Origin of the sequence: Streptomyces sp. STR69, from assembly GCF_024519455.1 — a bacterium.
In the GTDB taxonomy this organism is placed as follows: Bacteria; Actinomycetota; Actinomycetes; order Streptomycetales; family Streptomycetaceae; genus Streptomyces.
This window is the reverse complement of record NZ_JALJRY010000019.1, coordinates 1-55142: the sequence shown is the minus strand read 5'-3', so window position 1 is coordinate 55142 and position 55142 is coordinate 1. Positions and strand designations below refer to the sequence as shown.

The following is a 55142-nucleotide window of genomic DNA, read 5'->3' as shown; positions in this document are numbered from 1 at the left end:
AAGTGGAGGCAGCGGCCCAGGATGTAGCCGGCCGAGAAGTCCGGCCAGGAGCGGTGGGCGAGGGCGGCGGCCCGGCCCGCGCGGACGAGGGCCGACTCGGTCTCCGCCAGGGTGCAGAAGCGGGCGCCGAGTCCCCAGCGGGCCATCTTCGAGGCGCGGCCCAGGTCCCAGGCCTCGACCGAGGTGACATGGCGGTTCTCGTCGAGGATGCCGTCGGCCCGCATCCGGGCCTCGTAGCGGGTGATGCGGCCGATGAGGCGTTGTACGCCCTCGATGCGGGCCTCGGTCTCCGAGGCGGGGCGCGGGTCGGTCTTCGTCACGCCGTCCTCGGTGATGACCGTGGAGCCCTCGGAGTCGGCGCGGATGACGGTGGCGACGGCCTGGCGCCAGTAGCCGGTGTCGACGTGGCCGCCGAAGTCACGGGCGATGGTGCGGCGCAGGCTCAGCGCGAACTCCCATACGGAGCTGGAGGCTTCGGCGGCGAGCAGGTTGCGCAGATGCTGCTGCCATTCGGCGCGGGTGGTGATGCCCCACCATTCGCGCAGCCGCCGGCGTTCCCCGTCGTAGCCGCTGCCGTGCCAGGCCGGCGCGTTCCAGAGGGAGCCGTTGCTGACGCAGAGGAGGGCTCCGCAGGCCAGGCCGTGGGCGACGGGGCCGTGCAGCGCGCCGCCGACGTGGAGTGCGCGCAGGCGCATGCCCGATACGGGCGTGCCCATGTGTTCGGCCGCGCGTGACCAGTCCGTCGTGCCCGGGGGGCCGTAGGGGAGGGCGAGTGCGCAGGGGGTGCCGGGGTCGATGACGAGGGTGGGCGGGCACTGCGGGTTCCAGGCGTTCGCTATCCAGCGGAGTGAGGCGCGAGAGTAGACCATGTCGGGGCGCGGCGCGGGGAGCATGCCGTCGGTGAACAGTTCCCAGTGCCTGGTGCCGCGTCGGACGTCGCGGATGAACACGCGGTGGACACGGTCGGGTTGGGCGTCGTAGGCCTCGCGGGACATCTCGTAGTAGAGGTGGGTCCGGGCGAGTACGTCGTAGTACGCGGGCCAGTCGCCGCGCGCCCTGGCCTCGGCGAGGGCCCGCTCGGTCTCGGTCGGCGGGGTCCAGGCGGGCGGACCGGTGGGCGGGGGAGGCCCGAAACCGGCGGAGGGCGGTCCGAACGACATGGGTGCTCTGTCCTTCCAGGGTCCAGCCGCTGCTGACCCCGGCACACTGCCACACGGGACTGAGACACCCCTGTGGACCCCCGGGCACACCGCGCGTGTGCCTGCCGTCCACGTACCTCGTGTGCCCGAGGCCCCCGGCTGCGGTCACGCAGCCAGGGGCCTCGCACAGTGCAACTGCGGGCGGGTCGTCCGTCAGACGTTGACGCCGAAGTCCTGGGCGATGCCGACCAGGCCCGAGGCGTAACCCTGGCCCACGGCGCGGAACTTCCACTCCGCGCCGTTGCGGTACAGCTCGCCGAAGACCATCGCCGTCTCCGTCGCCGCGTCCTCGGAGAGGTCGTAGCGGGCGATCTCCGCGCCGCCCGCCTGGTTCACGATGCGGATGTACGCGTTGCGGACCTGGCCGAAGTTCTGCGAGCGGGTCTCCGCGTCGTAGATCGAGACCGGGAAGACGATCTTCTCGACGTCCGCCGGGAGACCGGCCAGGTTGACGTTGATCGCCTCGTCGTCGCCCGCGCCCTCGCCCGTGCGGTTGTCGCCGGTGTGGACGATGGTCTGGTCCGGGGTCGACTTGTTGTTGAAGAAGATGAAGTGGCCCTCCGAGTAGACCTTGCCCTCGGGGTTGACCGCGATCGCCGAGGCGTCGAGGTCGAAGTCCGTGCCGGTGGTGGTGCGGACGTCCCAGCCAAGGCCTACGGTGACGGCGGTCAGGCCCGGGGCCTCCTTGGTGAGCGAGACGTTGCCACCCTTGGACAGGCTTACAGCCATTGTTGGGAGTCCTTCCCTCGTTGCGGTGCGGGCTTCGTACTGGGGACGAAGCTACCGGTACCTCTATGAACGCCAAGAGGGGTATCGAAGGTTCCATGTGGCTTTACTTTCTTTACCCGCCTCTTCACCCGCCTCTTCCGGAACGTCCGGGGTAATTGGCGTGACGTGGACCGGACAGGCAGGCGACCATGGGGGCATGTCCGGTCCTTATCTCATCCGCGGCTCCGTCTCCCTGCCCGAGGCCGAGCTCATGTGGCGTTTCTCGCGGTCGTCGGGGCCGGGCGGGCAGCACGTCAACACCAGCGACTCCCAGGTGGAACTGCGCTTCGACCTGGCGAAGACCGAGGCCCTGCCCGAGGTGTGGAAGGCCCGGGCGCTGGAACGCCTCGCCTCCCGGCTCGTCGACGGCGTCGTCACCGTACGGTCCTCCGAGCACCGCTCCCAGTGGCGCAACCGCGAGACCGCCGCCGTACGCCTCGCCGCGCTGCTCGCCGAGGCCACCGCGCCGCCGCCGAAGCCGCGCAGGCCCACCCGGATTCCGCGGGGCATCAACGAGCGCCGGCTGCGCGAGAAGAAGGCCCGCTCCGACACCAAGCGGGGGCGGACCGGGCGGGACTGGGGGTAACCCCTGCGCCGGTTGTCACATCCTCGGCCCGTGCTCCGTCGTACCGGTGACGACGGACCGCGACGAGGAGTGTTCACCCGTGGGCGACTTCGAATTCCCCCGACAATTCCCCCGACGACAGGACGGTGAATTTCTCGCCGCCCGGTTCGAATCCCACCGCCCCCGCCTCCACGCCGTGGCCCACCGCATGCTCGGCTCGTCCGCCGAGGCCGACGACGCCGTGCAGGAGGCCTGGGTCCGGCTCAGCCGCTCGGACGCGGAGAAGGTGCAGAACCTGGGCGGCTGGCTGACCACTGTCGTCGGACGGGTCTGCCTCGACATGCTCCGCTCCCGCACCTCCCGCGCCGAGGAACCCCTCGACGCCGGCGCCCCGGTCCCGGCCGCCGCGCCGGGCCCCGAGCAGGACGCGCTCCTCGCCGACTCGGTCGGGGCCGCGCTCCTCGTCGTACTGGAGACCCTGACGCCCGCCGAACGGCTCGCGTTCGTGCTGCACGACCTGTTCGCGGTGCCGTTCGAGGAGATCGCGTCCATCGTCGGCCGAACGCCCACGGCGGCACGGCAGTTGGCGAGCCGGGCCCGGCGGCGGGTGCGGGGGGCACCCGCGCCGGACGGGGATCCGGTGCGGCAGCGGGTGGTCGCCGACGCCTTTCTCGCCGCGGTGCGCGAGGGCGACTTCGACGCGCTGGTGCGGGTGCTCGACCCGGACGTCGTGGCGCGTTCCGAGGGCACGGTGACCGCGGGTGCCGCCGCCGTGGCGTCCGGCGCGACGAGCTTCGCGCACTTCGCGAGCCTCGCCCGGCCCGCCCTGGTGGACGGCGTCACCGCCATCGCCCTGCTCGTCGACGGCCGCCCCGTGCGCACCCTGGCCTTCACGTTCGTCGGCGACCGCATCGCCGCGATCGACATCGTGACGGACCCGGGACGGGTGGCGCTGCTGGACGTGGTCCTGGTGGTGGACTGACGCCCGCCGTGATCTCACCCCAACTGCCGGTACCTGCCCCGGAAATAGGCCAGCGGGCCGCCGTCCGTGCCGGTCGCCTCCGCCGTCAGTACGCGGCCGATGACGAGGGTGTGGTCGCCGGCCGGTACCCGCTGTTCCGTGCGGCATTCGAGGGTGGCGAGGGCGCCGCGCACGAGAGGGGCGCCGGACGCCGACCCGTGGACGTAGGGGATGTCGTCGAAGAGGAGGCGGTCGCTGATGCGGCCCTTCATCGCGAAGCGGCCCGCGATGTGGCGCTGGCTCTCGGAGAGGACGGAGACGGCCCACAGTGGCTGTTCGTCGAGGAGGTCGTCCATGCGGGAGCCGTTGCGGAGGCTGACCAGAACCAGCGGCGGGTCCAGGGAGACCGACATGAAGGCGGTCGCGGTCATGCCGACGTCCTCGCCGACCGGGGCGTGCGGGTCGTCCGGGTCGTACGGCTCCTCGTGCGCGGTCACCAGGACCACGCCCGCGGCCAGCCGGGCGAGGGCGGCGCGGAACTCGTCGTTGCTCACCCCCACAGCATGCCCGGAGGGAACGGACTCGGTGATCGACGCGGTGTTCAGCACGCCGGGAACGCTAATCTCCGAGTACCGCGCACCGCATCGGACTTCGGTCCCGACAGGATCCTCACGGGGTCCTAGGACCAATGACCCACGCGACGGAACATCGTCGTGCATCATGTCCACACACCCACAAAGTTTGCGTTCAGTAAACGCACAGGGAAAATGCAGAAACTCCACTCAATTGTTCATCTTCCGCTGTGACTTGAGTCACAAGGGGTAGTAATTGTTGACCCTGTGTACCGAGTGGGCAGCGCGCTGTGATTCAGTGGCGGGGAAGAAGACCCTTGATTCGCTGCGAGGTCTCGGGGGGAGGGCGAGTATGGAGACCGAGTCGGAACCCTACGTCCGTCTTGAGAACCTGCGGCAACTGCATACGGTCATGGCGGACATGAACACCGCCCGCAGCCTGGCGGACACCCTGCAGACCGTCGCCGACGGCGTGGTCAACGGCCTCGGGTACGAGCTGGCGTGCGTCAACCTCGTGCGCCCCGACGGCGACCTGGTGGTCGCCGCCTTCTCCGGCAACTCCGCCGCCGAGGCGCTCATCACCGGCCGGGTCGGCTCCCGCGCCTCCTGGGAGCGCCGGCTCGGCATGGGCGAGGACTGGGGCGACCTGCGGTTCATACCGCACACCGAGGGCTGGGTCCTCGACGAGGACGACGTGCCGCAGTGGTACACCGACGGCCCCGCCCCCCGCTTCGAGGACGAGTGGCACCCCTCCGACCGGTTGTTCGCGCCCATGTACACGCCCGGCGTCTCCGGCGGCTCGTGCGGCGAACTGATCGGCGTCCTGTCCGTGGACCGGCCGCGCAACGGCCGCAGGCCCGGCGCATGGGGGCGCGAAGCGCTCCAGATGTACGCCTTCCAGGCCGCCATCGCGATCAGCAACGCGCGTCTACGTGCGAATATGCAACGCGCACTTGTCAGACTCGAACGCGAGCAACAGGCCCTGCGCGCAAGCGAGGAGAGCTTCCGGCAGGCCTTCGAGTACGCCCCCTCCGGCATGGCGATAGCCGAGATGGGCGGCGACCAGCACGGCCGAATACTGCGGAGCAACGACGCCCTGTGCCGCCTCCTGGGCCGCCCCGCCTCCGCGATGCGCCGTTACTCCTTCTCGGACCTCGTCCACCCCGAGGACATAGGCACCCTGCTGAGAACCTCGGCGGAGGGCGGACGAGCGGAACTCCGCCTCGGCCGCCGGGACGGCACCTACGTCTGGGTCTCGCTCCGCAACTCCGTCGTCGCCGACGCCGCCGACGGACCGCGCTTCCTCCTCTCCCACGTCGAGGACATAGAGGACCGCAAGCGCCGCGAGCTGCAGCTCGCCCACCGCGCCGCGCACGACGCGCTCACCGGCCTGCCGAACTCGGCGGAACTGCGCCCCCGCCTCTCCTCGCGACTCTGTCAGCGCCCGCAGTCCGCGTTCCCCGGCGAGGTCGAGTCCCTCGACGCCGCGTACGGACATCCGGCCTACGACGCGAACGGCCACGGCTTCGACTACCCCCCCGGCGCCGACCTCCTCGGCGCCTACGACCACCACGTCCACACCATCGCCCCCGAGGGCGAGCGCGACGACGGCACCAAGGGGCTCGCGGTCCTCTTCTGCGACCTCGACGGCTTCAAGTCGATCAACGACCGGTTCGGGCACAACGCGGGTGACGCGGTCCTCATCGAGGTCGCCCGGCGGCTCGGCCGGGCCGTGCGCGACGGCGACACGGTGGCCCGGCTCGGCGGCGACGAGTTCGTCGTCCTCGCCGACGGACTCGGCAAGGCCGACGCCGCCGACCTCGCCGTACGCCTGCGGAACGAGATCATCCAGCCCATCCGGGTCGACGGCCGGGCCATGCGGGTCGGGGCCAGTTTCGGCATCGGGTGGGCCCACTGCGGCATGACGGCGGACGAGGTGTTGAAGTCCGCTGACGAACGGATGTACATCGAGAAACGATCTCGTCCCAAACAGCACAGACGCGCGGGATGATCTCCAGGTCAGCGTTGTGATGCCGTCCGAGTCACCTGTTTGGACTACGCGGAGCGGGTAGGCTCGCAGTTCTCCAGACGTATCGAAGACGCAATCGAAGACGCATCTGAAGCTGACGTACCCGCACCCGCACCTGTTGAGGAGTACCTAGGGATGACGCCCGGCAACAACGGCGCGAGCACGCCCGAGGATGACGACCCGTTCGGCTATCTGTACGCCGATGGCCAGGCCAACGGCGCCCAGCCGCCGTCCGGCGGCGGTGGTTACGGCTACCCGGGTTCCGTCAACCGGGTGCGCGCGGTCGGCGAGCGCCAGTACGGCGGCCAGCCGGCCGCCGCCCCCACCGCGCAGTACCAGCAGCCGTACGGCCAGACCGTCCCGCAGCAGCAGGCCTACGGCGCCCAGCCGAACGCGCACTACCAGGCCCCGGAGGCCTTCGGCGCCCCGCCCACCCAGCCGCCCCCGTCCTACGACGGCGGTCGCGGCGGCGGCCGGGGCCGCGGTCCCAACACCAAGGGTCTGCTGATCGGTGCGATCGCGGTCGTCGCCGCGGTGGTCATCGGCATCAGCGTGGCGATGATGAACGGCAACGGCGACACCAAGACGGGCGACCAGGCGGGGTCGACGCCTTCGGCTTCCCAGAGTGCTTCGTCGAGTCCGTCGCCGAGCAGCAGCGCGTCGGACGCGGCGGAACTGCCGAAGATCGACGCCAAGGCCCTGCTGCTGGGCGGTGGCGCCACCACGGCATCCGACGTCGACGGCGCCAAAGCCGCAGGCGGTGTCTATGTGTCCGGCTTCAACGCGGTCGGCGCGACCCTGACCTGGAACGTGAGCGGCATCACGAAGAGCGGCAGCTACCGCCTCTACGTCAACTACGGCGTACCCGGCAAGGACGCCACCGCCACCCTCACGATCAACGGCACGGCCCAGTCCCGCCCGCTCAACCTGGGCAACTTCGCGAAGGCCGCCGAGGGCGACTACGAGAAGGGCTGGACGGAGACCTGGGCGTCCGTCCAGCTCAACAAGGGCACCAACACCGTCAAGATCTCCTGCGAGCAGGGCGACCAGTGCGACGTCAACTTCGACCAGCTGTACCTGGTGAACGGCTGACCTAGGCCGCCGTGGCGTCCCCCGTCACCGCGACCCGTCCCAGCAGTTCCTCGTAGGCCGGGCGGTCGAACTCGCCCGCCACCGGCGCCAGTACGGTCGCCGCCGACAGGGCCACGGCCCGTGCCAGCCGGTCCGGCCAGGGCAGGCGTTCCACCAGTCCCGACAGCAGGCCCGCGACCACGGAGTCGCCCGCGCCGGTCGGATTGCCGTGCACCCGCGCCGGAGGCGTCGCGTGCCAGTCGCCCTCCGGGGTCGCCGCGAGCAGTCCCCGCACGCCCAGCGAGGCGACGACCGTACGGGCGCCCCGGCGCCGGGCGTCCTGCGTGGCCCGCAACGGGTCGTGGGAGCCGGTGAGTTCGGCCAGTTCGTCGGCGTTGGGCTTGACGATGTCGGGGCGTGCGGCGACCCCGCGCCGCAGGGGTTCACCGCTGGTGTCCAGCAGCACGGGCACTCCGGCGGCCCGCGCCGTCCGGACCAGACCCGCGTACGCGCCCACCGGCACCCCGGGCGGCAGACTCCCGCACAGGGCCACCGCCGACACCCCGCCCAACAGGTCGCCGTACGTCTCCTGGAACGCCGACCACTCCGCCGAAGTGACCGTCGGGCCGGGCTCGTTGAGTTGAGTCGTGTCACCGGTCAGCTCGTCCACGATCGCCGTCGTACGCCGGGTGGCCCCGGATACCGGGACCAGCGCGTCCAACACACCCGGCGTACCGGCGAGTTGCTCCTGTACGACCCGCCCGGTGGCGCCGCCCGTGAACCCGGTCACCGTCACCTCGTGGCCGAGGGCGGCCAGCACCCGGGCCACGTTCAGCCCCTTGCCGCCGGGCCGCTCGGTCACCTCGGAGACGCGGTGCGTGCCGTGCGGCCGCAACTCCCGTACCCGGTAGGTGATGTCGAGCGCGGTGTTCAGTGTGACCGTGAGAATCACCGGGCGACCTCCCCCGAAGACGAATTGGCGGTCGTCCCATTTTCGCAGGACGACCGCCACCCTCAACAGCCGGACACATCACCCCAGTTGGGGATCGAGCACCCATTCGCCCCGGCGCATTACGCCCTTGAGGTCGAATTGATGGTCAAGAACCACCAGGTCGGCGTACTTGCCCGGCTCCAACGAGCCGATCTCGCCGTAACTCCCCAGCAGCTTGGCCGGATTGGCCGAGATCGCGGCGACCACGTCCTCCACCGGCAGCCGGTCGACCGTCACCGAACGCTTGAAGGCCCGGTCCAGGGTCAGCGTCGAGCCCGCGATCGAACCGCCCTCCACCAGCCGCGCCACACCCTCGCTCACCTCGACCTCCAACGGGCCGAGCATGTACCGGCCGTCTCCGAAGCCCGCCGCGTCCATCGCGTCCGTGATGAACGCCACCCGGCCCGCGCCCGCGTGATGGAACGCCAACTCCAGGGACGCCGGGTGCAGATGCGTACCGTCGTTGATCAACTCGACGGTGACGCGCTCGTCTTCGAGAAGCGCCGCGATCGGGCCGGGCTCGCGGTGACCGAGCTGCGGCATCGCGTTGTACAGATGCGTGGCGACCGTCGCGCCCGCGTCGATCGCCTCCACCGTCTGCTCGTACGACGCGTCCGTGTGCCCGATCGCCGCGATCACGCCGTGTTCGACGAGCAGCCGTACGGAGTCGAGGCCGCCCGGGAGTTCGGTCGCGAGGGTGACCATTCTGGCGCTGCCGCGCGCCGCGTCGACCAGCTTGCGCACGTCCGCCGGGTCCGGCTCGCGCAGCAGCGCCTCGGAGTGCGCGCCCTTGCGGCACGGTGAGATGAACGGGCCCTCGAAGTGGATGCCGGCGAGGTCGCCCTGCTCGGCCAGCTCGGAGAGGAGGCCGGCGCGGTGGGTCAGGAAGTCCATCTCGCCGGTGACGGTCGAGGCGACGAGGGTGGTCGTGCCGTGCAGGCGGTGGGTGTGGATGCCCTTGAGGACGTCCTCGACCGTGCCGGAGGTGAAGGAGGCTCCGCCGCCGCCGTGGTTGTGCAGGTCGACGAAGCCGGGTACCAGCCAGTGGCCGGTGACGTCGATGACCTGTGCGTTCTCGGGGGCCGCGCCGATGATGCGGGTGCCGTCGACGATCACCCGGCCGCCCTTGACCGTCCCGGTGGGCAGGACCACGTCGGCACCGGAGAGGATCAGGGGCGCATTGGCCGTTGCGGGCTGCGGGTGCGTGGTGGCTGGTCGCGCAGTTCCCCGCGCCCCTGGGTTGGGTGCCATTAGGGCGTTACCTCCGTGCGGTCGGTTGATGTGAGGAGATCCCAGGCCAGTAGCCCGGCACCTAGGCATCCCGCTGTGTCGCCCAGGGCTGCCGGGACGACGGACGGCAGCTTCTGGAAAGTGACCCTGCGCCGGACGGCGTCCCGCAGTGGTGTGAACAAGGTTTCCCCCGCCTCGGCCAGGCCGCCACCGATGATGATCGTGCGGGGGTCCAGGAGGGTGAGGGCGGTGACCAGGCCGTCGGCGAGGGCGTCGACGGCTTCCTGCCAGACCTTTTCCGCGCGGGGGTCCCCGGAAGCGACCGCCTTGGCGCAGTCCGCCGCGTCCGCCCCGGGGTCGCCGGAAACGGCCGCCCACTCCTCGGTCACGGCCGCCGCGGACGCGTACCGCTCCAGGCAGCCGGTCTGGCCGCAGGGGCAGGGAGCACCGCCGGGTCGTACGACGATGTGGCCGATCTCGCCCGCGAAGCCGTGCGCGCCCGCCTCCACCCGGCCGTCGATGCCGATCGCGCCCGCTATCCCGGTGCCCAGCGGCACGAACAGGAAGCGGTCGGCGCCCTTGCCCGCGCCGATCCGGCCCTCGGCGAGGCCGCCGGTGCGCACGTCGTGGCCGAGGGCGACCGGGACACCGCCGAGGCGGGCGGCGAGCAGATCGCGCAGGGGTACGTCGCGCCAGCCGAGGTTGGCCGAGTAGGCGGCGATGCCCCGCTCGGCGTCGACGATGCCGGGGACGGCGACTCCGGCGGCGGACGCGGGCTCGCCGTAGTGCTCCTCGCCGTACGCGCGCAGCTCGGCGGCGAAGCCGAGGATGTGCTCGACGACCGCGTCCGGTCCGCGCTCGCGGCCGGTCGCCCGGCGGGCCCGGTGCAGCAGCTCGCCGTCGGCGCCCACTAGGGCGGCTTTCATCCCGGTGCCGCCCACGTCGAGGGCGATGACATGTCTCACGGGGGACAGTGTGGCCCGTCTACCCGCGAGAGGTCTAGTCCACTTACGTGGTGTAGACCTTACGGGTTCGCGGAGCGAACGTCACGACAGCAAAGGCGGCGGCTGCGGCCTCGACCACGGCGACTCCGCGTCCAACAGTTCGCTGAAGTACTGGGACGCGCTCGTCCAGGCGTAGAAGCAGGAGACCGGGGCCGCTGTCAGTGGCGGGGGCTACGGTGCAGGGCATGGACAAGGACCGGCCCCCGCGGCTTCCCGCGCTGCACCGGAGGGAACAGGACATCCTCGCGCTGGAGCGCCGCGGCTTCCCGGGCCCCGGCGCGAAGGAGCGCGCGATACGCGAGGAACTGGGCCTGGCCCCCGTGCGCTACTACCAGCTGCTCAACGCCCTGCTGGACGACGAACGGGCGCTCGCCCACGACCCGGTCACGGTGAACAGGCTGAGACGGGTCCGTGAGACGCGGCGTTCGGAGAGGTGAGGGTCCGGCCGAGCGGCGGTGGGCGAGGGGTGCGGTCGGCTCCGCCCGGATAGGGTCGATGTATGGGCAGCCCTGAGGACTCCACCGATCCCGTCCGTCCCCCGGACGTACTGCCGACCCCTCGCACCGCCGCCGGGCGTGAGGGCCTGGAAGCGATCCTCGCGCGCCCCTCCGCCGCGGTGATCGGGCTCGACTTCGACGGCACGCTCGCACCGATCGTCGCGGACCCCGAGCAGGCCCGCGCGCACCCGGGCGCGGTGCCCGCGCTGGCCGCCCTCGCCCCGAAGGTCGCCTCCGTCGCCGTGATCACCGGCCGCCCGGCGGGCGTGGCGGTCCGCAACGGCGGCTTCGCGGGCGTCCGGGGCCTGGAACACCTCGTCGTCCTCGGCCACTACGGCACCGAACGCTGGGACGCGGTCACCAGCACCGTCAGCGCCCCCGCCCAGCACCCGGGTGTGGCCGCCGTCCGCGCCGAACTCCCGGGCTTCCTCGACCGGATCGGCGCCTGGCAGGGCACCTGGATCGAGGAGAAGGGCCGCGCCCTCGCCGTCCACACCCGCCGCGCCACGGACCCCCAGGCCGCCTTCGAGGCCCTCCGCGCCCCCCTCACCGACCTCGCCACCCGACACGGACTGATCGTCGAACCGGGCCGCCTGGTCCTGGAGTTGCGCCCGCCGGGCATGGACAAGGGCGTAGCGCTGGCCGACTACCTCCGCGAGACGGGCGCCGAGTCCGTCCTCTACGCCGGCGACGACCTCGGCGACCTCCCCGCCTTCGCCGCCGTCGAGAAACTCCGCTCCGACGGTCTCCCCGGCCTGCTCGTGTGCAGCGGCAACGACGAGGTGACAGAACTACGCGAACGCGCGGACCTGGTGGTGGACGGCGCGGCGGGGGTTGTGGGCCTGCTGTCGGCTCTCGCCGCTCAACTCGCCTGATCGCGCAAGGCGTTCAGCTGGTCCAGGAACCACTGGGCCGGGGGGAGCGCCGTGGCCGCCACGGCCAACCTCTTTGTCCGCTCGGCGCGTTCCTCGGCCGGCATCGTCAGGGCCTCGTGGAGGGCGGCGGCCGTGGCGATCACGTCGTACGGGTTGACGGCGATCGCGTCCTTGCCCAGTTCCTGGAACGCGCCCGCCTCCCGGGACAGGACCAGCACGCAGCCCTCGTCGGAGACGACCGGAACTTCCTTGGCGACGAGGTTCATGCCGTCGCGGATGGGGTTGACGAGGGCCACGTCGGCGAGGCGGTACGCGGCCAGCGAGCGCGCGAAGTCGTCCTTGACGTGGAGCACGACCGGAGTCCAACCGGGCGTCCCGTACTGCGAGTTGATCTCGTCCGCGAGCCGCTGCACCTCGGCGGTGTAGTCGCGGTAGACGGCGAGGTCCTGCCGGGACGGGTAGGCGAAGGCCACGTGCACGACCTGTTCCAGCAACTCCGGGTGGTCGTCGAGGAGTTGGCGGTACGCCAGCAGGCCGCGCACGATGTTCTTCGAGAGCTCGGTGCGGTCCACCCGGACGATGGTCCTGCGGCCCTCGCCGATCTCCTCGCGCAGGGCGGCCATCCGTTCCTCGACGTCCTCCTGGTGCGAGCGCGCGTGCAGGAACTCGGCGTCGGCGCCGAGCCCGTGGACACCGATGAGCGTTTTGCGGGTGACCCGCTCCTTCTCCAGGTGCTCGATGGAGCGGGGAGCACCCGACGGCCACAGGGGAAGCCACCTGTACGGGTCGAGCCCCTGCACGCAGTTCTCGAACGCCGTCGCCCACCGCCAGGTCAGGAACGCCACCCGGTCCGCCCCGAGCAGCCCCTCCATCAGCCGCACCCGGATGTCGTCCGGAAGCATCGCGAAGTACTCCGCCGGCGCCCACGGCGTGTGCGAGAAGTGCCCGATCCGCAGGTCGGGGCGGAGTTCACGGAGCATCCCGGGGACCAGACACAGGTGGTAGTCCTGCACCAGCACCGCCGCGCCCTCGGCCGCCTCCTGGGCCAGCGCCTCGGCGAACGCCCGGTTGTACGTCTCGTACGACGCCCACTGGCGCCGGAACTCCGCGTCGAAGACCGGCTCCAGCGGGGTCTGGTACAGCATGTGGTGGACGAACCACAGCACGGAGTTGGCGATGCCGTTGTACGCGTCGGCGTGCACGTCGGCCGGAATGGCGAGCATCCGCACACCGTCCTCGCCGACCCCGCGCCGTACCGCCTCCCGGTCACCCTCCGACAGCGCCGAGCACACCCACAGCGCCCCCGCGTCCGGCCCGATCGCCGACAGCCCGGACACCAGTCCGCCGCCCCCGCGCCGGGCGTGCAGCGCACCGTCGTCGCCCACCTCGTACGAGACCGGGCCGCGATTGGACGCGACGAGCACCTGAGCTGCACCGGACACGGACGACGTGGATGACGTGGACGACGTAGAAGCCATACGGCACAACTTAGCCCGGCCCGGAAACGCTCAAACGTACGGACGCCCCGCGGCGGACCGTCCGGGTCCGTATACGGCACCCGGCCGTCGTGCCGCCGGCTACGCCACCTTGCGTGACTGGTACTCGGTGATGTCCGCCATCGGCGGCCGTTCCTCCGTGTCCACGGAGTACGTGCGCGGCTCGAAACCGTCCGGACCCCGCTCGAACTGCGTGAGGGACGGCCGGATGAGATGCCCGCGGGCCAGCCTCAGCTGTGCCGTGCGGTAGATCTGCGCGGCCATCCGCCCCAGCGCCTGCCCGTCCTGGTGCCGGTGCTTGCGCACCCCGACGTCGACCTGCGCGAGGGCGTCGAGGCCCACCAGGTGCAGCGCGTCGACGAGCATGCCCAGCTCGACGCCGTACCCGACGGGGAACGGCAGCTGCTCGAGCAGCGAGCGGCGGGCCGCGTACTCGCCGCCCAACGGCTGGACGAATCCGGCCAGTTGAGGCCAGTGCATGTTCAACAGCGGGCGGGCCATCAGCTCGGTGACACGTCCCCCCTGTCCGGCCGCACCGCCGAGCGGGCGGTCGTACATCGCCTTGACGAGGTCGACGCCGGGGTCGGTGAGCAGCGGGCCCACGATCCCGGTGACGAAGTCGGAGGAGAACTCCTTCAGGTCCGCGTCGATGAAACAGACGATGTCGCCGCTCGTGACCAGCAGCGAGCGCCACAGCACCTCGCCCTTGCCGGGCACGGCGGGGATGCGGGGCAGGATGTCGTCCCGGTGCACGACCCGGGCGCCCGCCGCGGCGGCCACCTCGGAGGTGCGGTCGGTGGACCCGGAGTCGACGACGACGATCTCGTCGACGAGCGGGACCTGCTGCATGAGGTCGTGACGGATGATCGCGACGATGTCACCGACCGTCGCTTCCTCGTTGAGCGCGGGCAGCACGACGGAGACCGACTGGCCCGTGCGGTGCTTCGCGGCCAGGATCTTGTGGAGCGGCCGATCGGTCAGGGACCAGGAGCGGGTGCTCAGCCAGTGCTCGACTTCCTTCAGCACGTTGCGCGGCTCCTCTGCGTTCTCTCGGCGAGGGCTGGTCACAGACAGTGAGTGTGTGATCCATCTCGCGGTTCGGACGGCTCACTCAACTGTCCTGGCCTTCGGTTACAGTCTTGAACAACGCTGATGACCATCGCATGTCGGGGGCCGTCGGCGAGACAATTGCATACACAACTGAACACCGCTCATCCAGAGGGGCAGAGGGATACGGCCCGTTGAAGCCCCGGCAACCCTCCAGCCGGTCTTGTCGCATGTACGTGTACATGTGCCGAGGCTCCCGGCTCGGGAAGGTGCCAAATCCGTCTCATGGCGAAACGCGTCGTGAGGAAGATGAGGAAAGGGCCTCGCCTCCATGGCTGCGCAGACAGTTGCAAGCACCACGAACCCCGCGAAGACGGACACGACCGCCGCGGAACCGATCCCCACGAACCCCGCCTCCGCGAACACCGTCGACCTCGGCCCCGCCACCGCGCTCTCCTGCCGCGAGTGCGGCCACCGCGTCCCGCTCGGCCCGGTCTTCGCCTGCGAGGAGTGTTTCGGCCCGCTGGAGATCGCCTACGACTTCTCGGCCTACGACACCGAAGAGCTCCGCAAGCGGATCGAAGCGGGCCCGGCGAACATCTGGCGTTACGCGCCCCTCCTGCCCGTCCCCGCCGACGTGGCGACCAAGCCGAACATCAACCCCGGCTGGACCAAGCTCGTCCAGGCCGACAACCTCGCCCGTGAACTGGGCGTCGACGCGGGCAAGCTGTTCGTGAAGGACGACTCCGGCAACCCGACGCACTCCTTCAAGGACCGCGTCGTGGCACAGGCCATCGAGGCCGCCCGCGCGTTCGACTTCACCACCCTCTCCTGCTCCTCCACCGGCAACCTCGCCGGCGCCGTCGGTGCCGCCGCCGCCCGGGCCGGCTTCCGCTCCTGCGTGTTCATCCCGCACGACCTGGAGCAGGGCAAGATCGTCATGGCCGCGGTCTACGGCGGCGAGCTCGTCGGCATCGAGGGCAACTACGACGACGTGAACCGCTTCTGCTCCGAGCTGATCGGCGACCCGGCCGGCGAGGGCTGGGGCTTCGTCAACGTCAACCTCCGGCCGTACTACGCGGAGGGCTCCAAGACCCTGGCGTACGAGATCTGCGAGCAGCTCGGCTGGCAGCTCCCGGACCAGCTGGTCGTGCCGATCGCCTCCGGCTCGCAGCTCACGAAGATCGACAAGGGTCTCCAGGAGCTGATCAAGCTCGGGCTGGTCGAGGACAAGCCCTACAAGATCTTCGGCGCCCAGGCGGAGGGCTGCTCGCCGGTGTCCGCCGCGTACAAGGCGGGGCACGACGTCGTACGCCCGCAGAAGCCGAACACGATCGCGAAGTCGCTGGCGATCGGGAACCCGGCGGACGGTCCTTACGTGCTCGACATCGCTCGGCGTACGGGTGGGGCGGTGGAGGACGTCACCGATGAGCAGTGTGTGGACGCGATCAAGCTGCTGGCGCGGACCGAGGGCATCTTCGCGGAGACCGCGGGTGGTGTGACGGTGGGCGTGACGAAGAAGCTGATCGAGAACGGGCTGTTGGATCCGACGCTGACCACTGTCGTGCTGAACACCGGGGATGGTCTGAAGACGCTGGACGCGGTTGCCGGTACCGGGCTCACCGCGACGATCCGGCCGAGCCTCGAGTCGTTCAGGGAAGCCGGGCTGGCGTCCTAGCGTCGTTCCTTGACTGCGGGCCGTGGGGGCTGGTCGCGCAGTTCCCCGCGCCCCTTGGGTATCACCTGACCGGAGGTTTCATCGTGAGCGTTAGTGTCCGCATCCCCACCATTCTCCGCACCTACACGGGTGGGCTGGCCGAGGTCTCCGCCGAAGGGGCCACCCTTGCCGAGGTCATCGGTGACCTGGAGAAGAACCACACCGGCATCTCCGCCCGTGTCCTCGACGACCAGGGCAAGCTGCGCCGGTTCGTCAACGTGTACGTCAACGACGACGACGTCCGCTTCGAGCAGGGTCTGGAGACGGCCACCCCGGACGGGGCCGGCGTCTCGATCATCCCGGCCGTCGCCGGCGGCTGAGCGCCCGCTTAATCGGCTCGGTCGTTACCCTAGGTAATGCCGATTACCGAGAGTTCATCGAATTGCCCCCTCCGCGAGAGAAGCGGAGGGGGCAATTCTCTATGGTTGAGCGGGGTACAGTTGGGGAACGCGCTCCACTCGGCATGCCGAACGCATATGAGTACCGGCTCCGCGTGCGATGAGAAGCAGCCAAAGTGTGCAGGTCTTTTGAGCCTTATGTGCCCTTTATCCGGCCCGACTTGCCCTGAAGTCGGACGAATTCTCCGTAAATTCCCGACCGGTCCTGCCCGGAATTCTCGTCGGATTGACCTGTTGCAGACGGCAGTTGGACGGATACATTCGGCCGCGGTCGACGCGTTCCGGCGCACGCCCCCAATCCTGTGGGGGGTGAGGTCTGACCCGGATCCGCGAAGTGCGGATCCGTGCAAGGGCCAGTAATAGGGGAGTTAGGCATGGCTCAGGGCACCGTCAAATGGTTCAACGCGGAGAAGGGGTACGGCTTCATCGCGGTCGACGGTGGTGCGGATGTTTTCGTCCACTACAGCGCGATTCAGATGGACGGCTACCGCACCCTGGAAGAGGGTCAGCGGGTCGATTTCGAGATCTCGCAGGGTCAGAAGGGGCCGCAGGCGGACATGGTCCGGCTCGCGACCAGCTGAAGCACGCGCCGACGAACAGCAGCGACGTTCTTCGTTCCTCATCGAAGGGCTCGTACTCCTGGGGGGTCACCTCCTGGGGTACGGGCCCTTCGGCATGCCCGGAGCGTGCCTCGCGCGCGCGGGAGCCAAGGTGCCCAGAACGCGGGAGCCGCTTGCACTCGACCATGCCGAGTGCTAATCATTGGCGTTAGCACTCTGAAGGTGAGAGTGATAACGAAGGATCGGGTCGGTGAGGCCCGCAGGCCAGGTGGCGCAAGGAGCCACGGGGCAGGCGAGCCGTCCGTCGCGGGCGCCAGCGCGGTCCGGAGCAATCCACCCCAGTCCGGGAGGACCACTTCACATGGCCAAGATCATCGCGTTCGACGAGGAGGCGCGGCGAGGCCTTGAGCGCGGTATGAACCAGCTCGCCGACGCCGTCAAGGTCACCCTCGGCCCCAAGGGCCGCAACGTCGTCCTTGAGAAGAAGTGGGGCGCCCCCACGATCACCAACGATGGTGTCTCCATCGCCAAGGAGATCGAGCTGGAGGACCCGTACGAGAAGATCGGCGCCGAGCTGGTCAAGGAAGTCGCCAAGAAGACGGACGACGTCGCCGGTGACGGTACGACCACCGCGACCGTCCTCGCCCAGGCCCTCGTCAAGGAAGGCCTCCGCAACGTAGCCGCGGGCGCCAACCCGATGGCCCTCAAGCGCGGTATCGAGAAGGCCGTCGAGGCCGTCTCCGGTGCCCTCCTTGAGCAGGCCAAGGACGTGGAGACCAAGGAGCAGATCGCTTCTACGGCCTCCATCTCCGCCGCCGACACCCAGATCGGCGAGCTCATCGCCGAGGCGATGGACAAGGTCGGCAAGGAAGGCGTCATCACTGTCGAGGAGTCGCAGACCTTCGGTCTTGAGCTCGAGCTCACCGAGGGCATGCGCTTCGACAAGGGCTACATCTCGGCGTACTTCGCCACCGACATGGAGCGTATGGAGGCCGTCCTCGACGACCCGTACATCCTGATCGCCAACTCGAAGATCGCCAACGTCAAGGACCTGCTCCCGCTCCTGGAGAAGGTCATGCAGTCGGGCAAGCCGCTGCTGATCATCGCCGAGGACGTCGAGGGCGAGGCCCTGTCCACGCTGGTCGTCAACAAGATCCGCGGCACCTTCAAGTCCGTCGCCGTCAAGGCTCCGGGCTTCGGCGACCGCCGCAAGGCCATGCTCGGCGACATCGCCATCCTCACGGGCGGCGAGGTCATCTCCGAGGAGGTCGGCCTCAAGCTGGAGAACGCGACCGTGGACCTCCTCGGCCGCGCCCGCAAGGTCGTCATCACCAAGGACGAGACCACCATCGTCGACGGCTCCGGCTCCGCCGACCAGGTCGCCGGCCGGGTCAACCAGATCCGCGCCGAGATCGAGAACAGCGACTCGGACTACGACCGCGAGAAGCTCCAGGAGCGCCTGGCCAAGCTCGCGGGTGGCGTCGCCGTCATCAAGGCGGGCGCGGCCACCGAGGTCGAGCTCAAGGAGCGCAAGCACCGCATCGAGGACGCCGTTCGCAACGCGAAGGCGGCCGTCGAGGAGGGCATCGTCGCCGGTGGCGGCGTCGCGCTCATCCAGGCGGGTCACGTCTTCGAGAAGCTGGAGCTCGAAGGCGACGAGGCCACCGGTGCCGCGATCGTGAAGCTGGCCCTTGAGGCCCCGCTGAAGCAGATCGCCGTCAACGCCGGCCTTGAGGGCGGCGTCGTGGTGGAGAAGGTCCGCAACCTCACCCCGGGTCACGGCCTCAACGCCGCGACCGGTGAGTACGTCGACCTGATCAAGGAAGGCATCATCGACCCGGCGAAGGTCACGCGCTCTGCTCTGCAGAACGCCGCCTCCATCGCCGCGCTCTTCCTCACCACCGAGGCCGTCATCGCCGACAAGCCCGAGAAGGCCGGTGCCGGCGCGGGCGCCGGCGGCGGCATGCCGGGCGGTGACATGGACTTCTGATCGACCCCTTCCGGTTGATCAACGGTCTTACCGAGGGCGGTACTTCCTGCTTCTGGCGGGGGGTACCGCCCTCGGGCGTGTCCGGGATCACAGGCCGAGGGGTGGGACGGTCGGAATGACGGGCTTGGCTCGGGGGTTGTTGTTGACGCATGATCGATGCATACGCACATACCGTCTGGTACCTGGTAGTTCCGAGGAGCCCCCACACGTGTCTACGACCGCCCCCGCCTCCCGAGCGGCCGAAGTCCTTGCCCGTCCGATCACCCTCAACGGCCTGACCGTCCCCAACCGGATCGTCATGGCGCCGATGACCCGGCAGTTCTCGCCGGGCGGCATCCCCGGTGAGGACGTGGTCGGGTACTACTCCCGCCGGGCCGCCGCGGGCGTCGGCCTCATCGTCACCGAGGGCACGTACGTCGGTCACGACTCGGCCGGGCAGAGCGACCGCGTCCCGCGCTTCCACGGCGAGGAGCAGCTCGCGGGCTGGGCGAAGGTCGCCGAGGGCGTGCACGCCGCGGGCGGCACGATCGTGCCCCAGCTGTGGCACATCGGCATGGTCCGCGAGCAGGGCCAGCCGCCCTACGCCGACGCCCCCGCGGTCGGCCCGTCCGGGCTGCGCATCGGCAGCGACGAGGTCACCGGTACGGCCATGACGCAGCGGGACCTGGACGACGTCATCGGCGCCTTCGCCGAGGCCGCTGCCGCCGCCGAGCGCATCGGCTTCGACGGCGTCGAGCTGCACGGCGCCCACGGCTACCTCCTCGACCAGTTCCTGTACGCGGGCACCAACCGCCGTACCGACGCCTACGGCGGTGACCCGGTCGCCCGCACCAAGTTCGCGGCGGAGATCGTGGCGGCGGTCCGGGAGACCGTGTCCCCCGAATTCCCGATCATCTTCCGCTACTCGCAGTGGAAGCAGGATGTCTACGGTGCCCGGCTCGCCGAGACCCCGGAGGAGCTGGAGGCGATCCTCACGCCGATCTCCGCGGCCGGCGTCGACGTCTTCCACGCCTCCCCCCGCCGTTACTGGCTCCCCGAGTTCGAGGAGACCGGCTCCGACCTCAACCTCGCGGGCTGGACCAAGAAGCTCACCGGCAAGCAGACCATCACCGTCGGCTCGGTCGGCCTCGACGGCGACTTCCTCAAGGGCTTCCGCGGCGAGGGAGCCCCGCTCAAGGGCATCGACGACCTCCTCGACAGCCTGGAGCGCGACGAGTTCGACATGGTTGCTGTGGGCCGCGCGCTGCTCCAGGACCCGGAGTGGGCGGCGAAGGTGCTGGCTGGCCGGGTGGAGGAGCTGGCACCTTATGACGCGGCGGCGCTGCGCTCGCTGAGCTGAGCCGGGTTTTTGTTGTGGGCCGGTGGGGGTTGGGCGCCGTTCCTGGGGGCTGCGCCCCCAGACCCCCCATCGGCCCTGAAGGGGCCTCGTCCTCAAACTCCCCCAGAGGGGGGACCCCCAACGGGCTGACATTGCCGGCCGGGGTGAGTGATGCCGGCCGGGGTGAGTGATGCCGGCCGGGGTGAGTGATGCCGGCCGGGGTGAGTGATGCCGGCCGGGGTCAGTGGTGCTGGCTGGGGTGAGTGAGCCGGCCGCGGTGAGTGATGCCGGCCGGGGTGAGTGATGCCGGCCGGGGTGAGTGATGCCGGCCGGGGTGAGTGATGCCGGCCGGGGTGAGTGATGCCGGCCGGGGTGAGTGATGCCGGCCGGGGTGAGTGATGCCGGCCGGGGTCAGTGGTGCTGGCTGGGGTGAGTGAGCCGGCCGCTCAGGCTGCGATGCGGCCGAAGAAGCCGAGGGCGAGTGCGTATGGCACCAGCAGCAGAAGGGCCGGGCGGGCGATCCGGGTGCCCGCGTCGCCGCCGAAGGTGTAGACGAACGCGCTGGAGAAGCCGCCGCCGATGAAGGCCGTCGGCAGGAATCCGAACGTCGCGCCCCAACTCCCGGTCACGGCGACCGAGGCGACCGCATACCCGGCGACGGCCGCCACGGCGCAGAGCGCGTTGACCGGGTCGTCCGTCGGCCGCCAGGGCGGACCCCCCTTGCGCCCGCGTCCGGTGAGCCGGGCGATCCCCGCGTACACCAGCGCCGGCAGACCCACCGCCACCAGCAGTGTGGCGCATAGGGCGGCGGTGTCCGGGTCGTTCAGGAATCCCACGGCGCTTCTCCGCCCCCCACTGCTCCGGCTGTCGTCCCCTCGTGCGCGAAGCTCCGTGGGCGTGCGTACGGTGATCGTATGACTTCCGCCAGCCGGGTGGCCACGGTCGCCGATCTCGATGCCGTCGTCGCCACCTTCACCAGCGCCTTCCTCAACGACCCGGTCTGGGGGCCCGCGTTCCCGGACGAGCACCGGCGGGCCGAGCAGGCGGCCGTGATGTGGCGGGTCTACGCCGGCTCCGCGCTGCGCTACCCCTGGACGCTGGTGACACCCGACGTCGAGGCCGCGGCGGTCTTCATCCCGCCGGACGGTGTCGAGCTGACCGAGGAGGAGGCCGCTGGGCTTGAGGGGCGGTTGGCCGCGGTGACGGACGAGGGGACCGCTCGCGCGATCACGGTCGTCGGGGAGCAGTTCGAGGCGGCGCATCCCGCCCAGCCGTTCTTCTACCTGACCATCCTGGGCACGCACGCCGACCACCGGGGCAAGGGGCTGGGCATGGGGCTGCTGGCCGACGGGCTCGCCCGGATCGACGCGCTCGGCGCTCCCGTGTATCTGGAGTCGACCAACCCGGCCAACAACAGGCGGTACGAGAGCGTCGGCTTCGCGGCCCGCGACGAGATCCTCACCCCCGGTGGCCAGGTCGTTACGACCATGTGGCGTCCGGCCACCCGTTGAGCCGTGGCTATTGGTGAGGGTCTCAACTCGGGCTAGCGTGCCGGAACATGAAGATTCTCCACCTGTCCGACACCCACCTGGAGCGCACCGACGCCCCCAACCGGCACGGTGTCAACGCCACGGACTCGCTACGGCTGATGCTCGCCGAACTCCGGCACCAGCGCGGTGTGGACGCGATCGTCGTCACCGGGGACCTCGCCAACGACGGTGCGGTGGAGGCGTATTCGGCCGTACGGGAGCTGGTGGGAGGCTTCGCGCGGAGGATGGGCGGGGTGCCGGTCTTCTACACGACCGGGAACCACGACGAACGCGAGTCGTTCGGGAAGGTGTTGGGGAGCGGGCACCTGGCGGCGGACGGCACGGATCGTGTCGTATCCGCCGTGTTTCCCGTGGAGTTCGCGTGCGCGGCCGTGAGCGACGTGGGCGGATACCGGTTCATCACGCTCGACTCCCTCGTACCGGGGAAGGTGTACGGGCGGCTGAGCGGGGCCCAACTGGACTGGCTGAAGGAGGAGTTGAGCACGCCGTTCGGGAACGGCACCGTCCTCGCCTTCCACCATCCGCCCATCGCCCTCGACGTACCGACCCAACAGGCCTTCGGGCTGCGGAATCCCGGGGAGCTGGCGGACGCGATCCGGGGGAGTGACGTACGGGTCGTCCTCACCGGGCACTTCCACCTCCAGCTCTTCGGCTTCCTGGAGGCGACGCCGGTGTGGGTCACGCCGGGTGTCGTCAACCGGATCGACCTGACCACCGCGTACGGCACCGAGCGGGCGGTGCGCGGCGCCTCGGCCTCACGGGTGGAACTGGGCGGCGACACCGGGCCGATGTTCCACACCCTCCACGCGCGGGATCCACGGGCGCACGAGACGGTGTACCAACTGGACGCGGAGCGGACCCGGTTGGTCATCGAACGCGAGAGTTAGTTGGCCTTGAACCAGGCCACCGTGAGCACCAGGGCCGCGCCGATCGCGGCAGCGGCGAACTCGTAGGCCGCGTGGTAGGCAAGGTCGGAGCGTTCGGTCACGGCCCAGTCCCGGCCGGCGTAGAGCGGGATGCCCGTCACCTGCTCCTCGTCGTACTCGAAGGCCAACCCCGCTATTTTTCCCCGCCCTTGGTGTCCGTCGGGCAGGCGCCAGGTGCCCGTGCAGCGGTCGTTCGACTCGCAGTGGACGTACCCTTCGGTGATCGTCCGGTCACCATCGATGAACCGGTGGACGTTCCTCGCGGCGAACCACAACGGCAGCGCGAGTGCGCACAGGCACGCGACCAGCACCGCCCGCTGCCACCAGTTCAACCCCTTGAACCTGCTCAAAGGTTCCCCAGCGGCTCGATGTCCACGTGCACCGGCGTGCCCCACACCCGCAGCACCTCGTAGTCCGTGAACTCGTGCACGAGCCGGTACGCCATCGCGGCGCGCGAACCGCGGCGCTGGGCCGCGAGATAGAGCTCGGCCTCGTGCCGGTCGCGGCGCGGGGTGCCGCACAGCTGCCAGGCCTGGCCGTTCCACAGCTCGGGCAGCCAGCGCTGCTGCGCCTGCGGGCGGTCCTCGCGCACGCCGTAGCGCGACGGTGTGGTGTCGGTGGGCCGGGGTGCGCCCGGGCCGTTGATCTCGGAGCGGCGGGCCGCGCGGCGCCGGGTCTCGCAGAGCAGGCACAGGTCGGGGGCGTCGGCGTCGACCGGGCCGTTGGGGTGCTCCGGGCAGCGGGTGGTCGGCGCGCCGCCGCTGACGGTGTCGTCCAGCAGGTCCAGGGCGCGCTTGATATCCGCCTTGACCTCGTGCAGCCGGGCGTCGGGGGTGTCGGACGTCAGCGCCTCACCGTGCTCGCCGAGGAGGCGGAGGGCGCGACCTAGGGCGGTCTGCTGGGCGTGGTTCATGGTCCTGCGGGGCTCCAGAGGGCGGGGAGAGGGGGGTTTTCCCTTCGGCCGACCATAGCCGCGCCGCTGGACGCGCGACGAACCTGCGGGGACGCGGGCACGTGACGACACGGGAACAAGCTTTCCAAAAAGGGACACGTGTTTTCCGTGCCGCCCCATACGATGCCTCCATCGCACGGCTCGACACGAGCCACATCAGTGCGATGAGTGTCATGCACACGACGGGGGTTGGGTGGCGTGAACAGTCTGTTCATTGTCGGTATGGGGTTCGGAACCACTGGGATTCCGCCCGCGAGGTCGTAGCCGCCATCGGCGGCAGACCACCAGCGCGATGACGACACGCACGGCTTCGGCCGCGTACGCGTGCGTCCCGCCGGGCTGGTCCCTGTCGGCATCAGAAACCGGACATCAGCGAGCGACTGCGGCGCGGACGCGCCTCGGCCGTTGATGTCCTCGTCCCGCACCGAAGGAGAAACATGAGCCCGTTTCGGGCAACCGCAGTCTCTCGTGTCCGGAAAGTCATAGTCGCGGCAAGCTCGATGGCGATCGCGACCGCCGTCTGTGCCGCGGTCCCCGCGACGACCGCGAACGCCGTGCCGGTGACTGGCACGGCATCGGCCACGGGGTGCACACCCCTCAGCGCCACGCGTACGCGTCTGATCGGTTCGGACGGCCGGACAGTGTCGTCGTCGGCCGCGGCAGCCGTCCGAGCCGCGGCGGGCAAGGAGCTGACGTACAGTCTGCCGGGCGGCGTGACCATGTCGACGGTCGTCCCGCCCCAGGGCTTCCGGCCGCAGACGGCGGCGCCCGCGACCGCACGGGCCTACGGCTTCGATGCCCCGGACAACCCGACCGCGCTGGCGGCATGGCGGGCGAAGTACAAGGGCTACCGCGAGACCGTCCCGTCCGTCCCGTGCCTGGGCGGGTCCGGCAGCTCGGCGGTGCGGTTCACCAAGTACAGCGGGAACTGGGGCGGCTACATGGCCACCGGCCACTCCAACTACAACGAGGTCTACGACGACCAGAACATCCCCACCTACTACACGACGTGCGGGGCCAACACCGCCTCACTGGCAGCCCCGTGGATCGGGCTCGGCGGGTGGAACTCCCAAAAGCTGATCCAGCAGGGCTTCGCGTCGGGCTCGTCCAGCACGCAGAACGGGCCGGGCACGGCCACCCAGGGTGCCTCGCTGTGGTTCGAGTACCTCAACGCCGCGCACGCGAACCCGCCCGTCTACATCGCGCACACGACGAAGACCAATCACGTCATCTCGCAGTACATGACCTACACCGCGGGAAAGGTCGTCTTCCACTGGTACGACCGGACCGCCGGATCCGGCTGGTCGCCTGTCACCGCCACCGGTCTGTCGTCGTACTACGACGGGACGACGGCGGACTTCATCACCGAGCGGCCGTACGGTTTCAAGCTGCGTAAGTTCAGCCGGCAGACGCTCAGTGCCGCCGGCGCGAGGTATGCCGGCACCTCCAAGAACCTCTTCAGCCTGCCGAACACGGAGGTGCGGCTGACGACCAACGGTGTCTCGTCCGGTGCCGCCATGTTCACCGACACCCGCTCCAGTACGAGTGCGTTCTACCAGACCTGGAAGCGCTGCTCGTAGCGTCGGGACGACCTGCCCCGAAGTGAGGCTCCCGCCGGTCAGCCGGCCGTCCGGAGCCTCACTTTCCGGCCGTCGGCCGTGACCGCGTAACTGACGAGCGACCCCTTCTCCCTGAACGAGCAGTAGACGGCGACGGTGCCACCGGGAACGTCGGGCAGCACGTTCCCGGGCTCGGGGTCCGCGGCCGCCAGGCGTTTCGCGCGGATCCGCTCGACGGTGGTGAACATGCCGTAGGAGACGGCCTTGGCTCCGAACTCCTTCTTGCACACGGTGTCGGGCTGCGCGATCGCGGTGTCCTCGCGCCACTGCGCGATGAGCCGTTTGTGGCTGTCCAGGAACCGCAGTGTCCGGGCGGCCGAGCCGCCCGGCCTGTCCACGGTGACGTGGGCGGTACGCCCGAGCGCGTCCCGGAGGTCCGGGGTCGGCGTGCTGAGCATCGGGCAGGACTGGAAACGCAGCGGGGGCAGCATCGCGGTGAACGAGCCGTCCTCCCGCAGTGCGAAGGTGCCGGCGATCAGCGGCCCGCAGGCCCCGTTCACCTGCCATCCGTTCTGTGATCCGTCGGCGCCGATCACGAGGTTCGCCGGGAGGCCACTGACGTCGCGCCACGACGAGACGTCGCGACCGTCGACCGAGACGGCGATCCAGCGTCCGCGGAGGTCTTCGGCGGGCAGGGTCGTGCCGCCGAACATGGGAGCGGTCAAGGTGTTGCTCCTCTCGTGGCCCGCCCGCGTGGCGACGGCCGCCGACCCGGCGACGGCCACGACGCAGGCGAACACGCCCGCGACGGCGAGCCGCCGGCGAAGGCGGCGCCTCGTCCCGCTGCGAACCGCCTCGTCGATGTCGACGCGGTCGGCGGGAGCACTGATGCTGAGGGACGCGATACGCGCGGCGAGTTCTTCCGGCGTCTGCGTCTGGTCGGGGTTCACGATGCTCCTTCGAACGTGGCCGGTGGTGCGATCTCTGCCGGTCGCGTCCTGAGCGCGGTGCGCAGCGCCTCCAGGCCTCGGCTCGTCTGGCTCTTCACATTGCCCGGACTCGTCCTGAGCAGGGACGCGGTCTGCTCGACGGACAGATCCTCGAAGAAACGCAGGGCGAGTACGGTCCGCTGGCCGGCCGGGATCATCAGCAGAGCGGCGATCAGGTCGTCGTCACGCTCGGCCATGCTGGTGTCCGGGTCCCGGCCCAGCGTGGCCACATCCGCCTCGCTGATCTCGCGCCTGGCCGGCCGGCGCTGGTGGTCGGTGTGGAGATTGCACAGGATCCGACGGACGTACGCACGGGGATCACCGGCCGCCGACACCCGGCTCCACCGGGAGTAGAGCCGTCCGAGCGCCTCCTGGACGAGGTCATCGGCGAGGTACCAGTCACCGCACAGCAGAAACGCCGTCGTGCGCAGGCGTGTTCGATGCTTCAGCACCCAGGTGCGGAAGTCGGTCTCGCGGGGATGATCGGTCACGCTCTCCCTCGTCTCACGCACGCGGGCGTCGCCCGAACCGGATCCGCCTCTCCCTACGTCCTACACGGAACTCGGACAGAGGAAGGTTGCACGGGGTCGTGAAGTCCGGTGGGAGCGTGGTGGTCAGCCGCGCTGGAGATCTCCGACGAACGCCGACCAGGCCTCCGCCCGGAAGACGAGCTTTGGGCCGAGGGCGTTTTTGGAGTCACGGACGGGGACGAGGGCGGGGTGCCCGTCGGCGACTTCGAGGCAGTCGCCGCCATCGCCGCCACTGTGCGTCGACTTGCGCCAGCGGGCGAGTTCGAGGCAGTCGCCGCCGCCGCCTCCGCTGTAGCTGGACTTGTGCCAGATCGCGGTGCTCACGTCGTACTCAGGGTTGCTCCTCATGGGCGTAATCCTGCGCCATCGCTTCGATCAAGACCAGGGACTTCTCAGGGGAGAGCGCGCAGGCTGCGAGGAGTTCGTAGGTGAGGCGGTGGTGCCTCACGGTGCTCGGGTCGTCCTCCAGGCGTCCGGTGCCAACGCCTTCGAAGTAGACAAGTGGCGGGGCGTCCTCGAAGTCCATGAGCTTGATGGAGCCTTGCATGGCCGGGTGTGCCCCTGCCTCGAACGGCAGTACCTGCACGATGACCCGGTTCCGGCGCATCAGGCCGGTGATGCGGTGCAGGGCTGCTGCCATGACCGCCGGGCCGCCTGATACTCGGCGCAACGCGGCTTCGTCAACGATCGCCCACAACAACGGTGCTGTTGGGTCGTCGAGGAGCCGGGTCCGCTCGATCCGGGCTGTCACGAGTTCCTCGATCACGTCTTCCGTTGCCGTGGGTTGATAGGCGCGGCACACGGCCCGTGCGTACTCGGGTGTCTGGAGCAACCCGGGGATGAGCATCGTCGAGTACTGCCTGATCTCCGTCGCCGAAGCTTCCGCCTCCGCCGCCTCCGCAAAGTGCTCGGGGTACCTGGACTTCGCCGCCGCCCCGCAATTCCGCGTGAAGAAGTCCCCCGTCCCCAACTCCGCGTCCAGCATCCGCGCGTACTCCGGCAACATCCGCCGCGTCCCCGCCTCCAACTGGCCGATGAACGAACCGCTCACGAACAGCCGTTGCCCCAACTCGTCCTGGCTGAGGCCCGCCTTCTCGCGGGCGTGACGGAGTTCGGCGCCGAGCAGGGCACGTGGTGACGACGACGGGTCGAGGTCTTTCTGTCCTGCCACGGCAACTCCCTGTCCTGACAGCCGAGTTTGTTGGGACTTCGCGTATGGCCAGGTTAGACACGTTGCCGCCACGCTGTGTCGCGAACAGTGAACTCTGCGTGGAGGTGAAGGAATGCTGCGGTCGACGGAAGAAGTCGTCGCCCTGCTCCGGGAGGCACTCACCGGTGTCGGTGTCGCCCTGCCGTCCCTGGGTGTGGACCCGGTGACCGGTGCGGGCGAGGAACCGTTCGCGTTGGTGACGCTGGGGCGTTGCAACGTCCGTACCGCCGAGAAGCTGGCGTCCGTACTGCGCGGTGAACGGCCGCCGGTCGGGGCGCACGCCGTGGACGTGCGGGACGGGCGGATCGGCGAGGTGATGGGGCACGTGGGCGGCAACGTGCAGTTGCGGCCGGTCTGGGGCGGCCGGGAGTGGGACTGCCCGCCGGAGTCGACGGGGCCCGCGGCACAGGAGGAGGTGCTGCGGGCCCGGGTACGGGAGCGGAACCGGGAGGCCCGGCTCCCTTGAAGGGGCCGACCGCACTGGGGTCAGCCCGGCGACACCCCGCTGACCTCTGTGTACGGCACCGGCCGACCGGTGAGGGCGTCCAGGACGACGCGGTCGGCGAGTGGCTGCCGCAACTCCACCTTCACGTTCTCGTAGATCATTTGGGCGGTGCAGGCGCCGCTCCGCTCCCCCGTGACGGAGGCGGACAGCACGATGCTCTCGTCCGTCTCCAGTACGTTTACGACGGGGCCGTCGTCGCAGGCTCCGTGGGTCGCCCGCACCGTGAGGGAGCGGCCGTCCGCCGCCGTCCCGGCCAGCCGGGCGATGCTCCTGAGGCCGCCGGTCGATCCTTGCTCAACTTGTCCGATCGGCGACTTGGGAAGCTTCGACGGGGTGACGGCGACCTGTTTGAGCGGGGTGTCGTAGCCGTCGAGAGTGAACAGCCAAGCGGGGACAGCCGCCGTTCCCCGGCTCGTGGTGATCGTCATCGCACCGAGCTTCACTCCCGTCACGGTGAGCCTGGGTCCCTGGCTGTTGTAGTGGGCGAACGACTGATACGCCGTGTTCGGCGCCACCAGCGGACGGCTCAGCGTGCTTCCGCTCCTCCACTTCACCTTTCCCTGCGTGATCGCGGTGGTCGGCAGCTTGCCGCGCCGGACGATGGTCCTGGTCTCGTAGGCCTGCTTGTCCGCCTCGCTGTGCCAGCCCGATTCCGGGGGCTGCGTCGTGTCGGCCAACGGGTAGTAGCCCCGGCTCCAGGCAGCGGCGGCTGCGGATCCGTGCCAGGCGTCGGCCACTTCACGGGCGCGCTTCTCCTGCGCTTGAAGCGACTTACCGTCCGTACGCGTGTCGTCCGCGCTACGGCCGTCGCCGCAACCGGCAAGGAGACAGGCACCCAGGAGCGGTGCGAGCAGCGGGCCGAGGAGGCGGTGCGTTTGCGTGTTCATGGAGTCCCCTTGGGCGTTGGTGCTTGCGCCTGTCCGTCCGCCCTACGACGCGGAAGGGGGACCCCACGTTCACTCCCGGGATGCGTCACCCGGCACTACCCTGCTCAGCCCCACCAGGCAGGTCGCCAGGAAGCCGACCGCGTACCCCGTCAGCAGGCCGCCCCCGTAGATCGCCATCGTCGTCCCCAGCCCCCTGTTCCCCGTCAGCAGCGGGAACAGGGCCCAGCCCGAGGGGCCGATCGCCGTCGCGCCCACCTTGTCGCCGAGGGTCGCGAAGAAGCCGACGAACGCGCCGCCCGCCGCGCCGCCCGCGCAGGCGGTCAGGAACGGGCGGCCGAGGGGCAGCGAGACGCCGTAGACGAGGGGTTCGCCGATGCCCAACAGGCCTGCGGGGAGTGCCGACTTGATGGTCGTGCGGAGTGAAGTGTCGTGACGCAGGCGGAAGTAGACCGCGACCGCCGCGCCGACCTGGCCCGCGCCCGCCATCGCCAGGATGGGCAACAGGACGGTGTAGCCCTGCTGTTGGATGAGGGTGGTGTGGATGGGGATGAGGGCCTGGTGGAGGCCCAGCATCACCAGGGGGAGGAAGAGGCCGCCCAGGATCAGGCCCGCGAAGGGGCCCGTGGTGGAGAGGAGCCAGTTCGCCGCCGTGCCGATCGCCGTGGAGATCTCGCCGGCCGCGTACATGAGGCCGTAGAGCGTCGCCAGGCCCGGGACCAGGACCGTCAGGGTGGGGGTGACCAGGACGTCGAGGGTCGCGGGGACCCAGGTGCGGCACCACTTCTCGACGTATGTGCCGAGCAGCGCGGCGGCCAGCGCGCCCAGCACTCCGCCCTGGCCGGGGGAGAGGGCGACCCCGAACGCCGTCACCTTCGCCACCCCGGGGTATACGACCACTGCCGCCACCGCCCCGCCGAGCACCGGCGTTCCGCCGAACTCCTTCGCCGTGTTGTGGCCGACGAAGACCGAGATGAGGGCGAGGAACGCGGAGGCGACGGCGGAGAGGGCCGGGGTCAGGCCCGGTAGCCAACTCATGTTGATCAGCAGGCCGTTGAGGCCCGCCAGTACCCCGCAGCCGATCAGGGCGGGGATGAGGGGGACGAAGATGTTCGCGATCCGGCGGAGGAGGAGTTTGGCGGGGGTCGCGTTGCGCGCCCGTTGCTCCTCCTTCAACTCGGCGCCTCGGGTGGCCAGTTCGCCGCCGCCCGCCAACTTCTCGAACTCCGGGGTTACTCGGGCCACCACTCCCGGTCCCAGCACGATCTGGTACGTGTCGTCGTCCACGGTCCCGAGCACGGCGGGCAGTGCGCGCAGCGACTCCTCGTCCACCAGTGACCGGTCGGCCAGGCCGAGCCGGAGGCGGGTCATGCAGTGGGCCACGGAGGTGACGTTCGCGGGGCCGCCGACCAGGGGGAGGAGCGCGGCGGCGATGTCGTACGGAGTGTCGGTATCCACCCCCTGAGCGTGCTGGTCAGCCGCCCGCGGCGGTCAGTGCCGCGCGCAACCGGCCCCCGGACTCCTCCAGAAGGCGGGCGGCCGTCGGGCCGTCGACCCCGGCGAGGACCACCAGGATCGCGTTCTTCACCTCGCCGTCGGTCGCCGCGAGGGCGCGCTCGATCTCCGCGTCGTCGGCGCCGGTGGCGAGCGCGACGATACGGCGGGAGCGGGCGCGCAGCTTCTCGTTGGAGGCGCGGACGTCGACCATGAGGTTCCCGTACGTCTTGCCGAGCCGGATCATCGTGATCGTGGACAGCATGTTGAGGACCAGCTTCTGGGCCGTGCCCGCCTTCAACCGTGTTGATCCGGTGAGGAGTTCGGGTCCCACGACGACCTCGATACCGTGCTCGGCGGCTGCCGCGAGCGCGCTGTGCTCGTTGCAGGACAGGCCGATGGTCAGCGCGCCTTCGCTCCGCGCGTGTTCTACGGCTGCGATCGCGTACGGCGTCCGTCCGGAGGCGGAGACGCCGACCACTGTGTCGTCGGCGGTGAGCGTGAGTGCGTCGAGGTCCGCCACCGCCAACTCCCGGGAGTCCTCGGCCCCTTCGACGGACGTGACCATGGCGGCCGGGCCGCCCGCGATCAGTCCGACCACCTGGGAGGGGTCGGTGTTGAAGGTCGGCGGACACTCGGACGCGTCCAGCACGCCGAGCCGTCCGGCGGTACCGGCGCCCATGTAGATCAGGCGGCCTCCTCTTCCCATGCGTTCCGCTACGGCGTCGATCGCGGCGGAGATCTCCGGGAGGCGCTGCGCGACTGCGACGGCGACGGTGGCGTCCTCGGCGTTCATGAGGCGGGCGATGTCGAGGGTGGGGAGTTGATCGATCCCGGCGAGTTCGGGACGGAAGGCTTCGGTGGTGAGTGACTCCAACTCGGTGCGGAGGTCACGGGGGTTGGACGTGGAGGTCATGGAGAAGCGGCTCTTTCGGTTGTTCTTTGTCTGCTGGCCGGTGGGGGCTGGTCGCGCAGTTCCCCGCGCCCCTGAAAGACGACACCGAACCGTGGGATTCAGCGCCTGTGGCGATGCGCCAGGGCCTCGTACGACGCCGACAACGCGGGCGCTGCCTGCTCGTACGTCCGTTGCGCGACCCCGATGAACAAGCAGTCCACCACCAGCAACTGACTCGTACGCGACGACATCGCCGCCGGCCGCAGCTCACTCTCCCGAGCCGTGGACGTCGTAAGAATGTGATCGGCGTACTGCGTCACCGCACCGTCCGGCCGCCCGGTGATCGCCACGGTCGTGGCCCCGTGCTCGAAGGCGACTCGCAGCGGCTCGATGACGTCACCGGTGGACCCGGAGTGGGTGATCGCGATGGCCACGTCCCCGGCCTTCAGCTGCACGGCGTTGGTGACGGCGAGGTGGGGGTCGCTGTGTGCGTGGGCTATGAGCCCTATGCGCAGCAGTTTCTGGGTGAGGTCCTGGGCGACGAGTCCGGACGCCCCGATGCCGTAGACGTCGGTACGGCGGGCCGCCGCGAGCGCGCTGACGGCGGCGCCGAGCTGCGTGGTGTCGAGGCCGGCCGCTGTGTCGGCGAGGGTCTGCTGCTCGTCGTAGGCGAGTTTCGCGACGACGTCGGCGATCGGGTCGTCGACCGCGATGTCGGTGGTGAGGGCGGGCGCCCGCCCGGACTGCTGCTGCGCGGCGAGCCCGGCGAGGGCCAGGCGCAGATCGCGGTAGCCGGGGTAGCCGAGGATGCGGGCGGTGCGGACGACGGTGGCCTCGCTGGTGCCGGTGAGTTCGGCGAGGCCGGTGACGGTGAGGGCCGCGCAGCCGGCCGGGTCGGCGGCGACGGTCTCGGCGACGCGCTGCATGGAGCGGGTCATGGAGGGGACGAGGGTGCGCACCTTGGCGGCCAGGGCCGCGGGCGGCGTACTCCCGGAACTCCCGGAGGCGCTTCCGAAAATTTCTTTCACGTCCTGGGTCACTCTTGAAAGATATTTTCGGATCCGGGTTGTGGTCAAGAGTGCGCACAATGGGTGCATGGAACCCACCGGCGACCCCATCAGTCCCCTGGAGCAGGCGCTGCACGCCGCTCGCGCGCTCGTGCTCGCCGATCTGGCCGCGCGCGAGGTCGTGGCGGCGGACGTGGTGTCGATGGTGGAGGAGTCCGTCGTACAGCGGCGGTGGTGGGTGGAGCAGTGGCCGGAGGGCGTCGACTACGTGGCCGGCCTGGTCGCGCAGGACGTGCAGGACGCGCTGCTGGAGGCGTACGGGCGCTGGCCGCTCTGCCCGGTCTGCTCGGCCGGGGACCCGCACGCCCTGGAGGTCGAACCGGAGCTGGGACCCGACCCGCACTGGGTCTGCCACCCGGCGGGCGTGAAGGTCGCCGCGGTGGGAAACCTGGGTTCCCTGTGACCGTGTACATCGACCCGCCGACCTGGCCGGGGCACGGCCGTCTGTGGTCCCACCTCGTCAGTGATGTGTCGTACGACGAACTCCACCTGTTCGCCCAGGAGTTGGGCGTGCCGCGGCGGGCCTTCGAGCGGGATCACTACGACATCCCGTCGCATCGCTACGCGGACGCGGTGGCCGCCGGGGCGGTGGAGGTCAGGAGCCGGGAGGTGGTGCGGCTGCTGACGGCGGCGGGGCTGCGCAGGCCCAAGGGGCGGGCGGAGTAGTCGAGTTGGCCGGTCAGTCGCCGAGTTCGTAGGTCAGCTCGTCGGCGTCCTCTCCCACCTGCTTGAAGCCCACGCGTGAAACCACCGCCTGGGAGGCGAGGTTGTCGCGTTCGACGGTCGCGAGGACGGTGCGCACGTCGTCCCGTGCCAGGGCCCAGCCGGTCAGCGCGCGCAGCGCCTCCGTCGCGTAGCCCTGGCCGCGCGCGCCCTCCACCAGGTCGTAGCCGACCTCCACGCGGCCCTCCTCGTCGGGGATGCCGTGGAAGCCGATGCCGCCGATCGCGCGGCCGTCCTCGTGGCGGACGAGGGCGAACACCCCGAACTCCGGGCGGTGCAGGCCTGCTTGGTACGCCTTCGTCATGAAGGTCGCGGCCTCACGGGTGCCCTGGAAGGGGCCGCCGTCGATCCACTCGAAGCCGCCTTCGCCGCCGGCGGCCAGGTCGGCGGCGGCTGCCGGGTGGACGCCGTCCAGGATGAGGCGTTCGGTGGGCAGGACGAGGTTGTTGCGCCAGCGCCACTCGGTGACGGGGGTGCGGCCGGGGAGGTCGCCGCGGCCGGTCGCCCAGAGCAGGGTGCGCCAGGGATCGGCGCCGGGGCGGACGTGCGGGAAGATCCGGGTGAGGACGAACTCGGCCAGTTTCCGGGCCGGTTGGTAGGCCAGCCCCAGGCCCTCGGCGATGTCGTGGGTGTGCAGCAGCACCTCGGCGGTGCCCATCGCGGCGAAGCCCTCGCGGTTGGCGCTGCGGAACGGGTACGGGTGGAAGGCGCGCACCTCGCGAGGGGTGGTACGGACAGTGGTGGCGAGGAGGGTGCCGGTCGCCCGGATCACGTCCAGGACACCGGAGTTGTCGGTGCCGTCGTCGAGGGCGATCTTGAAGGGGAGGTAGGCGTGCTGTGCGCGCCCGGCCAACTGGCCCGCGTACGTGATGAGATCACTGGCGATGTACAGGGCGGTGAAGCGGCAACTGCACTCCAGGCGGCCGGCCTTCACGTCTTCCCAGTCCCGGTCCGTCGCCGTGCTCAGCAGCGCGAGACAACTTGCTACGGCCTCTTCCAGCTGTGGTGCGCCCGTGGTCCCCATGCCGGGGAGCATACGGGCCGCGCCCCGCGACCCGCCGTGAAAAAATCGTTCACCACTCGCCGTCCTCACCCGGCACTCGGGTCCGCCGAGCCCAGCAGTGCCAGTTCTCCCGTCAGGTTGTAGCGTGCCGTCGCCTCCCACTCCGCCGCCCCGTGCGGAGTCATGAACAGCCTTGGGAGGGTGAGGAGTTGGCGCAGGATCGCTGAACGGCCCTCTCGGAAGGCGTCGTTGGGGACGAAGTGGTACTCCTCGCGGACGGCGGCCGTGTACGCGGCGTACGCCGACGGCGGTGCGGCCAGGATCGCGAGGTCCGCGTCGCACAGGACCATGCCGTTGCGGTCGTCGTCGGCGGGCGCGTGGGTGACGGTGAGCCGGACCAGGCGGGCGACCTCGGCCGTCTTCGCGTCCGGCACCCCGGCCTCGGGCAGCGCCCGCTCGGCCAGCCGCGCCGACCGCTCCTCGTTCTCGGACCGGTCGGGGAGGTAGACCGCGTCGTGGAACCAGGCCGCGAGCCGTACGACGTCCGGGTCGTCGGCGTACTGCTCCAGCACGTCGATGTGGTCCAGGACCGCCGTGAGGTGGGTGAGCGTGTGGTAGTGCCGCTGCGGTTCCCGCCACCGGGTGAGGAGGTTCTCCGCGTACGGCAGCGGGTCGGGTCCGCCGCCTGGCGCCCGGGCTCCTTCGAGAGCACGGGTCCAGCGGGCGCGAAGGGCGTCTAGATCGGCCATGGTCCTTATTTTCCTCCCGCGGCCTCGCCCCTAGCGTGGAACCCATGACTTACGCCGACACGACACACGACGTACGTGATCCCGAACTGCCCGGACGGCTCCTCGCCGGCGAGCGCGACGCGCTGATCCCGCTGCTGCGTTCCCGCGCCGAGGAGGACTTCGCGCTGGCGACCGCCGCGTGTCCGGGCTGGACCGTGCGGGACGTGCTCGCGCACTGCTCGTCCGCGCTGATCCGGGTGGTGGAGCGCCGGTTCGAGGAGGGGGTGTTCTCGCCGGAGGCCAACGACCGGGACATCGCCGAGCGCGCCGACTGGAGCAACGCGCGGGTCCTCGACGAACTGGAGCGCGGGATGACCGAGGCCGGTGCGGTGATCGCCCGCGCGGGCGGGGGCCTGGACGCGGTCGCGTTCGGGTGGGGGTCCCCCCACGCCCTTTAGGCAGTGGGGGAGGGTGCACGCGGGCGACGTACGGGACACGCTCGGCGAGCCCGGGGCCTATGGGGGCGAAAGGCTGGGGTCCGCTCTAACCCTTCTCGGCCTTGTGACCCGTCAGAGAGGCCGCCAGCCTCTCCACGCCGACCTCGACGACCGGGACGATCCGCTGCGGCTGGGCGATGTGTCGGGCGAACGGACCCCGGCCCGGTACATCGGCGACGCGCCCACGCTCGTACGGCTGTACTCGGGGCGCCCGGTGCCGGACGGGACGGTGTACGAGCTGGCGGGGGCGGAGCCGGCCGAACTGAACATCTTCGGCTCATGGCCGTAGACCGCTGTTCGCCCGTCGTCATTCACCGTTCGCGGGGGCGATCTCGCGGCCCCCGGTCCGCCCGCGTACCCTGAGATTGGACTAGACCTGTAGCCGCTCCAGGGAACACGACGGAAGGGGTCCTATGAGCACGCGTGCAGTCCTGGAGGTGATCGCCCTCGGCGCCGAGGACGCGATCGCCGCCCAGGCCGGAGGCGCGGACCGCCTCGAAGTGGTCACCGACATCGCGGCCGACGGACTGACCCCGCCGGTCGAGACCTTCGCCGCGATCCGTGCCGCCGTGGACATCGACCTGCGCGTGATGATCCGCCTCGCGGACGGCTTCGCCGCGGGCGACGTGCACCGCCTGGTACGGGTCGCCGGGGAGCTGCGGACCGCCGGCGCCGACCAGTTCGTGCTCGGGTTCCTCGACCCGGACGGCGGGGTCGACCTGGACGCGGTGGAACGCGTCGTCGCCGAACTGGACGGCTGTGCCTGGACGTTCCACCGCGCGATCGACCGCGCCGCCGACCGCGACGCCCTCCGCAAGCAGCTCGCGGACCTGCCCGGCCTCGACACCTACCTCACCGCCGGCTCGGCCGACGGCGTCGACGACGGCCTCCCCGCCCTGCTCCGCGAGGCGGCCCTGCACGGCGAACCCGGCTACGAACAGCGCATCCTGGTCGGCGGCGGCCTCCGCCTGGACCACGTCCCCACCCTGCGCGCCGCCGGGGTCGACGCCTTCCACATCGGCGGGGCGGCCCGGCCGGAGGGCTGGGGGCGGCCGGTGTCGGCGGCGGCGGTGGCGGAGTGGCGGGCGGCGCTCGGCGGCTGAGGCGGTGCCCACCGCTTCCCGCCGCGCACGCTCTCAAGTGCGCGCCGGTACCGGGGTGTTGGCGGACACCTGCGGCTGCGGTGCCGGCCGGGTCGTCAGGGCCGCGACGACCGTCGCCAGCAGGGCGAGTCCCGCCCCCGCCAGCAGGAACCAGCGGTCGCCGAACAGGCTCAGCGCCAGGCTGCCCGTGCCGCCCGCTGCGGCCATGCCCAGGTAGAGGGCGCTGCTGTTGAGGGAGATCAGCACGGGTGCGTTGGCGGGGCCGAGCGCGGTGACGCGGGTGATCTGGGCGACCATGATGGACCAGCCGAACACCGGGGCGAGCGCGGAGGCGGCGAGCGCGGTCGGCATCGTGCGCAGCGTCCACGGGGAGGCTGCCGCCAGCGCCACGTAGGCCGTGCTGGCCGACAGGATCACCACCCGCGGCCCCCACCTGTCGATCACCCGCCCGCTCACCGTCGAGCCCACGACCGCCGCGCAGCCGGACACCAGGAGCAGCAGGGTCAGCCTGTCCTGGGAGCCCTGGGTCGCCGGGTGGGTGGCCACCGTGTAGTAGATGTACGTCGTCTGGAAGGCCAGGAAGACCAGGAAGGTGGTGCCGGCCGCGCCCAGCACCCGCCGGTCGGCCAGCGGGGCGAACCGCGCCCGCAGGCCCAACGAGGCGGCGGGCTGCGGGAGTTCGGGCAGCAGCACGGCGAGCCCCACGAACGCGGCCACCCCGAGCCCGGTCACCAGCCACATCGTGAGCCGCCAGTCCGTACGGCCGATCCAGGTGCCCAGCGGCACCCCGAGCGCGGTCGCGACCGTCAGCCCGCCCATCACCACCGCGATCGCCCGCCCGCGCCGCTCGGCCGGCACCAGGGTCGTCGCCACGGCGTTCGCGGTGGGGGTGTAGAGGGCGGCTCCTACGGCGGCCAGCACGCGGGTCGCCAGCAGGGCGTCGTACGAAGGGGCAAGCGCCGTAAGGGCGTTGGCGGCGCTGAAGACGGCGAGCGCCGTGAGCAGGGCGCGGCGGCGCGGCCAGCGCGCGGTGACCGTGGCCAGGACGGGGGCGAGGACGCCGTAGGACAGAGCGAAGACGGTGACCATCTGGCCGGCGACCGAGATGGAGACGTCCAGATCGCGGGCGACGAGCGGCAGGATGCCGGCCGTCACCATGCCGTCGGTTCCGACGGCGAAGGTTCCGAGGGCGAGCAGGAGCAGGCGTAGGCGCACGGGTCCCCCAGGTGCGTCCGGCGCAGGACTGCGCAACGGTTTGACGTTGGTCAAACAATAGAGACTGTTGGATGATTGTCAAACGGTACGGAGATGGTACGGAGAGGGATGCGCGCGTGAGCGAGGCGGAGAACGAGTGGCTGCCGCAGCCGGACGTCGAGGACATCGAGCTGGTCAAGGTGTTGCAGGCGCTCGGTGACCCGGTGCGGCTGTGGCTGCTGAAGGTGTACTCGACGGGGAAGCAGTTCAGCTGTGCGCCCGAGGCGCTGGGCGTCGCCCATCTGCACAAGTCGACCGTCTCGCACCACTTGAAGATCATGCGAGAGGCCGGGCTCACCTCGACCCGGGCCGTCGGCCGCAACCGCTATGTGCAGCTGCGGCGGGACGACCTGGACGCGAGGTTCCCCGGCCTCCTGGACTCCCTGCTGAAGTCCCTGCCCGACTAGGCGAGTTGGGGCGGCAGAGGGGCCGCGTGCGTGACGATCAGGCCCGACACCGCTCGGGTCAGGGAGACGTACAGGCGGCGCAGGCCGGTGCGTTCGTCCGGTTCGCCGTCGACCACGGCCTGCGGCTCGTCCAGGACCACGTAGTCGTACTCCAGGCCCTTCGCGAGCGAGGCCGGGACCAGGGTCAGACGGGTGTCCACGGTGGTCTCCTCGCCCGGGTCGATGTAGCCGATGCCCGCCGCCGTCAGGGCCTCCGCCAGTTCGGGGACACGGGCGTCCGCCGCGATCAGGCCCGTCGACCCCTCGTTGCGCAGCAACTCCTCGCAGGCGGCTACCACTTCGGCCGTTCCGCCGGTCTCGCGGAGGTCGAAGAAGCCCGGGTTCTCACGGACCGAGGCGACCGGGGTCAGGCCCGGTGCGATGTGGGGGAGCAGCCGGGAGGCGTAGGTGATGACGTCCGTAGGTACGCGGAAACCGGCCGTCAACTCCTCGATCACACCGTCCGACTTGCCGAGATGGGCCAGCGCCTCGTCCCAACTCCGCGTCGCCCAGGGCGTGGTGCCCTGCGCCAGGTCGCCGAGGACGGTCGCGGAACCGGTGGTGCAGCGGCGGCCCACCGCCCGGTACTGCATCGGGGAGAGGTCCTGCGCCTCGTCGAGCACCACATGCCCGAGCGAGTGCGTCCGCTGGACGATGTCGGTCGCCTCGTCGATCAACACGGCGTCCGCGGCCGACCACTTGGCGGCCTTCACACTGCGCACGGCCCGTTTCCCAGGTCCGGGCTGTGACCAGAGGATCGTCTTCTGTTCGTCCTCGTCGAGGATTCCGTCCGCGTGGGCGGCGAGGAAGTCCGCGTCCGTGAGCAGCCGCAGCACCAGCTTCTCCGGTTCGACCGGCGGCCACACCGCCTTGACGGCCGCCTTCACCGCCGCGTTGCGCGCCACGGCGTCCTGCACCCGGTCGTCCGGCGCCTCCCCCGACCGCTCCATCTGCACCAGCACGGCATGCGCGATGCGCTGCGGCAGGGCCTCGCGGGCGGCGCCGTAGCGGATGTCGCGGTCGAGCAACTCCCGCACGATGTCTTCCAGTTCGTACGCCGGGACCCGCCAGCGGCGCGAGCCGCGCACCACCATCACCGGCTCGGCCGGGATGCTCACGTGGGAGTAGACGGCCCTGCGCAGGACCTCCGCCATCCGTGCATCGCCCTTGATGACCGCGGCCGGTGCCTCGTCCGTGCCGCGCACCTCGACATGGGCGACCAGGTCGTCGACCGTGCCCTGGCGGACCGTCAACTCGCCCAGCGCGGGCAGCACTTGCTCGATGTAGTGGAGGAAGGACTTGTTCGGCCCGATGACGAGGGTGCCGGTGCGGGCCAGCCGCTCGCGGTGGGCGTAGAGGAGGTAGGCGACGCGGTGCAGGCCGACGGCGGTCTTCCCGGTGCCCGGCCCGCCCTGCACGCACACCGTGCCGCCCAGCCCGCTGCGTACGATCTCGTCCTGCTCGGGCTGGATGGTGGCGACGATGTCGCGCATCGGGCCGACGCGCGGCCGTTCGATCTCCTGCTGGAGCAGTTTGCTGGTGGCGGCGGCCTCGGCCGGGTCCATGAGGTGCTCGTCCTCGTACGCCGTGAGGTCGCCGCCCGTGTACCCGAAGCGGCGGCGCAGCGAGATGTCCTGCGGGTCCTTCTTCGACGCCCGGTAGAACGGCTGCGAGACCGGCGCCCGCCAGTCGATGACCATCGGGTCGCCGTCGCCGTCGTGCACATGCCGGCGCCCGATGTAGAACTGCTCGCCCCCCGCGCCCTCCGCCTGCTCGGCGCCGGGTGCGTGCAGGTAGTTGAGGCGGCCGAAGAACAGCGGGGTGTCGCTGAGGTCGGCCAGCGCCTTGATGCGCTCGTCGATCTGGCGGGCCAGGACCTCGGCGTTGACCCAGTTCGCGGAGACGTCCTTGATGTCGAGGGACTCGACGTCCTCGCGCATGGCGCGCAGCGCGGAACGGGAGGAGGCGAGGTGGGAGCGTTCGCGGGCGAGGGGATCGTCGAGCGAGGCGTCGAGGGGATCGCCGACGGGGTCGGCGGCGGGCGTGGACAAGGGGGTGCCTCCGGAGGGCCTGCTGGTGCGGCTGCTGGGTGCGTGCTCGGTGGATGCCGGCCGGTTTCCGTCCGGGCGGCGGCACTCCCTGCGGGGAGGCGGGCAAGAGCGGAGAGTTTAGTGACGCGGGCCCGGTGAGGGCCAATCGTTTTCCGTCCCCCTGCGTCCCCTAGGGGACGACCCCTCCACCCGGCGGGGGAACGGGTCAGCCCGGAGGCGTACACGGGCGGCTTTGAGGTTGGCTCTCTGGGCCGATGCCGACCTTATGTCCCAAGACGCACCATGGATTCATGAGCGCAGCAACCATCCACCCGGTCCCCGTCCGCCCGTCCGGTGCCACACCGGCCACGGGTGGCAGCCACCCCCATCGCCTCGGCAATGCCCTGCGCGCCATAAAAGTGTTCGCGGGCGCCGCGTTCAGCGTGGTCGTCCTCGGAGAGTACGGCGAGGAAGCGGGCATACGCCGTAAGTGACTCCGGGGCCACTTACGGCGACCGCTTACGGCTTTCCCGGGCTCAGCTCTCCGCGAGGATCTCGTCCGCGTCCATGATCCGGTACGCGTAACCCTGTTCCGCCAGGAAGCGCTGGCGGTGGGCGGCGAAGTCCTGGTCGATCGTGTCGCGGGCGACGACCGAGTAGAAGTGGGCCTTGTGGCCGTCGGCCTTGGGGCGCAGGACACGGCCGAGGCGCTGGGCCTCCTCCTGGCGGGAGCCGAAGGTGCCGGAGACCTGGATGGCCACGGTCGCCTCGGGCAGGTCGATCGAGAAGTTGGCGACCTTGGAGACGACGAGGACGCTGATCTCGCCCTCGCGGAAGGCACCGAAGAGCTTCTCCCGCTGGGCGTTGGACGTCTCACCCTTGATCACCGGCGCGTTCAAGTGCTCGCCCAGCTCGTCGAGTTGGTCGATGTACTGACCGATGACAAGGATCTGCTGACCGGCGAACCGGCGCACGATCGCCTCCGTGACCTTCCGCTTCGTCGCGGTGGTCGCACAGAAGCGGTACTTCTCCTCGGTCTCGGCGGTGGCGTACGCGAGCCGCTCGGATTCCGTGAGGTTGACGCGCACTTCCACACAGTCGGCGGGCGCGATGTAGCCCTGCGCCTCGATCTCCTTCCAGGGCGCGTCGAACCGCTTCGGCCCGATGAGGGAGAACACGTCCGACTCCCGGCCGTCCTCGCGGACGAGTGTCGCCGTCAGACCGAGGCGGCGCCGGGCCTGGAGGTCGGCGGTGAACTTGAAGACGGGCGCGGGCAGCAGGTGCACCTCGTCGTAGAGGATCAGCCCCCAGTCGCGGGAGTCGAAGAGTTCCAGGTGGGGGTAGATGCCCTTCCGCCTGGTCGTCAGCACCTGGTAGGTCGCGATGGTGACGGGCCGGATCTCCTTCCGGGTCCCGCTGTACTCGCCGATCTCCTCCTCGGTCAGGGAGGTCCGCTTGATCAGCTCGTGCTTCCACTGCCGGGCGGAGACGGTGTTGGTGACGAGGATGAGCGTGGTCGACTTGGCCTGCGCCATGGCGCCCGCGCCGACGAGGGTCTTCCCCGCCCCACAGGGCAGCACGACGACACCGCTGCCACCGTGCCAGAAGTTCTCCACGGCCTGCTTCTGGTAGGGCCGCAGCGCCCAGCCGTTCTCGTCCAGCTCGATCGCGTGCGCCTCGCCGTCGACGTAGCCGGCAAGGTCCTCCGCCGGCCAGCCCAGCTTCAGCAACACCTGCTTGATCTGCCCGCGCTCGGAGGGGTGCACGGCCACGGTGTCGGGGTCGAGCCGGTTGCCGACCAGCGGGGCGATCCGCTTCGAGCGCAGGATCTCCTCCAGCACCGGCCGGTCGGTGGTCGTGAGGACGAGCCCGTGCGCGGGGTGCTTGGAGAGCGTGAGCCTGCCGTAGCGGTCCATGGTCTCGGCGATGTCCACCAGCAGCGCGTGCGGCACGGGATACCGGCTGTACTCGACCAGCGCGTCCACGACCTGCTCGGCGTCGTGCCCGGCGGCCCGCGCGTTCCACAGCCCGAGCGGTGTCACCCGGTAGGTGTGGATGTGCTCGGGCGCCCGCTCCAGCTCGGCGAACGGCGCGATGGCGCGCCGGCAGTCGTCGGCTCGCTCGTGATCGACCTCAAGAAGCAGGGTCTTGTCGGACTGGACGATGAGGGGGCCATTCACGTACGTACACATCCCTTCCGCACGGCCAAACGTCAAGTGTGCACTACCGGCCGATGATCACGGCCGGGCTCTGTGAGGGTGGGGCCATGGGAGAACTGGTGGAACGGGTGGACGAGCACGACCGGACAGTCGGCACGGTGGACCGGGGCGAGGCCATCGCGCACCACTGGCTGCACCGGGTCGCGACGACTGTGTGCCGGGACGGGGCGGGCCGGGTCCTGGTGCACCGGCGGGCGGCGGACATGTCCCGGTTCCCGGGGCAGTACAACTTCCTGGTCGGCGGCGCCGCGGAGGTCGGGGAGACCTACGAGGAGGCGGCGGCCCGTGAACTCACCGAGGAACTCGGGGTGGTGGCGCCGGTCCGGTTCGCCTTCAAGTACCTGTGCCGGGGCGAGATCAGCCCGTACTGGATGGGCGTCCATGAAGCGGTCGTCCGTACGGACATCAGCCCCGACCCGGCCGAGATCGCCTGGCACGCGTGGGTCACGGAGGGCGAGTTGCGGGAGATGGCCCGGCGTCCGACGTTCGTGGCGGACGCCGTTGGCGCGCTGGAGCGCTATCTGAGCCGAGGGGAGGCGGCCGGGGCGGACACCCTTCTCTGAAAAAGTGTGACGCTTCTGAGCGAAAGTGACACACTTTTTCAGACCCACCCCCCTACCCCTCCGCCAGCTCCGCGACCCCCGTCACCCGGTGCAGCGGATACGTCCGTACCTCGTCCGCCGTGTGGTCGTACGCCGTGACGAAGCCGCCCTCCACGCGGATCGGCGCGATGACGCGCTGGCTGGCGGAGCCCTCGGCGTTGACGTAGCCGATCCAGAGGGCGGTGCCGGTGAGGACGGCGGCCTGCATCGTGGCGAGGGTCTCGGCGGAGCCGGTGCGGGGGAGTTCACCGGCCGGGGCCGGGGTCGTCGACGGTTTCAGCGGGGTGGTGGAGGCGCGGTCGCCCGCCCTGATCGCGCGGATCGCCGCCGACAGGAGGGTCGTGTCCGGGGTCGGCGGGCCGTCCGGCACGGGCTCAGGAGCCGTGCGGGGCGGGGTGCGGTGGGCATGGGCACGGGTGATGACGACATCGCCGTCCGCGGACTCGGCGGCAGGCGCGAAGCCCATCGCGCGCAGCCCGTCCAGGAGCGCCGCCGGATCGGCCTGCGCCGCCAGCACGGTCGGCGCGAGGCGGCGCAGACGCAGGCCCGCCGAGCGTTTGTCCGCGAGGATCTCGCTGAGCACCGCGTCGTCGTCGCAGCGCACATACGCCGAGGCCGCGCCGATCCGCAGATGACCGTGTCTGCGGGCCACGTCGTCGATCAGATAGGCGAGGGGCTGCGGGACAGGCGTACGGGAGTGCGCGGTGAGGAAGTCGTGCAGGTCGGAGGCCGAGCGGCCGGCGTCCAGGGCGCGGCGCACCGAGCCCGGTGTGAAGCGGTAGACCGTGGCACCGCCCTTCGACTCCACGTCCGCGAGCACGTCCAGCACATCGGCCAACGGCCGTTGCAACGGGCCCGGGGCCACCGCCGTCAGATCCGCCTGCAGCAGGACATGGTCCAACGGCTCGGGCAGCAGCGGAGCGAGCAGCCGGGCAGCGGCGGCACTCGCCACGGCCTGCTCGGCCGGGGAGAGCGGCTCGGGGGGAGTGGGTGTGCGGTGGTGGACGGGGAGCTTGTCACCGGCGCCGGAAGGCGAGGCGGAGGAGGCCGCGGAGGCGGAGGAGGCCGCGTGACCGGACACACCGCCCGTCGCCCGCCCGGCACCCGCCGACGCGCCCTTCGCCGCCGAGCCACCCGCCGCCGCCCCCAGCAACGCCCGCCCCTGCCCCGACAGGGCGCCCCGCCCCGTCACGCCCAGCAGCTCGGCCTCGTTCAGGGTCCAGCGGGCCAGGCGGCTGCGCAGGTCGTCGTCGGACTGGGGCGCCGCACCGACCGTCCCCCGCAGCGGCCGTTCCCAGCGCAGCCGGGCCAGCACCGATTCCGCGGACGGCGAGGTGCCCTCGGGAAGCGCGGCGAGCAGGGTGAGCACCCGGTGCCGTACCTCCGGGGCGGCCGAGCGGTCCAGGCCGGGGCCCAGTGCCGACAGCGTGCGCTCCTTCGCGTCCCGACCGCCGACCAGCCCGGACGTCCGGGTCGCCGTCAGCCAGGTCTCCGCGAGGTGCGTCCAGCGCTGCGCGGCGGGCTGCTCCAGCCACTCGTCGTAGGCCGGGGTCGCCGCATACCGTTCGTCCGCCTCGCCGTCGGACGCCAACAGGCCCGCGGCGTAGGCGAGTTCGACCCAGAACGCGGCGACCGGCTCCGCCAGGTCCAGCGCGACGGCGGTCCGCTTCAGGTCGCGGATGCTGAGGCCACCGGCCCGCAGCACGGCCGGCCCGCCTTCGTCCCAGTCCTTCAGCAGCTCCTCGACGGTCGCCAGCGCGGTGTACGCCTGCCCGGCCGCCGCCGCGTCCACGACCTGTGGACGGTGCGTCGCCTTCGCCTCGACCGGCGGCGCCACCGGCTCCGTCTCCCGGTGCGCCCGCCCGGCCCGCAGATACAGGGCCACCTCACGCGGCAGTACGACCGTGCCGGGCGCCGTCGGCAGCAGCAGACCCCGGTCGATGAGCCAGCGCAGCCGGGCCGCCGGGTCGGCCGTCACCTGCCCGTACGGCGGCCCCCAGACCAGCCGGTTCAGCACCTCCAGGGACTCCTCCGGGGCGCCGGCCAGCAGCGTCTTCATCCGCCGCCGGGCCGTGAACAGCTTGGTGAGCGCGGCCACCGCGGACACCGGGTCATGCGTGGAGGGCAGGCCCGCCGCCGTCACGATCTCCTGGATCCGGCCCGGCGACATGCCCGCCGTCGCCTCCGCGACCGTAGGACCGAGCCCGGTCGGCGACGGATGCTGCGGCGCCGGCGCCAGCAGCTCACGCGCCGTCCGCACCAGCCGCAGCCGGTCCTCCGCACCCCACACCAACGCCTGCTCGCGCAGCGCCGCGACGGCACGCGGCAGCGCGTTCACCACCGCCGGATCGCGCACGTCGCCCGCCATCAGCCCGAGCAGCTCGTCGTACGGCGCCGGGTCCGCCGCCACGGCCAGCGCCTGAGCCGTCTGCAGCGTGAAACGGTCCAGCCGCTCCAGCGCCCGCACCACCGAAGCGCGCGTACCGGCCCTGGTCGCGAGCTGGGTGAGATCGGTGGGCACGGGCGTGATGAGGTCGGGGCGGCTGCGCAGCAGCGCGGCCAGGGAGGCGTCGTCCCTGGTTCGGAGTGCCTCCGCGAGCGAACGGGGCGGCGTGGCCGGAGTGCTCATCCGACCCACGGTAGCGGGTGGGTGTGACCGTGGGGGAGCGTGCACGACGTGAGGTTCCCGGCACCGGGCCCGCTGGCGGTAACGTCTGTCACCACGGGGTATCCAACGCACCCGCCCCGGAGGGGACTTCGTGGGTATCGAGAGCGACCAGGTCGTCTACGAGTATCTGAGCCGCGTCGGTGACGTCGCGCAGCAACGCCAGCTGCCCTCGGTCACCCGGATGCGGCTGGTGTCGGAGCTGCGCAACGAGATCGACCGGCGCCGCGCCGGAGCCACCGCCGACACTCCCGCCGCCGTCCAGCGCATCCTGAAGGGCCTCGGCACCCCGGACGAGGTCGTCGCCGCGGCCGGCACCGGCGCCGGTGTCCCCCGGGCGCCGTCCACCTCCGTACCCGTACAGCGCGACCACGAGGACGATCTGCGGCCCAAGGGCCTGCGCCGGGTCGTACCGCGACCGCGCCCCACCAAGGCCGCCCCCGCACCGGAACCCGACAACTCCGCCGCCCCACCGCACCTCGCGAGCGCGGCCGAGCTCGGCGACAGCGTGCTGCAGCCGGACTGGTGGCGGGTGGCGGGCAACGGGTTCGCGCTCGGTGACGGCGTGCCCGGGTTCACCGGCGGGGGGGAGATCCCGGAACTGCTCAAGCCCCCGCCGCCGAAAGAGACTCCGAAGGAGCTGACGAAGGAACCGGCGAAGGAACCGGAACCGGTGACCGCGCCGGTCGTCGAGCAGGCACCGGAAGCCCCCGCCCGCCGGCGCCGCGTCGTCCCCCGCCTCCCCACCGGAGGCTGGTCCAACCCCCTCCTCCTGATCGCCGCCGCACTGCTCGTCGTGGGCGCCGTACTCGGCAACTGGTTCGCGCTGCTGCTGGGTTGGCTCATCGCGTACGCCTCCCGGCGGCTGACCGACGCGGAGACGAAGTGGGCGGTGATCGGTATGCCGACGGCGGCCGTCGTGGCCGGGATCGTCTGGCTCTGGGGCCGCAACGACGGCCGCTGGGGCACCCCGGTCGCCCAGGGCCACATGAACGACGCCATCTCCCAGACCTGGCCGTGGGTGGTGCGGGGCGCGGCCGTCGCGTCGGCGCTGTTCCTGGTGTGGCGCTCACAACGGCAGCGGTAGACCGGCCGGTGGGGCCGGCGGGGTTGTCGTAGGCACTGGGCACAATGGCCCATATGACCTCGCGCGCTCAGCACTCCGCCCCGCCCGCCCTGCCCGCCCCGACCGTCGGCTTCGACCTCGACATGACCCTCATCGACTCCCGGCCCGGCATCCACGCCTGCTATCTGGCGCTGGCGGAGCGGACGGGGACGTACATCGACGCCGATCTGGCGATCACCCGGCTCGGGCCGCCGCTCGCCGACGAGTTGATCAACTGGTTCCCGGCGGACCAGGTGCCCGCCATGTCCGACCTGTACCGCGGGATGTACCCGTCGATCGCCATCGCCGCGACCCCCGCGATGCCCGGCGCCCGCGAGGCGATAGCGGCCGTACACGGGGCCGGTGGGCGGGCGGTCGTCGTCACCGCGAAGTACGAGCCCAACGCGAAACTGCACCTCGCGCACCTCGGCATCGACGCCGACGCGGTGATCGGCGATCTGTGGGCCGAGCGGAAGGCGGAGGCGCTGCGCGAGGAGGGCGCGAGCGTCTACGTCGGCGACCACGTCGGGGACGTGCGCGGTGCCCGCGGCGCCGACGCCCTGTCGGTCGGGGTCGCGACCGGGCCGTGCGATACGGAGGAGTTGCGGACGGCCGGTGCGGATGTTGTGCTCGGCGATCTCACCGAGTTCCCCCGATGGCTTTCGGACTACCTCGTGGCACGCGCCTGACGGCGGCCGGCGGCCACGGACTGGAGTACGCCGGCCGCGGCGAGCAGGAATCCGACGCCCATGAGCATGCTCAAGAGGTACATGTACGTCGGAAAAGGCGTCGTGTGGAGCAGTAGCGGTACCACGGTGACGAGTGTGGCCACCGCACCGACGAAGAAGACGATGGCACCGGCACGGATCAGTCGGTCACCGGCCACGGCGGAATTCGTTTGGGTTTTGTCACGCACTCGACCAGGGTAGTTCCCTGCGCACAGGAACAGTCCGGCGACGTCTTGTCACCGGCCTGAAGACCATTAGCCTTGGTACCGGCAGTTCCCCAGCGTTTTCCGAGCAGTTTTCCGACGAGTACGAGGACGAGGACAGACGTGCCCACCGGCAAGGTCAAGTGGTTCAACAGTGAGAAGGGCTTCGGCTTTCTCTCCCGCGACGACGGCGGCGACGTCTTCGTCCATTCCTCGGTACTGCCGGCCGGAGTTGACGCCCTGAAGCCCGGACAGCGCGTGGAGTTCGGGGTCGTCGCCGGTCAGCGCGGCGACCAGGCACTCTCGGTCACGCTGCTCGACCCGACCCCCTCGGTCGCGGCGGCCCAGCGCAAGAAGCCGGACGAACTGGCCTCCATCGTCCAGGATTTGACGACCCTCCTCGAAAACATCACCCCGATGCTGGAGAAGGGCCGCTACCCCGACAAGGCCTCCGGCGGCAAGATCGCGGGCCTGCTGCGGGCGGTGGCGGACCAGTTGGACGTGTAGATGTCCGGGAGATTCAGCGTGCGGGGTCTTCTTGGCGCGGGCCGGTCATATCCAGCCCGTCCGGCGTTTGAGGACGAGGCCCCTTCAGGGCCGATGGGGGTCTGGGGGCGCAGCCCCCAGGGACGGCACCACCGAATCAGGGAAACGTGAGCGCGTCCGGCCCCAGCGCAGGCACCAGCCCCTCGGCCGCCGCACGCGTCAACAGCCCCCGGATCGCGGCATATCCGTCCTCGCCGAGGTCGGCGGTGAACTCGTTGACGTACAGGCCGATGTGCTGGTCGGCGACGGACGGGTCCATCTCCTGGGCGTGTGCCATGACGTACGGGCGGGAGGCCTCGGGGTCGTCCCAGGCGGCGCGGACGGACGACCGGACCGAGTCGGCGAGCAGGTTCAACTGCGCCTCGCCCAGGGACCGTTTGGCGATGATCGCGCCCAGCGGGATCGGCAGCCCCGTCGTGTTCTCCCAGTGCTCGCCCATGTCCGCGAGCTTGTGCAGCCCGTAGTTCTGGTACGTGAAGCGCGCCTCGTGGATGACGAGCCCCGCGTCGACCTTCCCGTCCCGCACGGCCGGCATGATCTCGTGGAACGGCATGACGACGATCTCGCCCACCCCGCCCGGGACCGTGTCCGCCGCCCAGAGCCGGAACAGCAGATACGCGGTCGACCGCTCGCTCGGCACGGCGACCGTACGGCCCGTCAGATCCCCCGGCTCGCGGGTGAGGACCAGCGGCCCGCACCCCCGCCCCAGCGCGCCCCCGCAGGGCAGCAGCGCGTACTCGTCGAGCACGTACGGCAGCACGGCGTACGACACCTTCAGCACATCCAACTCACCGCGCTCGGCCATGCCGTTGGTGATGTCGATGTCCGCGAAGGTCACGTCGAGCACGGGCGCGCCCGGCACCCGGCCGTGCGCCCACGCGTCGAAGACGAAGGTGTCGTTGGGGCAGGGGGAGTAGGCGATCTGCAAAGGCTGGGTCTGCAGAGGCTCGGTCGAAGGGGTCATACCTGTTCCCAACTCTCCAGTACGGGTGCGCACTTCCCGAATCCCTCGGTCAGGGCCGCGAGCGCGTCGCCGATGCGCCAGGCGGCGCGGTCGCGCGGGCCGACGGGGTTGGAGACCGCGCGCAGTTCCAGGACGGGGATGCCGTGGGCGACGGCCGCCTCGGCCACGCCGAAGCCCTCCATCGCCTCCGCGAGGGCCCGGGGGTGGCGGGCGCGGAGTTCCGTGGCACGGGCGGCCGTACCGGTCACCGTGGACACGGTCAGTACGGTTCCGGCGCGGGCGCCGGTCGCGGTCGCCAGCGCTCGTACGAGTGCGGCCGGCGGACGGTGGGTGACGGTGCCGAAGCCCAGTTCGGTGACCGGGAGAAACCCGTCGGCGGTCTCCGCGCCCAGGTCGGCGACGGTGATCTCGTCGGCGATCACCAGGGAGCCGACGGGTGCCTCGGGCTGGAAACCGCCGCCGATCCCGGCGGAGACGACGAGGTCGTACGGGGTGCCGCGGGTGCCGGCGAGGGCGGTCGCGGTGGCGGCGGCAGCGGCGGCCGGACCCACCCCGACGGCGAGGACATCCCACATGGGGCCGGTCAACGCCTGTGCCACCGCGTCCCGTTCGACCGGGACGGCGGTGGCGACAAGGATGCGTGGGGACGACGTGGTCAGGAGTCCTTCTTGAACCTGAAGGACCACAGGCCCTTGACCGTCTTGTCGCCCTCCTTGATGGAGACGACGGTCGAGTTGCCGGTCGCGCCGTACTGGGTGTTGAAGAACACGCTGCCCGGGATCGTCCGGTAGGTCTTCTTGCTGGAGTCGGTCAGCGGCTGACCGTTCATCAGGATCGTCCAGCCGTTGTCGGCGATCTTCGGGTCGACACCGAAGCGCACGGTCTCGTCCGGGTCGACCGAGATCGACGTGGAGGCCTTCAGGCACTTCGCCAGGTCCGCGGTCTTCACCGCGTCGCCGTCGTTGTAGCAGGTGGCCTCCGTGTGGACCGAGTTCCTCCCGACGGTGATCGTCGAGATCGGCGTCGGCTTGTCGCACGCCGACAGGACGAGCAGTCCGGCGGAAACGGCGCCGGCGGCGGCGACGGCGCGGCGGCGTCGCACAGCGGATTGCATGGTCATGGAGCGAAGGCTATCGGGCCCGTCCAGTCCTCCCCCCACGTGGGGTGCGGCGTGCCGGGCCGGGACCGAGGGTTAGGCCACTCGCGGGCGTCCGCCGCCACTGTGCCGGGTGATCTCGGGTCAGGCCACTCGCGGGCGTTCGGTTCCGTGCCGGGTGGTGCGGGTCGGCCACTCGTGGGTGTTCGCTGCGGTACCGGGTGCTGTGGGTCAGGCGACTCGCGGGCGCCCGCCGGTCCCGTGCCGTGCCGAGGAGAGCAGGCCGCGCAGGGTGGTCAGCCAGCCCAGGGCGATCACCGCGGCGGCGAGGGTGAAGCCGAGGGCGCCGTTCAGCGGCATCACGATGCCGATCGCGCCGCCCAGCACCCAGGCCATCTGGAGCATCGTCTCCGAGCGCGCGAACGCCGACGTGCGCACCAGCTCGGGCACGTCCCGCTGGATCAGCGCGTCCAGGGACAGCTTGGCCAGCGCCTGGCAGAACCCGGCCATCGCGGCGAGACACGCCACCAGGACGGCGCCGAAGAAGATCGCGGCGGTGATCGCGGAGCCCAGGACCAGCGCGACGACGGTCACGATGATGAGTTCCGGCGCCCGCTGCCGCAGCCCGGATCCCACGGCCGTACCGAGCGCGTTGCCGACACCCGCCGACACCGCGACTATGCCCAGCGACACGGCCGCGCTCTGCCCGGTCATCGGATGCTCGCGCAGCAGGAACGCGAGGAAGAACGTCAGGAAGCCGGAGAGCCAGCGCAGCGCCGCGTTGGCGCCGAGCGCGTGGGTCACGGCGATGCCGACCGTGCGCAGCCCCGGCCGCTTGACCTCCTTGGGATGCGGGCCGTGCAGATGGTTCTCGTCGGCCGCGAGGAGCGCCGTGTCCTCGCCCTTGGCGGAGTCGACCTTGGGGTCCAGGAAGAAGCACAGGACCGTACCCGCCACGAAGATCACGAAGGCGCCGTAGAGCGGCCAGGGGTCGCCGACGGCGTGCAGGCCGCCCGCGATCGGGGCGGCGACACCCGTGGCGAGGAGCCCGGCGAGGGTGACTCTGGAATTCGCCTTCACCAGGGAGATGCGGGGTGGCAGCAGCCGGGGCACCACGGCGCTTCTGACGACGCCGTACGCCTTCGAGGCGACCAGGGCACCCAGGGCGGCCGGATACAGCTCCAGGCTGCCGCTGGCGACCGCGCCGGAGATGATCAGCGCGAGGAGGGCACGGGCCAGCATCGCGGCGGCCATCGCGGCGCGGCGCCCGTGCGGAAGCTTGTCGAGAAGGGGCCCGATCACCGGCGCGAGAACAGTGAAAGGCGCCATCGTGATCGCGAGATACAGGGCGACCCGCCCCCGCGCCTCATCGGTCGGCACGGAGAAAAAGACGGTCGACGCGAGAGCGACGGTGATCATGACATCGCCGGCGCCGTTCACCGCGTGCAGCTCGATCAGCCGGCCGAGGCCCGACTCGCCCGCGCCGTGCGCATGGGTCGCCTTGCGGATTCCCCGGGCCGTACCGGTGACGGGGAAGTGCAGGGCACGACCCATCGCGCGGACGGAGCCGCCGACCCGGCCCGAACCGCCACCTCGGATGTTCCCCTTGGCTCCACCGACACCGGTGGCACCTTGGGGCGACCTCGCGGCTGCCACCCCGTCATAGTGCCCCGAGAACGGCGCGAGTAGTGCCGTTACCGCACGTATGGCGGCTTGCTGGGGTGGATTCAGTGTTGTTGCACAGGTCTTCGGCCGGCGGTTGCACAGGTCTCGGTTTGATCGCCGCGCAGCGCCCAAGGGGCCGTCGGTGTGGGCGCATGGCCCGGGAGAAGGTAGCGTGCGTAGCGCGCCGTGGCGATTGTTCTCGGCCGCGCGCCTCTCGGCCATCCCGCAGAATGGATGGCGTAGGCGTGCCCGAGCGCGATCGGGCGCGGACGTCGACGCGGCCCTCCACCAGTGCCCCCAAGGGCCTGGTACATGTCTTTCAGCCGCTCCGTCCGCTCCCTTCGCCGCAACAGGCGCACCCGTGAGACGGCGTAGGAGAGAAGCGATACCTGTGAGCGCAGCGACCACGCGAAGCCGCACCCCCGACCGCCTGTGCGCCGAGGCCGTCGACCTCGCCCGTGCCGCAGCCGAGGAGGCCGCCGCGCCCGGCGTGGTCGGCGAACACGCGGGCTTCGAATCCGAGGGCGACCGGGTGGTCACGCACTTCTTCGAGTGCAAGGAGTTCGGCTACCGGGGCTGGCGCTGGGCGGTGACGGTCGCGAGGGCGTCCCGCGCGAAACTGATCACCCTGGACGAGGTCGTCCTGCTCCCCGGCCCCGACTCCCTCCTGGCCCCCGAATGGGTCCCGTGGAGCGAACGCCTGCGCCCCGGCGACATGGGCCCCGGCGACCTGCTCCCCACGGACGCCGAGGACCTGCGCCTGGAGCCCGGCTACACCGGCGAGGACGAGCCCCCGCCGAACTCCGCGGTCTCCGAGGAGATGGCGGAACTGGTCGAGGCGGAGGACGCGGAGGTGACGGCGGGGACGCCGGCGACCCTCCCCGTGGCCCCCACCCGCGGCTCGATCGCGGCGGTGGCGGAGGAACTGGGCATCCGCCGCGCCCGGGTCCTCTCCCGCTACGGCCTGCACGTCGCCGCCGACCGCTGGGAGGACGGCTTCGGCTCCAAGACCCCGATGGCCCAGGCGGCCCCCGCGGCCTGCGTCAGCTGCGGCTTCCTGGTCGCCGTCGGCGGCTCCCTCGGCCAGGCCTTCGGCGTCTGCGCCAACGAGTTCTCCCCCGCCGACGGCCACGTCGTGTCCCTGTCCTACGGCTGCGGCGGCCACTCGGAAGCAGCCGTCATGCCCAAACCGCCCCAGCCCCCGGCCCCGGTGATCGACGAGACGATGGTCGACCCGTTCCCGCTGCGGCCTGCGGCGGACTCGGGGTCGGTGCCGGTGGGCGTGGACGAGGATTCGGCGGAGCTGGGGCACTCGTAGGGCTGGGAGTGCGCGGCGGGGACGGCTCAGAAGCCCAGATACGTGATCTGGACGACGTAGACGCGTTCACTGCGTCCTGCGTTCCACGGCGGCGAGGAAGTCTGCGGGAGCCGTTCGGGCGGCTTCTTCGGCGCCGAAGGCGTACTCCCATTTCCAGCTCACCCGCGAACAGCCTTCATTGCCTCGTCGAGGACCGCGTTCAGTTCCCCCAGGGCCTCCCTCGCCACGACCGGATCTTCGTGTTCCAGGTTGTTCTTCGCCTGGGCGTAGCGGCTGGACAGCTCTGGGCGGCGGGCGATCTCGATGTTCCTGGCCCAGATCAGGACCCAGCTCTGCACCGGGCTGAGGGACTGCCACTCGACCGCTTTGGCGAAGGCGTCGTCCTTCATGGCCTGCATCTCGTCCAGTTGGCCCGGAGCGACGACGGCAAGGGCAGCACGCAGGGCATCGGGAGTCAGCTCGGGACGGGGGATCAAGTCGTGCCCGTGGTCGGCCTGAGTGCTCATGGTGTCCTCCAGAGTGTGCCCCGGCCAGCGTAACGAGCCCGAGGTCGGAGAACAGGACACAAGGGTCTCAGGCGGCGGCAACGGCGGTGCGGCAGTCATGGCAATGTCCCGGGGTCGGTGCGCGGAATGCGCGGTCGCAGTTGTCGCAGTTCTGGAGGGGGTGTCGTACGGCTGGTGGTGGGCCCGGGGTGCGGAACGGTGGTGGGGGCGGGAGTTGGGCGTTCAGGCGGTGGGCGAGGAGGGCTGCTGGCCGTCGTAGTCCTTCGGGTGGGAGGTCTGTGGTGAGTGCGTGGCGTACGGCGGTGGGGGTGACGTCTCGCTCCAGCCAGGCTGCGACTCCTGGGGCGAGGTGGGCCGTGTCGCAGGCCGAGAGGAGGAGGTCGGGGCTGTGGCGGCGGAGGTCTGCGAGGAGGTCGGTGGCGGTCTGGAGGAGGGCGGGGGCCGGGTACGCGGGGCGCGGTACGGCGGGAAGCGGCTTGCGGGGTGCGCGTTCGCGCCGGGGCGCGGGTGCTTTCGGTGGCGTGTGGGGTTCCGTGTGGTCTCTACGGTCGCCGCCGGGCTGGTTGCAGGAGATTGTGCGGGTGATGATGCGGCCGTCGGGGACACGGTGCCGTTCGCGGCGGAGGTAGCCGTGGGTTTCCAGCTCCCGTAGCGCGGCGGCGATTCGGGTCGCGCCCTCCGGGAAACGGGCCGCGAGCGTCTTGATGTCGACGCGGGACCCTGCCGGGAGGGACTGGATGTAGACGCCGAGTCCGATGGCGAGGGCCGACAGTTTCGAGTGTTGGGCGAGGTGGTTGCCGATCACCGTGAAGCGGGTGGTGTGGCGGGAGTTGTCGTGTGTGAGACCGACTCCGGGTGCTGCCCGGTGCCGCTGGTTCGGGTGTTTGTCGGC

General features: G+C 70.9%; 57 protein-coding genes, 1 pseudogene and 1 riboswitch (1 of these 59 running past the window's edge). Of the genes and pseudogenes, 26 read left to right on the top strand and 32 right to left on the bottom strand.

The annotated features are described in order from the left end of the window. Positions 1-1160: the 5' portion of a DUF1266 domain-containing protein gene (locus tag OC490_RS31345; RefSeq protein WP_262061390.1), read on the bottom strand. The gene continues 103 nt to the left of window position 1, outside the view; only the first 1160 of its 1263 coding nucleotides appear in the window; it begins with the start codon at positions 1158-1160; its stop codon lies beyond the left edge, outside the window. Between the two features lie 192 nt (positions 1161-1352). Next, positions 1353-1928 (bottom strand): TerD family protein, encoded by a 576-nt coding sequence (locus OC490_RS31340; RefSeq protein WP_200717071.1) that lies wholly within the window; start codon positions 1926-1928, stop codon positions 1353-1355. Positions 1929-2124: 196 nt separating this feature from the next. Between OC490_RS31340 and arfB the strand changes: the two genes are divergently transcribed. Together arfB and OC490_RS31330 are read left to right on the top strand one after the other, a co-directional pair. Beyond that, positions 2125-2553, top strand: a complete 429-nt coding sequence (gene arfB, locus OC490_RS31335; protein ID WP_019072464.1) for an alternative ribosome rescue aminoacyl-tRNA hydrolase ArfB — start codon at positions 2125-2127, stop codon at positions 2551-2553. Positions 2554-2632: 79 nt separating this feature from the next. Further along, positions 2633-3514 carry a sigma-70 family RNA polymerase sigma factor gene (locus tag OC490_RS31330; RefSeq protein ID WP_262061389.1) on the top strand — a complete coding sequence of 294 codons (882 nt, stop codon included), beginning with the start codon at positions 2633-2635 and terminating at the stop codon, positions 3512-3514. Positions 3515-3528: 14 nt separating this feature from the next. Here OC490_RS31330 and OC490_RS31325 read toward each other — a convergent pair whose 3' ends face one another. Continuing rightward, on the bottom strand, positions 3529-4101 hold the full coding sequence (locus OC490_RS31325; protein WP_262061388.1) for a flavin reductase family protein: 573 nt from the start codon (positions 4099-4101) through the stop codon (positions 3529-3531). A 316-nt stretch (positions 4102-4417) separates the two neighbouring features. On the opposite strand from OC490_RS31325, the gene cdgB reads away from it, so the two are divergent. Together cdgB and OC490_RS31315 are read left to right on the top strand one after the other, a co-directional pair. Then, positions 4418-6076, top strand: a complete 1659-nt coding sequence (gene cdgB, locus OC490_RS31320; protein ID WP_262061387.1) for a diguanylate cyclase CdgB — start codon at positions 4418-4420, stop codon at positions 6074-6076. A gap of 153 nt (positions 6077-6229) precedes the next feature. Then, positions 6230-7186, top strand: a complete 957-nt coding sequence (locus tag OC490_RS31315; RefSeq protein WP_262061386.1) for a carbohydrate-binding protein — start codon at positions 6230-6232, stop codon at positions 7184-7186. Between the two features lies 1 nt (position 7187). Here the strand turns inward: OC490_RS31315 and OC490_RS31310 are convergent, their stop codons facing one another. The 3 genes from OC490_RS31310 to OC490_RS31300 form a co-directional block, all read right to left on the bottom strand. Next, positions 7188-8117, bottom strand: a complete 930-nt coding sequence (locus tag OC490_RS31310; protein WP_262061385.1) for a 1-phosphofructokinase family hexose kinase — start codon at positions 8115-8117, stop codon at positions 7188-7190. Positions 8118-8195: 78 nt separating this feature from the next. Beyond that, positions 8196-9407 carry an N-acetylglucosamine-6-phosphate deacetylase gene (nagA, locus tag OC490_RS31305; RefSeq protein WP_262061384.1) on the bottom strand — a complete coding sequence of 404 codons (1212 nt, stop codon included), beginning with the start codon at positions 9405-9407 and terminating at the stop codon, positions 8196-8198. After that, positions 9407-10351 carry an ROK family protein gene (locus OC490_RS31300; protein ID WP_262061383.1) on the bottom strand — a complete coding sequence of 315 codons (945 nt, stop codon included), beginning with the start codon at positions 10349-10351 and terminating at the stop codon, positions 9407-9409. The genes nagA and OC490_RS31300 overlap by 1 nt, the downstream gene beginning before the upstream one ends. A gap of 224 nt (positions 10352-10575) precedes the next feature. On the opposite strand from OC490_RS31300, the gene OC490_RS31295 reads away from it, so the two are divergent. Together OC490_RS31295 and otsB are read left to right on the top strand one after the other, a co-directional pair. After that, positions 10576-10827 carry a DUF3263 domain-containing protein gene (locus OC490_RS31295; RefSeq protein ID WP_262061382.1) on the top strand — a complete coding sequence of 84 codons (252 nt, stop codon included), beginning with the start codon at positions 10576-10578 and terminating at the stop codon, positions 10825-10827. Between the two features lie 62 nt (positions 10828-10889). Further along, positions 10890-11762, top strand: a complete 873-nt coding sequence (gene otsB / locus OC490_RS31290; protein ID WP_262061381.1) for a trehalose-phosphatase — start codon at positions 10890-10892, stop codon at positions 11760-11762. Here otsB and OC490_RS31285 read toward each other — a convergent pair. Further along, complete coding sequence (locus OC490_RS31285; RefSeq protein ID WP_262061380.1) at positions 11750-13240, bottom strand: trehalose-6-phosphate synthase; 1491 nt, start codon at positions 13238-13240, stop codon at positions 11750-11752. The two genes, otsB and OC490_RS31285, sit on opposite strands and share 13 nt — an antisense overlap. Positions 13241-13339: 99 nt before the next feature. Next, entirely contained in the window at positions 13340-14284 is a 945-nt protein-coding gene (locus OC490_RS31280) for a glucosyl-3-phosphoglycerate synthase (RefSeq protein WP_262061379.1), read from the bottom strand. Positions 14285-14466: 182 nt separating this feature from the next. Continuing rightward, positions 14467-14621, top strand: a riboswitch (SAM riboswitch). Between the two features lie 15 nt (positions 14622-14636). Here OC490_RS31280 and thrC point away from each other — a divergent pair. The 5 genes from thrC (at position 14637) to OC490_RS31255 (ending at position 20309) form a co-directional block, all read left to right on the top strand. After that, positions 14637-15983 carry a threonine synthase gene (gene thrC / locus OC490_RS31275; RefSeq protein ID WP_262061378.1) on the top strand — a complete coding sequence of 449 codons (1347 nt, stop codon included), beginning with the start codon at positions 14637-14639 and terminating at the stop codon, positions 15981-15983. Between the two features lie 83 nt (positions 15984-16066). Continuing rightward, complete coding sequence (locus OC490_RS31270; RefSeq protein ID WP_262061377.1) at positions 16067-16342, top strand: MoaD/ThiS family protein; 276 nt, start codon at positions 16067-16069, stop codon at positions 16340-16342. 452 nt (positions 16343-16794) lie between these two features. Continuing rightward, positions 16795-17001, top strand: a complete 207-nt coding sequence (locus OC490_RS31265) for a cold-shock protein (RefSeq protein WP_019057200.1) — start codon at positions 16795-16797, stop codon at positions 16999-17001. Positions 17002-17341: 340 nt separating this feature from the next. Further along, positions 17342-18970, top strand: a complete 1629-nt coding sequence (groL, locus tag OC490_RS31260; RefSeq protein WP_262061376.1) for a chaperonin GroEL — start codon at positions 17342-17344, stop codon at positions 18968-18970. Positions 18971-19178: 208 nt separating this feature from the next. Next, on the top strand, positions 19179-20309 hold the full coding sequence (locus OC490_RS31255) for an NADH:flavin oxidoreductase (RefSeq protein WP_262061375.1): 1131 nt from the start codon (positions 19179-19181) through the stop codon (positions 20307-20309). 425 nt (positions 20310-20734) lie between these two features. Here OC490_RS31255 and OC490_RS31250 read toward each other — a convergent pair whose 3' ends face one another. Then, entirely contained in the window at positions 20735-21124 is a 390-nt protein-coding gene (locus OC490_RS31250) for a hypothetical protein (protein WP_262061374.1), read from the bottom strand. Between the two features lie 78 nt (positions 21125-21202). On the opposite strand from OC490_RS31250, the gene OC490_RS31245 reads away from it, so the two are divergent. Continuing rightward, on the top strand, positions 21203-21799 hold the full coding sequence (locus OC490_RS31245; RefSeq protein WP_262061373.1) for a GNAT family N-acetyltransferase: 597 nt from the start codon (positions 21203-21205) through the stop codon (positions 21797-21799). 47 nt (positions 21800-21846) lie between these two features. Further along, positions 21847-22725: a metallophosphoesterase family protein gene (locus OC490_RS31240; protein ID WP_262061372.1), complete on the top strand. Its 879-nt coding sequence runs from the start codon at positions 21847-21849 to the stop codon at positions 22723-22725. Here OC490_RS31240 and OC490_RS31235 read toward each other — a convergent pair. Next, on the bottom strand, positions 22722-23114 hold the full coding sequence (locus OC490_RS31235; RefSeq protein WP_262061371.1) for a hypothetical protein: 393 nt from the start codon (positions 23112-23114) through the stop codon (positions 22722-22724). The genes OC490_RS31240 and OC490_RS31235 overlap by 4 nt on opposite strands. Further along, positions 23111-23677: a hypothetical protein gene (locus tag OC490_RS31230; protein WP_262061370.1), complete on the bottom strand. Its 567-nt coding sequence runs from the start codon at positions 23675-23677 to the stop codon at positions 23111-23113. The genes OC490_RS31235 and OC490_RS31230 overlap by 4 nt, the downstream gene beginning before the upstream one ends. Before the next feature lie 539 nt (positions 23678-24216). Between OC490_RS31230 and OC490_RS31225 the strand changes: the two genes are divergently transcribed. Next, positions 24217-25296 carry a hypothetical protein gene (locus OC490_RS31225; RefSeq protein ID WP_262061369.1) on the top strand — a complete coding sequence of 360 codons (1080 nt, stop codon included), beginning with the start codon at positions 24217-24219 and terminating at the stop codon, positions 25294-25296. Between the two features lie 38 nt (positions 25297-25334). Here the strand turns inward: OC490_RS31225 and OC490_RS31220 are convergent, their stop codons facing one another. The 4 genes from OC490_RS31220 to OC490_RS31205 form a co-directional block, all read right to left on the bottom strand. Next, entirely contained in the window at positions 25335-26225 is an 891-nt protein-coding gene (locus tag OC490_RS31220; RefSeq protein WP_262061368.1) for a hypothetical protein, read from the bottom strand. Continuing rightward, positions 26222-26755 carry a SigE family RNA polymerase sigma factor gene (locus OC490_RS31215; protein WP_262061367.1) on the bottom strand — a complete coding sequence of 178 codons (534 nt, stop codon included), beginning with the start codon at positions 26753-26755 and terminating at the stop codon, positions 26222-26224. The genes OC490_RS31220 and OC490_RS31215 overlap by 4 nt, the downstream gene beginning before the upstream one ends. 123 nt (positions 26756-26878) lie before the next feature. Further along, the gene (locus tag OC490_RS31210) at positions 26879-27142 is read right to left on the bottom strand and encodes a DUF397 domain-containing protein (protein ID WP_262061366.1); all 264 of its coding nucleotides are present in this window, start codon (positions 27140-27142) and stop codon (positions 26879-26881) included. Next, positions 27126-27965, bottom strand: coding sequence for a helix-turn-helix domain-containing protein (locus OC490_RS31205; RefSeq protein WP_262061365.1), 840 nt, complete (start codon positions 27963-27965; stop codon positions 27126-27128). The genes OC490_RS31210 and OC490_RS31205 overlap by 17 nt, the downstream gene beginning before the upstream one ends. A 112-nt stretch (positions 27966-28077) precedes the next feature. On the opposite strand from OC490_RS31205, the gene OC490_RS31200 reads away from it, so the two are divergent. Next, positions 28078-28470: a hypothetical protein gene (locus OC490_RS31200; RefSeq protein WP_262061364.1), complete on the top strand. Its 393-nt coding sequence runs from the start codon at positions 28078-28080 to the stop codon at positions 28468-28470. Between the two features lie 20 nt (positions 28471-28490). On the opposite strand, the gene OC490_RS31195 is transcribed toward OC490_RS31200, so the two are convergent. The 4 genes from OC490_RS31195 to OC490_RS31180 form a co-directional block, all read right to left on the bottom strand. After that, positions 28491-29396: a hypothetical protein gene (locus OC490_RS31195; RefSeq protein ID WP_262061363.1), complete on the bottom strand. Its 906-nt coding sequence runs from the start codon at positions 29394-29396 to the stop codon at positions 28491-28493. Positions 29397-29465: 69 nt separating this feature from the next. Beyond that, positions 29466-30851, bottom strand: a complete 1386-nt coding sequence (locus tag OC490_RS31190; protein WP_262061362.1) for a PTS transporter subunit EIIC — start codon at positions 30849-30851, stop codon at positions 29466-29468. Positions 30852-30867: 16 nt separating this feature from the next. Continuing rightward, complete coding sequence (gene murQ, locus OC490_RS31185) at positions 30868-31803, bottom strand: N-acetylmuramic acid 6-phosphate etherase (protein WP_262061361.1); 936 nt, start codon at positions 31801-31803, stop codon at positions 30868-30870. Positions 31804-31901: 98 nt separating this feature from the next. Further along, positions 31902-32822, bottom strand: a complete 921-nt coding sequence (locus OC490_RS31180; protein ID WP_262061360.1) for a MurR/RpiR family transcriptional regulator — start codon at positions 32820-32822, stop codon at positions 31902-31904. A 55-nt stretch (positions 32823-32877) separates the two neighbouring features. On the opposite strand from OC490_RS31180, the gene OC490_RS31175 reads away from it, so the two are divergent. Beyond that, on the top strand, positions 32878-33252 hold the full coding sequence (locus OC490_RS31175) for a hypothetical protein (protein WP_262061359.1): 375 nt from the start codon (positions 32878-32880) through the stop codon (positions 33250-33252). Continuing rightward, positions 33249-33515, top strand: coding sequence for a DUF4031 domain-containing protein (locus OC490_RS31170; protein WP_262061358.1), 267 nt, complete (start codon positions 33249-33251; stop codon positions 33513-33515). The genes OC490_RS31175 and OC490_RS31170 overlap by 4 nt, the downstream gene beginning before the upstream one ends. A gap of 13 nt (positions 33516-33528) precedes the next feature. Here OC490_RS31170 and OC490_RS31165 read toward each other — a convergent pair whose 3' ends face one another. Further along, complete coding sequence (locus OC490_RS31165) at positions 33529-34596, bottom strand: GNAT family N-acetyltransferase (protein WP_262061357.1); 1068 nt, start codon at positions 34594-34596, stop codon at positions 33529-33531. A 65-nt stretch (positions 34597-34661) separates the two neighbouring features. Beyond that, positions 34662-35324 (bottom strand): hypothetical protein, encoded by a 663-nt coding sequence (locus tag OC490_RS31160; protein WP_262061356.1) that lies wholly within the window; start codon positions 35322-35324, stop codon positions 34662-34664. 44 nt (positions 35325-35368) lie between these two features. On the opposite strand from OC490_RS31160, the pseudogene OC490_RS31155 reads away from it, so the two are divergent. Together OC490_RS31155 and OC490_RS31150 are read left to right on the top strand one after the other, a co-directional pair. Next, a pseudogene (locus OC490_RS31155) lies at positions 35369-36089 on the top strand (maleylpyruvate isomerase family mycothiol-dependent enzyme). Positions 36090-36213: 124 nt separating this feature from the next. Next, positions 36214-36903 carry a copper homeostasis protein CutC gene (locus tag OC490_RS31150; RefSeq protein WP_262061355.1) on the top strand — a complete coding sequence of 230 codons (690 nt, stop codon included), beginning with the start codon at positions 36214-36216 and terminating at the stop codon, positions 36901-36903. A gap of 33 nt (positions 36904-36936) precedes the next feature. Here the strand turns inward: OC490_RS31150 and OC490_RS31145 are convergent, their stop codons facing one another. Further along, positions 36937-38118: an MFS transporter gene (locus OC490_RS31145; protein ID WP_262061354.1), complete on the bottom strand. Its 1182-nt coding sequence runs from the start codon at positions 38116-38118 to the stop codon at positions 36937-36939. Between the two features lie 116 nt (positions 38119-38234). Between OC490_RS31145 and OC490_RS31140 the strand changes: the two genes are divergently transcribed. After that, positions 38235-38564: an ArsR/SmtB family transcription factor gene (locus tag OC490_RS31140; RefSeq protein ID WP_262061353.1), complete on the top strand. Its 330-nt coding sequence runs from the start codon at positions 38235-38237 to the stop codon at positions 38562-38564. Here OC490_RS31140 and OC490_RS31135 read toward each other — a convergent pair. After that, complete coding sequence (locus OC490_RS31135) at positions 38561-40654, bottom strand: HelD family protein (RefSeq protein WP_410099186.1); 2094 nt, start codon at positions 40652-40654, stop codon at positions 38561-38563. The two genes, OC490_RS31140 and OC490_RS31135, sit on opposite strands and share 4 nt — an antisense overlap. Positions 40655-40944: 290 nt before the next feature. Between OC490_RS31135 and OC490_RS31130 the strand changes: the two genes are divergently transcribed. Further along, entirely contained in the window at positions 40945-41127 is a 183-nt protein-coding gene (locus OC490_RS31130) for a hypothetical protein (RefSeq protein ID WP_086022036.1), read from the top strand. 42 nt (positions 41128-41169) lie between these two features. On the opposite strand, the gene OC490_RS31125 is transcribed toward OC490_RS31130, so the two are convergent. Next, positions 41170-42813, bottom strand: a complete 1644-nt coding sequence (locus OC490_RS31125; RefSeq protein ID WP_262061352.1) for a DNA repair helicase XPB — start codon at positions 42811-42813, stop codon at positions 41170-41172. Between the two features lie 86 nt (positions 42814-42899). Between OC490_RS31125 and OC490_RS31120 the strand changes: the two genes are divergently transcribed. Then, a complete protein-coding gene (locus tag OC490_RS31120; protein ID WP_262061351.1) occupies positions 42900-43415 on the top strand; it encodes an NUDIX hydrolase in 516 nt (171 codons plus the stop codon). 52 nt (positions 43416-43467) lie between these two features. Here the strand turns inward: OC490_RS31120 and OC490_RS31115 are convergent, their stop codons facing one another. After that, positions 43468-46083: a helicase C-terminal domain-containing protein gene (locus OC490_RS31115; RefSeq protein ID WP_262061350.1), complete on the bottom strand. Its 2616-nt coding sequence runs from the start codon at positions 46081-46083 to the stop codon at positions 43468-43470. A gap of 130 nt (positions 46084-46213) precedes the next feature. Between OC490_RS31115 and OC490_RS31110 the strand changes: the two genes are divergently transcribed. Together OC490_RS31110 and OC490_RS31105 are read left to right on the top strand one after the other, a co-directional pair. Continuing rightward, complete coding sequence (locus tag OC490_RS31110) at positions 46214-47206, top strand: hypothetical protein (protein ID WP_262061349.1); 993 nt, start codon at positions 46214-46216, stop codon at positions 47204-47206. A 53-nt stretch (positions 47207-47259) separates the two neighbouring features. Next, positions 47260-47913, top strand: coding sequence for an HAD family hydrolase (locus OC490_RS31105; RefSeq protein WP_262061348.1), 654 nt, complete (start codon positions 47260-47262; stop codon positions 47911-47913). On the opposite strand, the gene OC490_RS31100 is transcribed toward OC490_RS31105, so the two are convergent. Further along, the gene (locus tag OC490_RS31100; RefSeq protein ID WP_043673562.1) at positions 47892-48140 is read right to left on the bottom strand and encodes a hypothetical protein; all 249 of its coding nucleotides are present in this window, start codon (positions 48138-48140) and stop codon (positions 47892-47894) included. The genes OC490_RS31105 and OC490_RS31100 overlap by 22 nt on opposite strands. Positions 48141-48278: 138 nt before the next feature. Between OC490_RS31100 and OC490_RS49420 the strand changes: the two genes are divergently transcribed. Then, positions 48279-48662, top strand: coding sequence for a cold-shock protein (locus tag OC490_RS49420; protein ID WP_019072514.1), 384 nt, complete (start codon positions 48279-48281; stop codon positions 48660-48662). A 136-nt stretch (positions 48663-48798) separates the two neighbouring features. Here the strand turns inward: OC490_RS49420 and OC490_RS31090 are convergent, their stop codons facing one another. The 4 genes from OC490_RS31090 to OC490_RS31075 all read right to left on the bottom strand — a co-directional run bounded on the left by OC490_RS31090 (position 48799) and on the right by OC490_RS31075 (position 52417). After that, positions 48799-49665 (bottom strand): 1,4-dihydroxy-6-naphthoate synthase, encoded by an 867-nt coding sequence (locus OC490_RS31090; protein WP_262061347.1) that lies wholly within the window; start codon positions 49663-49665, stop codon positions 48799-48801. Next, complete coding sequence (locus OC490_RS31085; RefSeq protein ID WP_262061346.1) at positions 49662-50351, bottom strand: futalosine hydrolase; 690 nt, start codon at positions 50349-50351, stop codon at positions 49662-49664. The genes OC490_RS31090 and OC490_RS31085 overlap by 4 nt, the downstream gene beginning before the upstream one ends. Then, a complete protein-coding gene (locus OC490_RS31080) occupies positions 50321-50785 on the bottom strand; it encodes a DUF2771 domain-containing protein (protein ID WP_262061345.1) in 465 nt (154 codons plus the stop codon). Before OC490_RS31080 ends, OC490_RS31085 begins: the two co-directional genes overlap by 31 nt. A gap of 207 nt (positions 50786-50992) precedes the next feature. After that, positions 50993-52417 carry an MFS transporter gene (locus OC490_RS31075; protein ID WP_262061344.1) on the bottom strand — a complete coding sequence of 475 codons (1425 nt, stop codon included), beginning with the start codon at positions 52415-52417 and terminating at the stop codon, positions 50993-50995. Positions 52418-52817: 400 nt separating this feature from the next. Between OC490_RS31075 and OC490_RS31070 the strand changes: the two genes are divergently transcribed. Beyond that, a complete protein-coding gene (locus OC490_RS31070; protein ID WP_262061343.1) occupies positions 52818-53744 on the top strand; it encodes a DUF3027 domain-containing protein in 927 nt (308 codons plus the stop codon). A 158-nt stretch (positions 53745-53902) separates the two neighbouring features. Here OC490_RS31070 and OC490_RS31065 read toward each other — a convergent pair whose 3' ends face one another. Together OC490_RS31065 and OC490_RS31060 are read right to left on the bottom strand one after the other, a co-directional pair. Continuing rightward, entirely contained in the window at positions 53903-54250 is a 348-nt protein-coding gene (locus tag OC490_RS31065) for a hypothetical protein (protein ID WP_262061342.1), read from the bottom strand. A 67-nt stretch (positions 54251-54317) separates the two neighbouring features. After that, a partial coding sequence (locus OC490_RS31060) for a helix-turn-helix domain-containing protein (protein ID WP_262061341.1) occupies positions 54318-55142 on the bottom strand: 825 nt, incomplete at its 5' end.

Coding starts and splice junctions, on each gene's coding strand:
- OC490_RS31230 (WP_262061370.1), bottom strand. CDS start 23,677: ATGAACCACGCCCAGCAGACCGCCCTAGGTCGCGCCCTCCGCCTCCTC.
- OC490_RS31315 (WP_262061386.1), top strand. CDS start 6,230: ATGACGCCCGGCAACAACGGCGCGAGCACGCCCGAGGATGACGACCCG.
- OC490_RS31175 (WP_262061359.1), top strand. CDS start 32,878: ATGGAACCCACCGGCGACCCCATCAGTCCCCTGGAGCAGGCGCTGCAC.
- OC490_RS31195 (WP_262061363.1), bottom strand. CDS start 29,396: ATGAACACGCAAACGCACCGCCTCCTCGGCCCGCTGCTCGCACCGCTC.
- OC490_RS31120 (WP_262061351.1), top strand. CDS start 42,900: ATGGGAGAACTGGTGGAACGGGTGGACGAGCACGACCGGACAGTCGGC.
- OC490_RS31065 (WP_262061342.1), bottom strand. CDS start 54,250: ATGAGCACTCAGGCCGACCACGGGCACGACTTGATCCCCCGTCCCGAG.
- OC490_RS31150 (WP_262061355.1), top strand. CDS start 36,214: ATGAGCACGCGTGCAGTCCTGGAGGTGATCGCCCTCGGCGCCGAGGAC.
- OC490_RS31160 (WP_262061356.1), bottom strand. CDS start 35,324: ATGGCCGATCTAGACGCCCTTCGCGCCCGCTGGACCCGTGCTCTCGAA.
- OC490_RS31080 (WP_262061345.1), bottom strand. CDS start 50,785: ATGACCATGCAATCCGCTGTGCGACGCCGCCGCGCCGTCGCCGCCGCC.
- OC490_RS31225 (WP_262061369.1), top strand. CDS start 24,217: ATGGCGATCGCGACCGCCGTCTGTGCCGCGGTCCCCGCGACGACCGCG.
- groL (WP_262061376.1), top strand. CDS start 17,342: ATGGCCAAGATCATCGCGTTCGACGAGGAGGCGCGGCGAGGCCTTGAG.
- OC490_RS31245 (WP_262061373.1), top strand. CDS start 21,203: ATGACTTCCGCCAGCCGGGTGGCCACGGTCGCCGATCTCGATGCCGTC.
- OC490_RS31340 (WP_200717071.1), bottom strand. CDS start 1,928: ATGGCTGTAAGCCTGTCCAAGGGTGGCAACGTCTCGCTCACCAAGGAG.
- OC490_RS31240 (WP_262061372.1), top strand. CDS start 21,847: ATGAAGATTCTCCACCTGTCCGACACCCACCTGGAGCGCACCGACGCC.
- thrC (WP_262061378.1), top strand. CDS start 14,637: ATGGCTGCGCAGACAGTTGCAAGCACCACGAACCCCGCGAAGACGGAC.
- OC490_RS31090 (WP_262061347.1), bottom strand. CDS start 49,665: ATGACCCCTTCGACCGAGCCTCTGCAGACCCAGCCTTTGCAGATCGCC.
- murQ (WP_262061361.1), bottom strand. CDS start 31,803: ATGACCTCCACGTCCAACCCCCGTGACCTCCGCACCGAGTTGGAGTCA.
- OC490_RS31105 (WP_262061348.1), top strand. CDS start 47,260: ATGACCTCGCGCGCTCAGCACTCCGCCCCGCCCGCCCTGCCCGCCCCG.
- nagA (WP_262061384.1), bottom strand. CDS start 9,407: ATGGCACCCAACCCAGGGGCGCGGGGAACTGCGCGACCAGCCACCACG.
- OC490_RS31295 (WP_262061382.1), top strand. CDS start 10,576: ATGGACAAGGACCGGCCCCCGCGGCTTCCCGCGCTGCACCGGAGGGAA.
- otsB (WP_262061381.1), top strand. CDS start 10,890: ATGGGCAGCCCTGAGGACTCCACCGATCCCGTCCGTCCCCCGGACGTA.
- OC490_RS31265 (WP_019057200.1), top strand. CDS start 16,795: ATGGCTCAGGGCACCGTCAAATGGTTCAACGCGGAGAAGGGGTACGGC.
- cdgB (WP_262061387.1), top strand. CDS start 4,418: ATGGAGACCGAGTCGGAACCCTACGTCCGTCTTGAGAACCTGCGGCAA.
- OC490_RS31115 (WP_262061350.1), bottom strand. CDS start 46,083: ATGAGCACTCCGGCCACGCCGCCCCGTTCGCTCGCGGAGGCACTCCGA.
- OC490_RS31130 (WP_086022036.1), top strand. CDS start 40,945: ATGAGCGCAGCAACCATCCACCCGGTCCCCGTCCGCCCGTCCGGTGCC.
- OC490_RS31285 (WP_262061380.1), bottom strand. CDS start 13,240: ATGGCTTCTACGTCGTCCACGTCATCCACGTCGTCCGTGTCCGGTGCA.
- OC490_RS31165 (WP_262061357.1), bottom strand. CDS start 34,596: ATGGGGACCACGGGCGCACCACAGCTGGAAGAGGCCGTAGCAAGTTGT.
- OC490_RS31200 (WP_262061364.1), top strand. CDS start 28,078: ATGCTGCGGTCGACGGAAGAAGTCGTCGCCCTGCTCCGGGAGGCACTC.
- OC490_RS31210 (WP_262061366.1), bottom strand. CDS start 27,142: ATGAGGAGCAACCCTGAGTACGACGTGAGCACCGCGATCTGGCACAAG.
- arfB (WP_019072464.1), top strand. CDS start 2,125: ATGTCCGGTCCTTATCTCATCCGCGGCTCCGTCTCCCTGCCCGAGGCC.